This is a genomic window from Ramlibacter sp. MAHUQ-53 (genome assembly GCF_052600055.1).
On sequence record NZ_JBQWTS010000002.1, the window covers coordinates 1 to 57,440 of the forward strand.

The window sequence follows — 57,440 nt, forward strand, 5'->3', positions numbered from 1 at the left end:
GGCCGGCCCGCCGCCCGGCCGCCGGGCCGCGCCTGCGCGCGGCGCCGCGGCGCCTGGCCAAGCTCGGGCACCGCGCCCTGGTCATGGCGTACGCGGCGTACGCCGCGAGCCTGCGCCCGCTGGTCCACTGGCTGCGGGCGCTGGGAGGGGCGAGGCCATGAGCGCCGCGCCGGACCGGGCGTCGCGCAAGTCCGGTGCCCCTGGCCCGGGAGCGACCTGCCCGGGGCCCGCCGCGCCGGGTGGTCCGGGTGGTCCGGGTGCGGCGGGCCGGCGCGCCGCCCTGGGCTGGCACCTGCGCACCGCCTGGGCCCTCGTGCAGCGTGACTGGCGCGTGCGTTTCCGCCGCACCCTGCTCGGCGTCGCCTGGCTGCTGGTGCCGCTGCTCACGCTCGCTGCCGCCGCCGCGTACCTGGGGCAGGCCGCCGGCCTGTACGACGCCGCCGACCCGCGCGCCGCCACGCGCTACCTCGCGCGGGTGCTGGCCGGCCTGGCGCTGTGGCAGCTGTTCGCGGGTGCCTGGCTGGAGCCGCTGCGGCTCTCGCGCCGCGCCGCGGGCCTGCTGCGCGCGGTCGCCTTCGACCCGGCGGTGCTGCTGGTCGCCGGCGCGCTCTCGGCCCTGGCGGCCTTTGCGATCCGGCTGCCGGTGGTGCTCGCGGCCCTGGCCTGGTCCGGCCTGCTGCCCGGGCCGCACGCGCTGCTGCTGCCGCTGGGCCTCGCCGCCCTGGTGGTCGCCGGCGCGGCGCTCGCGGCGCTGTGCCTGCCGGCCGGCCTGGTGCTGCACGACGTGCGCTACGCGCTGCCCCTGGTGCAGGCGGCGCTGCTGCTGCTCACGCCGGTGTTCTACGACGCCGCGCCCGCCGCCTGGCTCGAGCCCCTGGTCGCGGCCAACCCGCTGGCCCTGCTCGTGCCGCCGGTGCGCGACGCGCTGGCCGGCGGCGTCCCGGCGCTGGGGCCGCCGGCCGGAACCGGCCTCGCCGCGCTCGGCGTGCTGGCCCTGGCCCTGCGCTACCTGCGCTCGCGGGTGCCGCTGGCCGTCGCCTACCTGGGGCACTAGCCATGGCGCACGGCAAGGCCCCCGACCAGGCCCGCGACATCGCGAGCGACCGGCCAAGCGACCGGGCGAGCGAGAGAGCCGCCGCTCCCGGCCTCGCGCCCTCCATCGCCCTGCGCCTCACCCGGGTCGGCCGCGCCTTCCCGCCCGACGTCGCGGACTTCGCGCCCGCCGTGCTGCGCGAGATGCTGCTGCCCCGCCGCGCGCTGGCGCGCAGCGCCGCCCATGGCCTGCCCGCGCTCGCCGGGGTGGACCTGGCCCTGCGCCACGGCGAGCGCCTGGGCGTGCTCGGCGCGCCGCGCAGCGGCAAGTCCCTGCTGGCGGCCATCGCGGCGGGCGTGCTCGCGCCCACCACCGGGCGGGTCCACGCGCCGGCCTCGCGGCTGCTGCTCGCGCGGCCCTCGGCCGGCTTCAAGCCGGGCCTGGCGCTGCGGGACAACCTGCGCCTGCACGCCCTCCTGCAGGGCCTGGACGGCGCGCAGGCCGACGCCGCGCTGGCCCGCGCCTTCGCCCAGTCCGGCGCCGACCCGCGCCTGGCCGGCGCCGCCACCGGCCACCTGCCGCCCGCCCTGGTGCGCCTGCTCGCGCTGGAGCTCGCCCTGGCCCTGCCGGCCCAGGTGCTGGTGGTGGACGACCTCGCCGGGGCGGGGGAGGGCGCGGCGCGCCGGTCGCAGCGCGCGCGCCTGCTCGCCCGGCTGGAGCGCGGCGCCGCGCTGGTGTTCAGCGGCGAGCCGCAGTGGCTGCGCGCCTGCGCGCCGCGCGCCTGCGTGCTGCGCGAGGGCCGGCTGCTCGGCCCCTTCCCGGTGGACGAGGCCGCCGCGCTGTTCGCCGCCGGCCCGGCGCACGGTCCCGAGGCCGGCCCGCCCTCCCTGTCCGCGCCGCTGCGCGCGATCGCCTGAGGCCCGCCATGTCCGGCGCCAACGGCCTCACCTGGATCCGCGAGCACCTGCGGCATGCGCGCGGCGAGGCGCTGGAGGTCGGCTCGCGCAAGTACAAGGCGCATGCCTTCCTCGACCTGCGCGGCTTCTTCGCGCAGGAGCGGCCGGCGCTGCGCCTGACGGGGTGCGACCTCGCGCCGGGCGAGAACGTCGACGTGGTGGTGGACCTCACCGCGCCGCCCGAAGCCGTGGCCGCGGCCTTCGGCGGCCGGGCCTTCGACACCGTCCTGTGCCTGAGCGTGCTGGAGCATGTGCCGCAGGTCTTCGCCGCGGCCGCCAGCCTGGAGCGGCTGCTGCGGCCCGGGGGCGCGCTGTTCCTCTCGGTGCCCTTCGTCTTCCGCTACCACGGCTACCCGGGCGACTTCTGGCGCTTCACGCCGCAGGCCGTGGGCCACCTGTTCCCGGGCATCGACTTCCGCGGCCTGCGCCACTCCTGCGTCGCCACGCTGGAGGAGGGCGACCGCATGTCCCTGGCCGGCCTGCGGGTCGACAAGCTCAATCGCTTCCTGTTCCGCCCCCGCGGCCGCGACGACCGCCTCGAGCGCAAGCGCGCCAAGGCCGCCGGCGAGGCGGTGCCGGCGTACACGCTGGCGCCGGCGATGCTGCACATGCTGGGGTTCAGGAAATGAGCGCCGCGCCGGGCCGCCCCAAGCAAGCTCGCGCCCCCTCGGGGGGCAGCGACGGACACGCAGTGCCGAGCGTGGGGGCTCCATGAGCAATTTGCCCAACGTATTCAGGTGGCTCGGTGAGCGGCCCGGCTGTCTCGCCCGCACCTGGCTCATCGTCGGCAAGGGCCCCAGCTTCCCGCTGGCGCTGCAGGCCGCTGAGTCCCATGCCGTCCTCTCCCTCAACGACGCCGTGCGCGCCCTGCCGCGCGTGGACATCGCCCACTTCATCGACCTGGAGGCCTTCCAGCGCTGCGCCGGCGCGCTGGCCCACGCGCGGCTCGTGGTGCTGCCGTGGCGGCCGCACGCCGGCCACCGCCCCGGGCCCGCGGCCCTGCCCGAGCTGGCCGACCACCACCCCGCGCTCGCCCGCCTGCGCGAAGCCGGCCGGCTGGCCTGGTACGACCTCGACTCCGCGCCCGGCCCGCGGGGCGCGCAGCCCGTGGTGCGCGCCACCTGGTTCAGCGCCGAGGCCGCCCTCGACCTGCTGGCCACCGCCGGCGTGCGCACCGTGCGCTCGGCCGGCGTCGACGGCGGCCACGCCTACGCGCCGCCCTTCGCCGACCTGCACGCCGTCTCCCGCCTGGCCAACGGCCAGCGCCGCTTTGACCGCCAGTTCCTGCGCTTTCCCGCCATCCTGGCGCGCACCGGGGTGGACTTCGCCCCGCTGGGCGTGCCCGCGCCGGCGCGGGTCTTCGTCGCGGCCACGCCGGGCGAGTGGCTGCCGCTGCAGGTGCTGGCGCACTCCATCCGCCGCCATGCCAGCCTGCGCGTCGAGGTCACCGCCCTGGGCGCGCTGGGCCTGCCGCAGCCGCTGCCGCGGGACCCGGCGCTGCGCCCGCGCACGCCGTTCTCCTTCCAGCGCTTCCTGGTGCCGCGCGCCTGCGGCTACGCCGGCCGCGCCCTCTACCTCGACGCCGACATGCTGGTCCTGCGCGACCTCCTGCCCCTGTGGCGCCGCCCCTTCGGCGCCGCGCCGGTGCTCACCGTCGCGGCCGACGGGTCGGGCCGGCGGCCGCAGGCCAGCGTCATGCTGATGGACTGCGACCGCCTGCGCTGGGACCTGCCGGCCCTGGTCGCCGAGCTCGATGCCGGCCGCCTCGGCTACCCGCAGCTGATGGAGGACTTCATCGCCGCCCAGGCCGAGGCCGCCATCGACCCGGTGTGGAACTCGCTCGAGGCCTGGTCGCCCGGGCGCACCGCGCTGCTGCACTACACCGACATGCCGCGCCAGCCCTGGGTCTCCTGCGCCAACCCGCTGGGCCGCCTGTGGGTGGGGGCGCTGCGCGAGGCGCTGGCGGCCGGCGCCGTCACGCGCGAGGAGGTGGCGCGGGAGGTCGCCCTGGGCCATGTGCGGCCCTCGCTGCTCGCGCAGCTCGAGGCCGGGCCGGAGGACCCGCTGCTGCTGCCCGCCGCCGCGCGCGCCGCCGACCGGGGTTTCCGCCCTCCCTGCCGCGCGCTGCCGCCGCACCGCGCCTCGCCCTGGAGCGGGCGCGCGCAGTGGCTGGCGGCGGCCCTGCGGGCGCGCTACCAGGGCACCTGGCTGCACGGCCTGCAGCGGCGGCTGCGGCATCGCTGGCATGAACACCACCCGCCCCCCGCCGCCTGAGGGCGCCGAGGGCGCTGGGGGCGCTGGGGGCGCCATGGGTGCCATGGGTGCCATGGGTGCCGTGGGTGCCGTGGGTGCCGTGGGTGCCGTGGGTGCCGTGGGTGCCGTGGGTGCCGTGGGCGCCGTGGGCGCCGTGGGCGCCGTGGGTGCCGTGGGCGCCGTGGGCGCCGTGGGCGCCGTGGGCGCAGCCCGCCCCTGCCAGGCCGGCGCGCAGTCGCTGCGCGCCCAGGCCCGCGCCGTCGCGGCCCTGGCCGCGAGGCTGGAGGCGGGGGGCCGGGCGGAGGCGGCGGCGGGCGACGGCGGGGCCGGCGCGGCCAGCACGGCCAGCACGGCCAGCACCGGCGCAGGCGCAGGCGCAGGCGGCCAGGCCGCCGCCTTCGACGCCATCGTCGAACTGCTGCTCGCCTGCCCGGGCCGGGTGGCGGTGTGCGGCATGGGCAAGTCCGGCCATGTGGGCCGCAAGATCGCCGCCACCCTGGCCTCCACCGGCACGCCGGCCTTCTTCCTGCACCCGGCCGAGGCCCTGCATGGCGACCTGGGCATGCTGCGTCCCGGCGACGTGGTCATGATGATCAGCAACAGCGGCGAGACCGAGGAGCTGCTTCGCCTGCTGCCCGCGCTGGAGGCCTTCGGCCACCCGCGCGTGGCGCTGGTGGGCCGCACCGCCTCCACCCTGGCGCGCCGCGCGCACCGGGTGCTGGATGTCTCGGTGGAGCGCGAGTCCTGCCCGCTGAACCTCGCGCCCACCACTTCCACCCTGGCCACCCTGGCCATGGGCGACGCGCTGGCCGTCGCCCTCATGGGCCGGCGCGGCTTCCGCCCGCAGGACTTCGCCCGCTACCACCCGGGCGGCAGCCTGGGCCGGGCGCTGCTCACGCGGGTGCGCGACGCCATGCACCCCGTGCTGCCCGGCGTGCCCTCCGGCACCCCGCTGCGCCAGGCCGTGCCGGTCATGACCGAGGGCCGCCTCGGCCTGGCCCTGGTCACCGGCCCCGGCGGCACCCTGCGCGGCCTGCTCACCGACGGCGACCTGCGCCGCGCCCTGCAACGCCCCGGCAGCCCGCTCGACCAGCCGGTCGACCGCTTCATGTCCGAAACACCGCTGAGCATCGACGCCGACGCCCTGCTGGCGGACGCCCAGGCCCTGATGCATGGAGCCAAAGTTCGCTGCCTGGTCGTCACCGCGGGCGGGGAGGGCGGGGCGGTGGGTATCCTGGAGATCTTTTGTTAGCGCTCACTACCCGTAAAAGCCCGGTGGATGATGGGACAAACGACCAGGGTTGCGCGCAATCCCACTTCATTACGCATTCTGTTGCCGAGCTGACTACCTGTTAACCACTTCTTATTGATGGGCAATCGGGAGCCCAGCCCTACAATGGCCGGGTTCCCATGATGACTAAAGTCCGTCAATAAGCTGTCATGAAGGCCGACCTGCCCGTCTCGCTGGCAGCGCCCTTCCTGGCGCTGCCCTGTGTCACGCTGTCGGTGGTCAGCCACGGGCATGGCACGGACGTGCTGCAACTGCTGGCCGACGTCGCCCGTCACTCGGCCCGCATCGTCGAGCAGGTCATCGTCACCCTGAACGTTCCCGAGCCCGAGTTGTCCGCGGCCCTCGAGTCGGCCGAGTGGCCCTTCGAGGTGGTGCTGCTGGCCAACACCGCCCGCCAGGGCTTCGGCGCCAACCACAACGCCGCCTTCGAGCGTTGCCGCACCGCCTACTTCGGCGTGCTCAACCCCGACATCCGCTTCTCCAGCGACCCCTTCATGCCCCTGCTGGGCCACCTGCAGGAGCCGCGCACCGGCTGTGCCTACCCGCTGCAGGCCTGCGGCGAGGGCGAGGCCTTCGACCCCGCGCGCGAGCTGCCCACGCCGGCCTCGCTGCTGCGCCGCCACCTCGGCGGGGCAGGGCGCGGCGCGCCCCAGGCGCGCGAGTGGACCAATGGTGCCTTCATGCTGTTCCGGTCCTCGGTGTTCCGCCGCCTGGGCGGCTTCGACACCCGCTACTTCATGTACTGCGAGGACGTGGACATCTGCCTGCGCCTGCAGGACCTGGGCTTCGCGCTCGACGGCGCGCCCGAGGTCGTGGTGGCCCACCGCGCCGCCCACGCCAGCCGGCGCGACCTGCGCCACCTGGGCTGGCACCTGCGCAGCCTGTGGCGCCTGTGGACCTCGGGCACCTTCCTGCACCGCCTGGCCGGCGGCCGCCGCGCAGCCCCGCCGCCGCAGGAAGGCTCCGGCCCCGCCCTCGACGGACGCCGGGGAGCCCCGTCACCATGAGTGGCCGGGTGCTCGCCTGCATCGTTGCCTACCACCCGCGCCTCGACAGTCTTTCCGCCCTGATCGACCGCCTGCGGGCGGACGCCGATGCCGTCCTCGTCATCGACAACGGCCACACGCTGGACCCGCGCGACGCGCGCTGGGCCGGCCATGCCAACGTGCTGTGGCGCCAGCCCGGGCACAACCTCGGCGTGGCCGCGGCGCTGAACGTGGCGGTGGCCCATGCCGAGGACCACGGCTTCGACTGGCTGCACACCTTCGACCAGGACTCGCTGCCCCCCGCCGGCCTCACCGGCCGCCTCGTCGCGGTGGCCCGGGCCAGCGGCCCCGGCATCGCCGCCTTCGGGCCGGCGCTGGTCGACGCCGCCTCCGGCCGCCCGTTCCCCTCCATGCTCCCGATGCGGTGGCGCCGCCGCAAGGTGCTGCTGGCGCCGCAGGACCGCGTGGTGGTGGACCACCTGATCACCTCCGGCTGCCTGTTCGCCGTGCCGGCCCTGCGCCGCGTGGGCCTGTTCAACGAGGACCTGTTCATCGACTACGTCGACGTCGAGTGGTGCCTGCGCGCGCGCCGCGCCGGCCTCTCGGTGCTGCAGGTCGGCGCCGAGCGCATGGCCCACAGCATCGGCAACGGCAGCATCGGCGTCTTCGGCAACCGCCTCGCGGTGCATGCGCCGCTTCGCACTTACTACCAGGCGCGCAACGGCGCCTGGCTCGCCATGCAGCGCGCCCTGCCGCTGCCCTGGCGCCTGAACGACGCCTTCCGCTCCCTGCAGAAGCTCGCGCTCCTGCTGCTCCTGGGCGGCGAGAAGGCCGAGCGCCTGCGCCAGATCGTGCGCGGCCTGCGGGATGCGTTCACCCTCAAACCGATCGCATGAGCCTCCTGCCGCCTGACGCCACGCCCGCCGTCTCGGTCGTCATCCCCCTGTACAACCACGCCCGCTACATCGCCGCGGCGATCGACAGCGTGCGGGCCCAGACCTTCACCGACTGGGAGCTGATCGTCATCGACGACGGCTCCCGCGACGGCAGCGCCGAGGTCGTCGAGCGCCTGCTCGCGCAGCACCCCGACGCCCGCATCCACCTGCACCGCCAGGCCAACGCCGGCTCGCACGCCACCATCAACCGCGGCCTGGCCCTGGCGCGCGGCGAGTACCTCGCCGTCCTCAACTCCGACGACCTGTTCGCGCCCGACCGCCTCGCGGTGCTGGTGGAACGCGCCCGCCGGCATGAGCGGCCCGAGTTCCTCGGCGTCACCCCGGTGCGCCTCATCGACGGCCAGGGCCGCGCGGTCACGCCGGCCGACCCCGCCGGCTGGTGGCTGGCCATGTACCAGGGCATCACCGCCCGCCTCGCGCGCGGCCAGTCGCCGCGCGACGTGCTGCTGTGGGGCAACTTCACCGTCTCCACCTCCAACTTCTTCCTCTCCCGCGCGGCCTGGGAGAAGCTCGGCCCGCTGGGCCACTTCCGCTACGTGCTCGACTGGGAGTACGCGCTGCGCGCCGCCATCGAGCTGCCCGGCGCGCTGTGCTGGCTGGAGGGCCGCCCGCTGCTGGACTACCGCCTGCATGGCGGCAACACCATCCTGGGCGGCGCCATCCGCAACCATGTCGAGGCCGCCTTCGTCCTGCGCACCGCGCAGCGCCGCGTGCTGGCCCTGGGCCAGCCGGTGCCCGCCGAGGCCCTGCTGCGCGTGAAGTACCTGGACCGCTTCGTGCGCCAGGAGCAGGCCCGCCTGCACGACGCCGAGCGCGCGCGGATGAAGGTGGCGCACGACCGGCTGGCGCAGGAGCGCGACGAGCAGGTGGCCGGTCTCCACCACCAGCTGCAGGCCCTGCACGCGCATGCCGACGGCCTGGCCGGCCAGCTGCGCGCCATGGAGGCCTCGCGTTCCTGGCGCCTCACCGCGCCGCTGCGCGAGGCCGGCACGCTGGCCCGCCGCATCCGCGGCCGCCTGCGGCGCGAGCTCTCCCGCGTGCGCGCGTTCGGCCGCCGCCTCCTGGGCCGGGCCACCGGCCAGCCGGTGGCGCCCACGCCAGCTGCCGCCTACGACCTCTGGCTCGCGCAGGAGGCCGAGCGCCTGGACGCCCTGCAGGCCGAGGCGCCGCAGCGCCTCGCGCGCCTGCCGCGCCAGCCCCTGGTCTCGGTGGTGGTCCCGGTGTTCAACACCGAGCCGGCCATGCTGGACACGATGATCGCCTCGGTGCTGGCCCAGGCCTACCCGAACCTGGAGCTGTGCCTGTGCGACGACGCCTCCACCCGCGCCGGCACCCTGGCCGTGCTGGAGCGCCACGCCGCCGCCGACGACCGCGTGCGGGTGCTGCGCCGGGCCCGCAATGGCCACATCGTGCGGGCCACCAACGAGGCCATCGCCGCCGCGCGCGGCGAGATCATCGCCTTCGCCGACCATGACGACCTGCTCGCGCCGCAGGCGCTCCTGCGCATGGTCGAGGCCAGCTTCGAGGTCCCCGCCGCCGGCGCCTTCTACAGCGACGAGGACAAGGTCGACGACCGCGGCCGCCGCAGCCTGCCGCTGTTCAAGCCCGACTGGTCGCCCGCGCTGGCCTGGTCGCAGAACTACGTGGGCCACCTGCTGTGCGTGCGCCGCGAGGCGCTGCAGGCCGTGGGCGGCCTGCGCGAGGGCCTGGAGGGCAGCCAGGACCACGACCTGGTGCTGCGCCTGGCCGCCGCCGGCGTGCACTTCCACCACGTGCCCGAGGTGCTCTATCACTGGCGCCAGCACGAGGCCTCCACCGCCTCCAATGCCGGCGCCAAGCCCTATGCCCACGACGCCGGCGCGCGCGCGGTGGAAGACCACCTGCGCACCCGCTACGGCGAGCGCTTCGCCCGCCTGGAGACGCCGGCTTACACCTTCGTGCACCAGCCCCGCTTCGCGCTGCCGGGCCGGCCGCTGGTGTCCATCATCATCCCCACGCGCGACCGCATCGACCTGCTCGCGCCCTGCATCGACAGCATCCTCGAGCGCTCCACCTGGGCGAACTTCGAGGTCATCGTCATCGACAACGGCTCGGCCGAGCCTGCCTCCAAGGCCTACTTCGCCGGCCTGCCCGCGCGCGACGCCCGCCTGAAGGTGGTCGACGCGCCGATCGACTTCAACTGGTCCCGCCTGAACAACATCGGCGTGCGCCATGCGGCGGGCGAGTTCCTGGTCTTCCTGAACAACGACACCCTGGTCATCACGCCCGACTGGCTCGAGCGCCTGGTGGAGGTCGCCGCGCTGCCCGACGTGGGCACGGTCGGCCCGCTGCTGCTGTTCGAGGACGGCACCATCCAGCACGCCGGCGTGGTGGTGGGCATGGGCGGCTGGGCCGACCACGTGTTCCGCGGCGCCGAGCCGGTGCACTTCCCCTCGCCCTATGTCTCGGCCATGGTGCCGCGCAACGTGCTGGCGGTGACCGGCGCCTGCGTCGCCATCGAGCGCGCCAAGTTCGAGCGCCTGGGCGGCTTCGACGAGAGCTTCATCATCTGCGGCAGCGACGTCGAGATCGGCCTGCGCGCCCACCGCGCCGGCCTGCAGAACCTCTACTGGCCCCAGGTGCGCCTCACGCACCTGGAGAGCAAGACCCGCACGCCCCACGTGCCCGAGCCGGACTTCGTGCAGTCGCGCCTGAAGTACGCGCCGTTCCGCACCGAGGGCGACCCCTTCTACAACCCCAACCTCGATGCCATGAGCCAGGCCCCGCGCCCGCTGCACCCGGCATCGCCGCGCCGGATGGCCGTGCATGACTGAAGCCCTCGGCCCCTTCCTTCGCCGCGCCTGGCGCTGGGCCCGCCGCCGCCCCGCGGTGCAGGCCACCGCCGCCCGCCTGGGCCTGCCCACCGCGGAAGTCGACATCCCCGAGGTCACGCCGATGACGGCGCGGCCCTCCGCCTTCGACCGCCCGCGCCTGAACCTGCTGCTGCCCACCATCCGGCCCTCGCACGTGTTCGGCGGCATCAGCACCGCGCTGCACTTCTTCGACATCCTCAAGGCGCAGGACGCCGACGTGCGCGTCATCCTCACCGACCACGACTGGCGCGGCGAGCCCCTGCCTGCCGCCCTCGCGGGCTGGGAGGTGCGCGACGCGTCCGCCGAGGACCGCCCCGGCCGCTGCATCGTCTCCATGGGCGACCGCGCCGCGCGCACCCTGCCGGTGGGCCCGGGCGACCTGTTCGTCGCCACCGCCTGGTGGACCGCGTACTCGGCCCAGCGCCTCGTGCCGTGGCAGGCCGCGCAGTACGGCATCGCCGCGCGCCCCCTGGTGTACCTGGTGCAGGACCACGAGCCGGGCTTCTACCCGCTGTCCTCGCGCTACCTGCTGTCTCGCAGCACCTACGAGTACCCGCTGCCCATGGTCGGCGTGTTCAACACCGGCCTGCTGGCGGACTTCTTCGCGCAGGCCGGCTATGCCTTCTCCGCCCGCCACGCCTTCGAGCCCGAGCTGAACCCGAGCCTGGCCGCCGCCCGCGCCGGCCTGCAGCGGCTGGACAAGGAGCGCCTCCTGATCCTGTACGGCCGCCCCGGCGTGCCGCGCAATGCCTTCGAGCTGGTGGTCCAGGGCGTGCGCGCCTGGGCCGCGCGCGACCCTTCGGCGGCGCAGTGGCGCATCGAGTCGCTGGGCGAGCAGCACCAGGACATCGCGCTGCCCGGCGGCGCGCGCATCGCCAGCCGCGGCAAGCTCTCGCTCGACGAGTACGCGCAGGCGCTCACGCAGGCCGGCCTGGGCCTGTCGCTGATGCTCTCGCCGCACCCCAGCTACCCGCCGCTGGAGATGGCCGAGTTCGGCGTGCAGGTCGTCACCAACCGCCACGAGAACAAGGACCTGGGCGCGCGCAGCCCCTTCATCCACTCGCTGGGCAGCGTCACCCCCGAGACCATCGCCGCCGAACTCGAGCGCCTGGCCGCGCCCTGGCGCGCGGCCGGCCGGGTGGCGGTGGACCTCGCGCCGGGCAGCCTGTTCGCCCCGGCCGGCACTGCCTTCCATTTCATCCCCGAGCTTCGCCGGGCCCTCGGGCTCGCGGCCGACGCATGAAGCCCGCACGCGCCCTCCTGCTGTCCCTGGTGCTCGCCGCCCTCGGGGCGGCGCATGCCGAGCCCCAGCCCGAGCTCTCCGAGAACGAGTACGTCGGCGAGATCCGCGCCATCCAGTCGGTGGCCCACCTGGCCCAGACCCCGCAGGACACGCCGGCCGCCGTCACCGTCCTGGACCGCGACTTCATCCGCGCCACCGGCGCGCGCACCCTGGCGGACCTGTTCCGCTTCGTCCCCGGCTTCCAGGTCGGCTACCCGGTGGGCGGCCGCCCGGTGGTGAGCTACCACGGCCTCTCGGGCCAGATCTCGCAGCGCGTGCAGGTGCTGGTGGACGGCCGCTCGGTCTACGCCCCCTACCTGTTCGGCGGGGTCGACTGGGCCAACGTGCCGGTGCAGGTCGACGACATCGACCGCATCGAGGTCGTGCGCGGGGGCAACTCCGCCAGCTACGGCGCCAACGCCTTCCTCGGCGTGATCCAGGTCATCACCCGCAGCGCGGCGCAGAGCACCGGCCTGCGGGTCGACGTGGCGCAGGGCAGCAACGGCATCCGCGACCGCGCCTTCCGCATCGGCCGCCCGGTCGGCGACGCGCAGGTGCGCCTCAGCGGCATGGTGCGCGGCGACGAGGGCCTGGAGAACCGCCAGGACACCTACCGCTCCCGCTTCATCGACCTGCGCGCCGACCTGCCCCTGGGCCACAGCGACGAGCTCACCCTGCTGGCCGGCATCGCCGACAACCGCATCGGCGTGGGCTTCGCCCGCCAGTTCACCGACCCGGTGCGCGAGGAAGCCACCACCTCGCACTACCTCTCCGCGCAGTGGCACCGCCAGCTCGCCCCGGGCAACGCCTACAGCCTCACCGCCTCCCTGAACCACGACGAGGGCCGCGACGCCTACACGCTGGACCTGATCGGCGGCCCGCTGCGGGTGGACCTGGGCCGCCGCGCGCGCCAGGCCACCCTGAGCTACAGCCACCGCTTCGACCTCGGCCCCGAGCTGCGCGCGGCCTGGGGCGCCGACTGGCGCAACGAGAGCCTGTGGGCGCCGCAGCTGTTCAACTCCCAGGAGGCCCAGGGCAAGCAGGCCTACCAGGCCTTCGGCCACCTCGAGTGGCAGCCCGGCCTGCACTGGACCTTCAACGCCGGCGGCCTGTTCGCGCGTGACCAGCTCTCGGGCGCACAGTTCGCGCCGCGCCTGTTCGCCAACTGGAAGCCCTGGCCCGGCCAGACGCTCAAGGCCGGCGTCTCCGAGGCGTTCCGCACGCCCAGCCTGTTCGAGCAGCGCGCCGACTGGCAGCTGTCCTACCAGGGCCAGGTGCTGGATGTCCTGTACCGCACCCGCGGCCGCCTGCAGCCCGAGCTGGTGCGGGCCAAGGAGGTGGTGTACCTGGGCGAGTGGGCCGCCCACGGCCTGAGCCTGGACGTGCGCGTGTTCGAGGAGGACATGCGCCGCCTCATCACCCGCGAGCTCTATGCCCTGGGCGACCGCTCTGGCGGCGGCGCCTACGACCTTCGCAACAACGCCGCCGCCGTCACCCGCGGCCGCGAGGCGCAGCTGCAGTGGCGGCCGACGCCGCGCGTGCTGGTGGCCGCCGCCGGCCACCGCAGCCGGGTGCGCAGCGACAACGCCGCCCTGTCGGCCTCGGTGCCGCAACGCAGCGCCAGCCTGGTCGCCAGCTACCTGCTGCCCTCCGACACCCAGGTCGGCCTGAACTTCTCCGAGCGCTCCAGCCTGCGCTGGCTCGGCGAGGCCACCGTCTCGGACGTGCAGCGCATTCGCGGCGCCAGCATCGCCCAGAAATTCCGCCTCGAGGGCACCCGCGCCGAGGCCTCCCTGAACTGGTCCGCCCCGGTCGGCCGCCGCGAGGAATTCCGTGAATTCCAGTGGCTCACCCCCCGGTGGTGGGCGCGCCTGACCCTCGAGTACTGAGCGGCCGGCCATGCGCGTGACCTTCCTCCCGCGTGCCTTGCGAGCCCTCGTGGCCGGCCTGCTGTGGCTGGCCGGCGCGGCCTGCGCGCAGACCGTGGCCATCGTCCTGCCCGAGGCCACCGGCGCCGCCGCCGACCTGGCCGAGGCCCTGCAGGCCGAGCTGCGCAAGGCCCCGGCGGTGCGCCACCAGGTGGTGGTCGCCTCGCGCGCCGCGCTGGAGCGGCGCGAGCCGCTGGCGCTGCCGGCGGACACCCAGCTCGTGGTCGCCGTCGGCACCCAGGGCACGCGCGCCGCGCTGGCCGGCGAGGCCCGGGCCGACGTGCTCTCGGTGCTGGTGCCCCGCGCCACCTTCGAGGGCCTCGCGGCCTCGGCCCGCGCGGTCGCGGGCCGGCGGCTTTCCGCCGTCTTCGTCGACCAGCCCCTGGCCCGCCAGGCCGAATTGATCCGCCAGCTGTTCCCCTCGCGCCCGCGGGTGGGCCTGCTGGTCGGCCCGGCCCTGGCCGGCGAGGTCGAGCCGATCCGCGCCCAGGTGGAGGGCCGCGGCATGGCCCTGGCCACCGAGCGGGTGGAGCGCGAGTCCGAGCTGTACGCGGCGCTGCAGCAGCTGCTGCCCGCCAGCGACGTGCTGCTCGCCGTGCCCGACCCGTACATCGTCAATGCCGGCACCGCGCAGAACCTGCTGCTCACCGCCTTCCGCTGGCGCGTGCCGGTGATCGGCTACTCGCAGTCCTATGTGCGGGCCGGCGCGCTGGCGGCGGTCTACTCCACGCCCGCCCAGGTCGGCGCCGACGCGGCCGACCTGGTGCGCACCGCGGCCCGCGGCCAGCCCCTGCCGGCGCCGCGCTACCCGCGCCTGTTCTCGGTGGCCCTGAACGAGCACGTGGCCCAGACCCTGGGCCTGCGCCTGCCCGCCGAGGCGGCCCTGCTGGAGCGGCTGCGCCGCGCGGAGCGGGGGGAATGAGCATGAGGGGGGCCGCCTGATGCGCTTTCGCTCGCCCTGGCTCAGCCTCGTGCGCAGCCTGCGCGCGCGCCTGCTCGTGCTCTCGCTGCTGCCGGCGCTGGTGCTCACCACGGTGGCCGGCGGCTACCTGCTGGTGCAGCGCGCTCAGGACGGCCGCGAGCAGCTGCGGCAGGCCGGCGCCCAGCTCGCCCGCCAGCTCGCCGCCGGCGCGGACTACGGCATCTTTTCCGGCAACCGCGAGGCCCTGCAGCGACTGGTGGCCTCGGTGGTGGCCGAGCCCGCCGTCGTCAGCGCCTCGGTGCATGACGCCCAGGGCCAGCCGCTGGCGCTGGGCCTGGCGCCGCAGCGCGCGCTGGACTGGAACCCCGCCGCGGTCGAGCCCGCCTGGTTCGGCGCCGAGCCCCGCCTGGTCACGCGCGACGGGCAGCTGGTCTTCATCCAGCCGGTGGCCTCGCCCGCGGTCGAAGTGAACGACTACGCCGAGGCCGCCGACAGCCTGGCGCCGCGCGGCGGCCCGCGCGGCTGGGTGGTGGTGGCCCTCACCACCGAGCTGCTCTCGCAGGCCCTGGCGCGGCTGGGGGGCGGCGTGGTCGCGGCCTGGCTGGTCACGCTGGCCATCGCCGTCGTCTTCGCCCGCCGCCTGAGCGCGCGCATCTCGCAGCCGCTGCGCGAGCTGGCGGTGGCGGTGCGCCGGGTGGGGGAGGGCGGCCGCCAGCGCGTGCGCGTGCGCGGCACCCGCATCGCCGTGATCAACGAGCTGGCCGAGGGCTTCAACCGCATGGCCGCGCGCATCGAGGGCGCCACCCGTGACCTGGAGGACAAGGTGCGCGAGGCCACCGCCGGCTGGCGCGAGCAGACCTACGCCGCCCAGGCCGCCGACCAGGCCAAGACCAAGTTCCTCGCCGCCGCCAGCCACGACCTGCGCCAGCCGATGCACGCCCTGAGCATGTTCGTCGCCGCCCTGCGCCAGGAGAGCGAGCCGGCGCGGCGCGACGAGCTGGTCGAGCGCGTGCAGAGCTCGGTCACCGCCCTGGCCGGCCTGCTCGACGCGCTGCTGGACATCTCCAAGCTCGATGGCGGCCGCATCCAGCCGCAGCTGCAGCGCCTGCCGGTGCAGGACATCCTGGACGCGGTGCGCGAGCAGTACACCCCCCTGGCCGAGCGCCAGGGCCTCACCCTCACCGTGCGCAACTCCCCGCAGTGGACCGAGACCGACCCGGTCATGCTCGGGCGCATCGTCGGCAACTTCGTCTCCAACGCCATCCGCTACACCCCGCCGGGCGACGGCGCCGGCCAGGTGCTGGTGGCGGTGCGCCCGCGCGGCGAGGGCCTGGCCATCGAGGTCCGCGACAACGGCGTGGGGATCGCGCCGGAGTCGCAGCAGGTGATCTTCGACGAGTTCGTGCAGCTGCATAACCCGCAGCGTGACCGCGGCAAGGGCCTGGGCCTGGGCCTGGCCATCGTGCGCCGGCTCGCCGAGCTGCTGGGGCACCGCGTCGCGGTGCGCTCGCGCCCCGGGCGCGGCTCCACCTTCACCGTCACCCTGGCGCGCGTCGAGCCGCCGGCCGACGCGGTGCGCCTGACCGGCCGGGCCCACCTGCCCGGGCCGGCGGTGGACCGGCCCCTGGAGGGCGTGCGCGTGCTGCTGGTGGAAGACGACGCCCTGGTGCGCGAAAGCGCCGGGCACCTGCTGCGCCTGTGGGGCTGCGAGCTGCGCGCCAGCGCCGGCGGGCCCGGCCTGGTGGACGCCCTGCGCGCGCAGGGCTGGCATCCCCAGCTGGTGCTGAGTGATTTCCGCCTCGGCGGCGGCACCGACGGCCTGGACACGGTGCGCGCCCTGCGCGAGGCCTTCGGCCCCGGCCTGCCGGCCCTGCTGGTCTCCGGCGACACCGAGGTCGGCCTGGGCGACCAGGCCGCGCGCGACGGCGTCGTCCTCCTCTACAAACCCATCCAGCCGGGGGTGCTCCACGACACCCTGGCCACCCTCCTGGCCCGCGCCGGCGAGCGGGTCTGACGGATGAGGTGAGGTTTAGAATCGTTGCGCGAGAAGAACAAAGTCACCACCAATAACAAAGTCGTAATGAAGACGCTGATCGTCGATGACCACCTGCTGGTGCGCGAAGGCCTGCAGGCGATCCTGCGCCGCGCCTTCCCCGACATGACCTATGTCGAGGCGGCGGACGACCAGGCGATGTGGGCGGCGCTGCAGGCCCACCCGGACATCGGCCTGATCCTGCTCGACGTGCAGTTGCCCGGCGTCAACGGCGTCAACCTGCTGCCGCAGCTCACGCGCGACTACCCGAAGGCGCGCATCGTCATGCTCTCGGGCGACTACGACCGCGAGACGGTGGCCCGCTCCATCCAGCAGGGCGCCGCCGGCTTCCTGCCCAAGAGCCTGCTGGACCAGGTGCTGCTGTCCGCGCTGCAGCTGGTGCTGGTGGGCGGCATCTACATCCCCGCCGAGATCTTCACCAAGCCCGCGCCGCTGGCCTCGCCGGCCCCGGCGCCCGCGCCCCTCGCGCCCCTGGCCCCGGTGGCCCAGCCCACCCAGCCGGTGCCCGCGATCATGGTCGCGCCCCCGGTGTCCCCGCACGGCCGCGGCCCCAACCTCGGCCTCACCGAGCGCCAGCTCGAAGTGCTGTCCTACCTGCTCGAAGGCCTGTCCAACAAGCAGATCTGCCGCCAGCTGGACCTCGCCGAGGCCACCGTCAAGATCCATGTGCGCGCCATCCTGCGTTCGCTGCAGGTGAACTCGCGCTCCGAGGCCATCGTCGCGGCCTCGCGCCTGGGCATCCGCCCGGAGCATCCGGTCTCCCGCCCCGAGGGCGCGGCGCAGTGAGCTTGGGGCCGTCCCAGGCGGGCGGTCCTCCCCGCCTGCATCTCCTCGCGCTGGCGCGCTCGCTGCGCCAGCACCGCAGCCTGCTGCTGCGCCTGGTGCGCCGCGACGTCGCCAGCCGCTACCAGGGCTCGGCCGCCGGCCTGCTGTGGTCGCTGGCCACGCCGCTGCTGATGCTGGCGGTCTACCTCTTCGTCTTCGGCTACGTCTTCACGCCCCTGCGCGCGCCGGGCGCCAGCACCGCGCTGCCGACCTTCGGCCTCGGCCTGTTCGCCGGCATGCTCACGCACGCCCTGTTCGCCGACTGCCTGATCCGCGCGGTGCATGCCATCGTCAGCCAGCCCAGTTACGTCAAGAAGATCGTCTTCCCGGTCGAACTGCTGCCCCTCACCGTCCTGGGCAGCGCGCTGGTGCAGTACGCCATCGGCTGGGGCGTGCTGCTCGCGGCCACCCTGGCGGTGCTGGGCCTGTCGCCCGCCGTCGTGCTGCTGCCCCTGGTCACGCTGCCCCTCATGCTGGTGTGCGCCGGCGTGGCCCTGGGCATCGCGGCGCTCTCGGTCTACCTGCGGGACATCGGCCAGCTCACCGGCCTGGCCAGCACCGTGCTCATGTTCCTCTCCCCGGTCTTCTACCCGCTGGACAGCCTGCCCGACTGGCTGCGCCGGTGGATGCACCTGAACCCGCTGACCTTCCCCATCGAGGCCAGCCGCGACCTGCTGCTGCGCGGCCTCACGCCCGACTGGGCGGCCTGGGGCGTGTACGGCCTGGCCAGCGTCGGCGTGCTGTGGCTCGGGTGGGCCACCTTCGAGGCCCTGCGCCGGGGGTTCGCCGATGTCCTCTGACGCCTCGGCCAGCGCCAGCCCCAGCCCCAACGCCATCGAGGTGCGCGGCGTCGGCAAGACCTTCCGCATCTACGACAAGCCGCACCACCGCCTGCTGCAGACGCTGTGGCGCGGCCGCCGCAGCTGGTACCGCGAGTTCCAGGCGCTGCAGGACGTCTCCTTCGACCTCGCGCGCGGCGAGACCCTGGGCATCATCGGCCGCAACGGCGCCGGCAAGTCCACGCTGCTGCAGGTGATCTGCGGCACCCTCACGCCCACCGCGGGCGAGGCCCGGGTGCACGGGCGGGTGGCGGCACTGCTGGAGCTGGGCGCGGGCTTCAACCCCGAATTCACCGGCCGCGAGAACGCCGCCATCAATGCCTCCATCCTCGGCCTGTCGCCGCAGGAGGTGGAGGCGCGGATGGACGACATCATCCGCTTCGCCGACATCGGCGAGTTCATCGACCAGCCGGTCAAGACCTACTCCAGCGGCATGTACGTGCGCCTGGCCTTCGCCGTGGTGATCCACGTCGAGCCGGACATCCTCATCGTCGACGAGGCCCTGGCCGTGGGGGACGCGCTGTTCCAGGCCAAGTGCATGACGCGCATGCGCCGCATGCTCGATGACGGCCTGACCCTGGTCTTCATCAGCCATGACGTCGCGGCCGTCAAGGCCCTGTGCCGCAAGGCCCTGTGGCTGGACCATGGCCGCGTGCGCGCGCTGGGCGACACCGCCGAAGTCACGCGCCTGTACTCCGAGGACTGGATCCGCGAGGCCAACGCCGCGCAGGGCGTGGCGGTGGCCGAGGCCGAAGCCGCCACCGGGGCGGAGGAGGGCATGCCCGCGCCCGCCGCCGTCGGCACCGGCGCGGTGCGCCTCACCGCCATGGCCTGGGGCACCGGCGCCAGCCTGCAGCGCGAGGCCCTGGCCGACTGGGGCGACACCCTGCGCATCCGCGCCCGCGTGGTGGTGCGCCAGCCCTGCGAGCAGCTGGTCGTCTCCTTCCACGTGAAGAACCGCCAGAACCAGCATGTGGTCGGCGGCCACACCGGCCACCGCCCCGAGGTCTACGGCCGCCGCTGGCAGCCCGGCGAGGTGGTGGACGTGGAGTTCACCACCCCCGTGCAGTGGCACGACGGCGCCTACACCCTCACCATGCTCGCCGCCTCCATGGGCGACGTGCAGCATTACAGCGACGCCGTCTTCCACGACTGGGCCGACGACGTCGCCGCCCTCAGCGTCACCCGCCGCGCGGTCTTCCCGCTCTCCGACCTGGTGGAGCCGCCCGCGCAGGTGCGCGTGTCCCCCGCGCCGCGCTGGCTGGTGCTGGACGACTTCTTCCCCAACCTGCTCACCGGCTTCCGCGTCGCCGAGTACAACGCGCACCTGGATCGCTTCCCGCAGCTGGCGGTGCTGTCCTCGCTCGGCGACTTCGAGGCCCAGCATGCCCGCTACGCCGCCCGCTACCCGCAGCATGCGCAGCGGGTGCGCGCCTTCGAGCCGCAGCTCCTGGCGGGCGCGCAGCTGGCGTACCTGAACTTCCTGAACAACGCGGCGCAGTACCTGCCGCACCTGGAGCGCGCGGGCCTGCCCTTCGTGCTCACGCTCTACCCCGGCGGCGGCCTCGGCCTGGACGAACCCGAGAGCGACGCCAAGCTGCTGCAGGTGCTCTCGTCCCCGCGACTCGCCGGCCTGGTCTTCACCCAGCCCGTGACGCGCGACTACGTGCAGGCCTTCGCCCAGCGCCACGGCCTCACGCTGCCGCCCAGCACCTTCGTGCCCGGCGTGGTGGTGAACCCGCTGTACTTCGACGCGCCGGCCCATGGCCCGTACTTCGGCGCGGGCAAGGCCACGCTGGACATCTGCTTCGTCGCCGAGAAGTACATGCCCCAGGGCCTGAACAAGGGCTACCCCGAGTTCATCGCCGCGGCCCACGCGCTGGCCGATGTGCCGAACCTGCGCTTCTCGGTGGTCGGCAGCTTCACCGCCGACGACCTGGATGTCAGCGCCCTCGGCGACCGCATCCGCTTCCTGGGCCGCCTGGAGACCGGCGAGCTGCCCGCCTTCTTCGCCGCGCAGGACCTGGTGGTCTCCCCCAACCGCCCGCACCTGCTGCACCCCGGCAACTTCGACGGCTTTCCCACCGGCGCCTGCGTCGAGGCCGCCCTGTGCGGCGTGGCCGTCATGGCCACCGACGCCCTGGGCCAGAACCCCGGCTTCGTGGACGGCGAGTCCCTCCTGCTGCTGCCCGCCGGCGAGCCCGCGCAGATCGTGGCGGCCATCGTGTCCGGCGTGCGCGCCCTGGTGGCCGACCCCGCGCGCCTCGCCCCCCTGGCCGCCGCCGGCCGCGAGGCCACCCGGCGCTGGTACGACCCGCAGGCCCAGATCGCCCCGCGCCAGCAGGCCCTGGAGGCCGCGGCCGGCCGCCTTGGCCTGCCGGTATAAGCTCGGCCCTGCCTACCTTCGAGCCACCCCCGCGTCCATGACCGCCCCGCAAGCCCCCGCCTCCTTCGCGCAGCCGCTCTACGTGACGCGGCCGCTGCTGCCCCCGCTGGACGAATACCGCGCCCAGCTCGAGGCCGTGTGGGACTCGGGCTGGCTCACCAACGGCGGCGCGCAGCATGTGGCGCTGGAGTCGGAGCTGGCGCAGTGGCTGCAGGCGCCGCACCTCTCGCTGTTCAACAACGGCACCATCGCCCTCATCGTCGCCTGCCAGGCGCTGCGCATGGCGGGCGAGGTGATCACCACGCCCTTCACCTTCCCCGCCACGCCGCACGTGCTGACGTGGAACAACGTCACCCCCGTCTTCGCGGACATCGACCCCGAGACCCTGTGCCTGGACCCGAACCGGGTCGAGGGCCTGGTCACCGGCCGCACCAGCGGCATCCTGGGCGTGCACGTGTACGGCGTGCCCTGCGACGTGCAGGCCCTGGACACGCTGGCCCGCACCTACGGCCTGCGCGTGGTCTACGACGGCGCCCACGCCTTCGGCACCACCATTGGCGGCAAGCCGGTGGCCGCCTTCGGCGACGCCACCATGTTCAGCTTCCACGCGACCAAGCTGTTCCACTCCGCCGAGGGCGGCGCCCTCGCGGTGGCCGACCCGGACCTGAAGAAGCGCATAGACCTCCTCAAGAACTTCGGCATCAAGAACGAGGCCGAGGTCGTCATGCCCGGCATCAACGGCAAGATGAGCGAGCTGCAGGCCGCCCTGGGCCGCGTGGTCCTGCGCCATGTGGACGCCGAGCGCGAGCGCCGCGCCGCCCTGCGCGCCACCTACGAGCAGCGCCTGGCCGACCTGCCGGGCCTGCGCCTGCTGCCCATGCCCGCCGGCGTGAGCGACAGCCGCCAGTACCTGGTGCTGCGGGTGAACGAGGCCCAGGCCGGCGTGAGCCGCGACGTGCTGCACGAGCGCCTCAAGCGCTTCAACATCATCACGCGCAAGTACTTCCACCCCCTGTGCAGCGAGTACAGCTGCTACCGGCACCTGCCCTCGGCCCGCCCGGAGAACCTGCCCAATGCCTACCGGGTGGCCGGCGAGGTCATGACCCTGCCCCTGTTCGGCGCGCTGCGCCAGGACGAGGTGCACCAGGTGTGCGACGCCATCGCCTACAGCCTGCGGCATTGATGTGACCATGGCTCCCAAGGTCAGCGTCGTCATCGCCAGCTACAACCATGCGGACCATGTGCAGGCCTGCCTGCGCAGCGTGCTCTCGCAGGACTTCCAGGACTTCGAAATCGTCGTCACCGACGACGGCTCCGCCGACGCCACCGCCGAGCGCGTGCGCGAGCTGGCGGCGCAGGACCCGCGCATCTCGCTCGAGGCCCTGCCCGCCAACCGCGGCGCCTGCATCGCCATGAACCGCGCCATCCGCCGCGCGCGGGGCCGCTACATCGCGGTGCTCAATTCGGACGATGTCTTCCTCCCCGGCAAGCTCGCCCTGCAGGTGGCCTGGCTGCAGGCCCACCCCGAGGTGGGCGCCACCTTCGGCTGGCCCGCCTTCATCGACGAGCGCGGCCACCGCTTCCACGACGAATCGCACAAGGACCACGCCGTCTTCAAGGAAGGCAACCGCCCCCGCCATGCCTGGCTGCGGCACTTCTTCGAAAAGGGCAACGCCCTGTGCCACCCCACGGCGCTGGTGCGACGCGAGGTGTACGACACCGTGGGCCTGTACGACCCGCGCCTGGCCCAGGTGCCTGATCTGGACATGTGGGTCCGCGTGTGCAGCCGCTACGAGATCCATGTGATGCAGCAGCCGCTCACCGGCTTTCGCATCCTGGAGGGCCAGCGCAATGCCAGCGCCGCCCGCCCCGAGGTGGTGGTGCGTGATGCCTGGGAGCGCGCCATGGTCCTGCGCCGCTACCTGCAGCTGCCCCGCCGCGAGATCGACGCCGCCTTCCCCGAGTGGGCCGGCCGCCCGGATAGCGCCGCGCAGCTGCTGGCGCAGCATGCCCTCACGCTGGACTACCCGTTCTACCAGCGCTTCGCGCTCGACACCCTCTACGCCGAGCTCCCCGCCGACGACGATGCCCCCGGCCTGGACCCGCAGGCCTGGCGCCGCTTCATCGGCCTGACCGGCCGCACCGACCTGCACCGCCTCTACGCGAAGTGAACCCGACGCGGCCCCCATGCACACCTCCCAGCACCCCTACCTGAGCCGCCTCGACCACCTGCGCTTCCTGGCGGCGGCGCTGGTGGTGCTGTTCCACTTCTTCCACACCCATGTGGGCGACCTGCGTTCGGGCAACCCGCTGGTCTCGCTGGTCGACGAGGGCCACACCGGCATCGCGCTGTTCATGGTGATCAGCGGGTTCATCTTCACCGTGATCGCTGGCGACCGCGAGATCCACTACGCCGGCTTCCTGAAGAACCGCATCCTGCGCATCTACCCGCTGTTCGTCTTCGCGGTCTTCTTGCAGCTGATGGTCAGCACCTACAACGACCAGCGCAATTACGGCTTCCTGCAGCTGCTCTCGTGGCTGGTGCCTTTCCGCTCGGAGACGGTGCCCTTGTCGCCGTACTTCGTGCAGCTGTGGACCATCTGGGTCGAGTTCCAGTTCTACCTGGTCTTCCCCTTCCTGCTGGTGTTCACCCGCCGCTGGGGCGCGCGCTACCTGCTGGGGCTGCTGGGCCTGCTGCTGCTGGTGCGCTTGCTGGTCTTCGCGGCCTCGGGCAGCGTGCGCTTTCTGGCCTATGAAACCATCTTCGGTCGCATGGACCAGTTCATCGTCGGCATGCTGGTGGGCCTGGCCTGGGCGCGCCGGGAGCGGGGGCAGGGCGGGGCGGCCGGGGGGCTCTCGGCCGCGTGGCTGCTGCCGGCCGGGGTGGCGGTGCTCCTGGGCCTGCACGCCTTCAGCCGCAAGGTGGGCTTCTCTGAGCTGGCCAGCCCGGTGTGGATCGTCTGGCCGGTGATCGAGGCCGGCCTGTGGGCCGTCTTCCTGTGGGTCTACCTGCGGGCCCGCTGGCCGGCCCTGGGCGGCTTCGGCGCGGGGGTGGACCGGTCGCTGGCGGCGCTGGGCACGGCCAGCTTCTCGATCTACGTGATGCACAACCTCGTGATCGCCGCGTACAACGCCCGCCTGCCCCTGCTGGACCTGCCTGGCCCGCCGGGGCTGAAGGTGGTGGCCACTGGCCTGCTGGTGGTGCTGCCGGCGGTGGTGGTGCTGAGCGCGGTGACCTACACCCTCATCGAGCGGCCCTTCCTGGGCATGCGCTCGGGGTATCTGCGCAAGCCGGCATAAGGCCCGGGCCGGCGCAAGACCGGGCGGGAATAGGGCCTGGGCTAATCCGTCTCGGATTGGCAACGGGGAGGGATTACTCCCTTGGGTGTAGAGGGTTGCGATCCTGGGTGAGGTTGGTTTCGCAAGTCATTGATTTTCAATGGAATTTTTGCGGACTGGAGGGGTAAGACCTTTGCGTCGCCGCCACCCCCTCGCTTACCCCCTCGTAGCTCTGCCTTGAGTGAGAACCTCTCTCTACAATCGCGCTGCGAAGTTGGGTAGTGGTCACCCTGATCCCTGTCCCTTTGTTTTGCAAACCTTACCTAAAGGCAATCACATGTACTTCACCACCGGTGCTCAGCTGCAATCCGCTCTGAACGCTCTGCCCGCTTCCAAGAAGGGCAGCTACGTTGCTTTCGACGCCTTCTACTACGGCGCCACCTACATGACCGGCTACCAGGGCACCCTGTCCCCGATCGAGCACTTCGTGCAGATCGGCGCTGCCCGTGGCTACGCCCCGAACGCCTCGTTCAACCCCACCTACTACGCCGACGCCTACGCTGACCTGCGCGGCAAGGGCTTCGACGCTGCCGACCTGCTGTACCACTTCATGCAGTACGGCCTGGACGAGGGCCGCGCGCCCAACGCCACCCTGGCCAAGTTCGACGGCGCCGCCTACCTGGCCGCCAACGCCGACGTCGCCACCTACGTCAACGCCAACCTGGTCCAGTTCGGTGGCAGCGTCACCAACGGCGCCATCGCCCACTTCGTGAAGTTCGGCCAGTTCGAAGGCCGTACCGCTTACTACACGGGCACCGGCTCTGGCCAGACTTTCACGCTCACTTCCAGCATCGACACCGTTGCTGGCACCACCGGCGCCGATACCATCAATGCCCCGACTGGTACCTTCACTTCGCTGGACAACGTTGACGGCGGTGCTGGCACTGACACCATCAACGTCGTGTTTGGCGGTGACCTGGGTGCTGCTGCTGGCGCTACCGTCAAGAACGTCGAGGTCGCGAACCTGACCGCTGCCGCCGCGATTACCGCTGCAGACGTTTCCGGCTGGACTGGCCTGCAAACCCTGAACGTCGCCGGCAGCGCGGCTATTGCTGGCGTCAAGGCTGCCGCTACGACCGACGTCAATGTCCTCAACGGCCTGGCCGGCGTCACCGTGAACGGCGGCAAGAACGTCGTCGTGACCAACAGCACCGCTGGTGCCATCAGCGTCGGTGGTGTCACCGCAGCTGCCGGCAACGTGACCGCCACGAACACCTTCGCCACCGGTACTGTGGGCCTGAAGGGCGCTGGCGCTCTGACCGCCACCGCCAAGGACGGCGCTATCACCTTCACGAACGGCACGTCCGTTACCGCATCTACCGTCGACGCTGTGGCCCTGGCTACTCGCGTTGCCAACGTCGCTGCACAGACCGCTGCCACCGCCGCTAACACCGCTGCAACGGGTGACACCGACGCCGCTGGTGTGGCCAAGCTGGCTGCCTCCGCCAAGGTGACCGCCCTCACGACGCTTGCCACCGCCATCACCAACGCTACTGGCGTGTCCGCCGCTCAAACCGGCACCTCGATCCAGGCTGCCACCAAGACGGCTTACCAGGCTGGTGCCATCACCCTGGCCGACAAGGTCGCTATTGACGCTGCCTTCATCGGTGCGCTGTCTACCAGCCTGGCTGCTGCCAAGACGGCTGCGCAAGCTGTGTTGACCCCCCTGCAAACTGCCGCGACCGCCGCGAGCACCGCTGCCGCCGCAGCCGATTCCGCTAATGACGCTACCGCCCTGGCTGCAAAGAATGCCGCCGACGCAGTTGTTGCCGCCGACACCACGAAGGCCGGCCTGGTTGATGGCGTGACCGTTGCCGCCACGACCAACACCGCCCTGACCAGCGCTTCGGTGAAGGGCAACTACGGCGCCGCTGGTGTCGGTACCGGTGCCGCGTTCGCCAACGCGATCACGGACGCGTCCACTCTGAGCAACACGCTGACCACTGTCACGCTGGAGAACGCTGGCGCCACCGAGATCACTGGCCAGGCCGTGACCAACGTGTCTGCCACCGGCATGAATGCTGATGTGACCGTGACGAACTCGAGCGCGGCACACACGCAGAACTACACGCTGAGCGGTGTCACCGGCGGTACCTACACCGACGTCAACGCCACGACGGTGAATATCACCAGCAACGGCACGGCTACCAACGTGTTGACTGGCCTGTCGTCTACCCTGGCCACCAAGGTGAACGTGACTGGCGCTGCTGGCGTGAATTTCGGCACGACGACCCTGGCCGCAGCTGCCGTGATTGACGCCTCGCTGAACACCGGCAACAACACGATCAGCATCGCTGCTGGCCAGAAGTTCACCGGCGGCTCTGGTGTCGACACCGTGACCGCAGGCAATGCCCTCCAGACCGCCACGGTCGATGGCGGTGCAGGCACCGCTGACAAACTGATCCTTACCAACACGGCTGCCTTCGCTACCACCGGCGCTGCCAAGTTCCAGAACTTCGAAGTCCTGGAAACCTCGGTCGACGCTGACGTGAGCCGCTTCACTGGCTCGGCTATCACTAGCGTGACCATGTCCGGCACGACCGCTGTGACCGGTCTGAGCGCGGCCCAAGCTGCCAACGTGACGATCAAGGCTACCTCCACCCCGACCATTGGCGTTGCCGGTGCTGCTAACGTCGGCCAGCTCGACACCGTCGGCCTGACCATCAGCGACGGCCTGGCAGCGGTGAACACCATCGCCCTGACCGCGCCCGTGCTGACCGGTGTCGAAACCCTCAACATCACGGCGACGGACAACTTCAGCATCAGCGCCCTGACCAGCGCGACCGCCCTGACCAGCATCAACGTCACTGGCGCTGGCACCACCAGCATCACGACCGGCGCTCTGGCACTGAACGTGAACACCGTGATTGATGCATCCGCTGCCACTGGCGCGGTGACCATTTCTGCTCTCGGTGCGACCGCCAACGGCCTGAAGATCGTCGGTAGCGCCACCAAGGCCAACACCCTGACGGGTAACGCCCTGGCGAGCATCCTGACCGGTGGTTCGGCGAACGACACCATCACGGGCGGTGCTGGTAACGACGTGATTAGCGGTGGCGCTGGCAACAACGTCCTCAGCGGCGCTGCTGGCTCCAACACCATCACCGCTGGTGACGGTGACAACGTCATCACGGTGACCGGCTCCTCCGGTACCAACACCATCACGGTGGGCAATGGCTACAACACCATCACCGGTGGCTCCGGCGTCGACACCATCACTGTGGGTACGGGTGGCAACCTGGTGACTGGCGGTGCTGGCGGTGACGTCATCGTGTTCGGCGCTCACGCTGCCGGCGTGATGGATGGCATCGTCATGGCCGCTGCCGGCGACACCTGGACGGGTGCAAGCATCACCACCGGCGTCACTGTTCTGACCGGCATCGACAAGGTGACCGGCCTGAAGGCTGGTGACACGGTTGATCTCGTTGCTCTGAGCAACACGTTCACGGGCGCCACCGGTACGACGATTGCCTCTGCCACGACTACCACGGTGGCCACGGTTCGCGGTACCTTTGATGCCACGACCAGCATCTGGACCACGCTGGCCACGGGTACTGACACCCTGGTTGTCTATGACGCTGATGCAGCTGCGGGTGGCCTGGGTCTGGAGGCCATCGTGCTGATCGGCACGGTCGCTACCGGTACCGTCGCCGCTGGCGTGCTGACCCTGGCCTAAGCTCCTCTGGAGACAAGCACCCGCTTTTGCTAGCAGGTGCTTGATATAAGAGCCTATTGACCCGCCCTCTTGCGAGAGGGTGGGTTTTTTTATTTGGAGTAGGCGACATGCCAACCCTTAACTTTGATGGCAAGAAATACGATTTGAGCGATCTTTCTGACGAGGCCAAGGCGCAACTGGTCAGCATTCAATTTGTGGATCAGGAACTGGTGCGCCTGCAAGCGAAAATCGCTGCATTGCAGACCGCACGCATGGCCTATTCCAAGGCGTTGCAAGACGCCCTCCCAGCTTTTTCGCAGGGCGACACAATCAAGGTTTGAGGGATGCCGCGGCGAGGTCCGGCATTAACGTGACTGGAGTTGGGTCCTTGGGGTCAACCTTTAGCGGCCCCCGCTAATCGCGACGAATGACTTTCTGCGATCGTCCCCGCATTGCTAGGTTCCAGAGTTTCGCGGCCACCCACGGAGTCCATGGCGCGATTGGTTCTCGAATTATGGTGGCGCCGCTGCGCACCAGTCACCCGTCAAGATCACGGTCGCCGCGCCTTGCAGGGTCACGGGACCTGGGGTCTTGCATTAGCACCCAAGCTTCATGATTCAAGTCGCGCATCTTCGTCGCTGCCAAGACGCCAATACCAATAAAAAACCCGCCCTCTTTCAAGGGCGGGTTTCATCAGCTTCTCAAAATGGAGGTGACGGTGCTGACGCACCGAATTCCTCCTTCACGTCTCGCTGAGTTAGGCCAGCATCAGCGTGGTGCTGTCGCTGTTGAACGAGGCGGTGCTCAGATCAATCAGGCCGGTCAGCTTCACGATGAGGTCCGTACCGTTCGTGAAGGACGTAGCGTTGCTACGGTCTTCAACGATGTAGGTGTCACCACCGAACTGGAACCAGCTGATAGCGCCGACGGAAGCGCCGCCGTTACCTGCAGCTGCAGCGTTGGCATAGTCTTGGAAGACTGCCGTCGGAGCCAGCGTCACCTTGGTGCGGGCAAACGTTTCACCACCAGCGACACCCACGTCGGCAAACTTGATGAGATCGCCAGAAGCGGCATCAGTGATCGTCGAGTAGATGTTCGCGTTGGCACCCGTTGCCTGGATCACGAACGTATCCTTGCCAGCGCCACCGGTCAGGGTAGACAGACCGCCGTTGGTGGTCAGGGTGTCGTTGCCAGCGCCGCCAACCAGGGTCACGGCATTGGAGCCAGAGCCAGCATTCAGCGAATCGTTGCCAGAGCCACCAGTGATGGTTGCAGCAGTGGTCGTGTTCAGCGACGTGACGGTCAGAGCCGCCGTCATCGCAGAAGCGTCCAGCGAAGCAACCTTGGTGCTGCCAGTCATCGTGATGTTGAGGGCAGCATTGCCAGCAACGGTGACAGTGGTCGCATCTGCAGCCGTCAGCGTCAGCGTATTGCTGTTAGCACCTGCGGCAACGTCAGTGTCCGTAGAGGTAACGTTGATCGTTTCGACGTTAGCCGAGGTCACCGTGCCGCCGGTCAGGCTGCCAGCCGAGCTCAGAACGAGGTTCAGCACATCAGCAGTACCAGTGGATGCGTTGGTAACGTTGACCTGGTAGGCGCCGACCGTGTTCCCGGTGACAGTCAGCGTGCCACCCGACGCCATCTTGTCCAGCGTCAGGGTACCAGCGCTAGCACTGGAGGTGACTTGGGTGTAGTTGCCCAGCGTCGCGAGGTCCACGGTCTGAGTGCCGGTGGCGCCCGTCAGGCTCAGGACTTCGAAGCCCGAAACCTTCGTGGCGAAGACAGCCGTACCAGACGCGGTGACGGCGTCGGCAGCGACCATCTGCAGGGTGTCGGAACCAGCGCCGCCATCAATGGCACCGGTAACAGACGTCGTGCCGGAAGCCAGCGTGAGCTTGTCATCACCTGCGCCCAGCGAGATTGCCTTCGAGGGGGCAATAGCAGAAGTGGTGACGAAGTCGACACCCGAACCACCGGCGTAGGTGGCAGCAGTTGCATCGATCGTGATCACGTTCTTGCCGGTGGTAGCGGTCGTATCGACGCTGGTCACAGTGGAGCCACTCGCATCAAGGGTGATACCAGCGGAACCGCTCACGGCGACCGTCTTGAGCGCACCCAGAGACGAGCTCGACATGTCAACGGCCTTGGAGCCAGCGACGGTCAGCGCGGTCACGCCAGCACCGGTCACGGCCAGAACGGAGTCCGAGCCGGTGGTGGTGACGTTCAGGCTGGTGACCTTGCCGGACACGCCATCCAGGCTCAGGGTAGAACCAGTCGCAAGCTTGTTCACGGACAGCGCCAGGGCGGAGCTGGAGGTGTTGGTGTACACCGTGAAACCAGCGTTAGCGGCGCTGTTGGCCAGCGACAGCGAGGCCAGAGCGTCGGACTTGGCAAACGAACCGGTAGCGTAGCCGTCGACGGTCACAGTGCTGATCGTGTCAGCCACGGTGGTGTTGCTGTAGTTCTTGTCGGTGATCTGGACAGCGCCGTTGGCGATACCCACCTTACCGGTGACCGCAGCCGTCGCGCCCGAACCGTCGGCGACCTTGGTCACAGTTGCGGAGCCAGTGCCACCGTTAGACAGGTCGGTCACGCCAGTGTTGGCAGTCGACGAGGTGAAAGTCACGGTTGCAGTGCCAGAGATAGCGCTCGTGCTCCAGCCAGACAGCGAGCCGGTGAACGTGCCCTTGGCAGAAGAACCTTGCGTAGCGCCGTTTGCGAGGTTCGCAAAGGCTGCGGCAACTTCAGCGGCAGTGGCACCAGAGGAGCCGGCAGTGAAGGTCAGGCCACCGAGGACGATGGTCTGGCCGCTGGTGAGGGCACTGAATGCAACAGTGGCCGATTCAGTGACGCCAGCGACTGCGGTAACAGCGTTCGCTGCAGTCTGAGCGGCATCTTGCGTCGCGGTCACAGCCGTAGTAGCTGCGCCACCGGTGACGGTCACGGCGCTTTGAGTGACGGTGTAGTTGGTTGCGTCAGCGGCGGCGGCGGTCTTAGCGGCAGCGCTGGCGGCCGATTGGGCCACGGTAACAGTGGTGCCGCCCGTGATTGCGATCGCACCTTGCGTGAAGTCGGCAGCAGTCGACGTGGAATAGCCGCTGGTGTTAGCAACGGAAACGGCACCAGTCGGAGCGGTGGTCGCACCGATAGTCACGGTGCCGGTGGTCTGGCCGCTCGTAGTCACAGAGACAGTCGTACCGCCGTCGATTGCGATGGCGCCGGCACCTTGAGCGGTGTCGGTCACGGAGACCGTGCCGGAGACAGCAGTCGTTGCGCCGATGGTGACGTTGCCCGCAGTAGCTTGGCTCACGGAGACAGCGCCAGCGCTGCCGTCAATCACGACCGCACCAGCGGTGCCAGTGACGGTTGCGGAGACAGCCTTACCACCAGAAATTTGGACGGTCTGAGTGGATGCCACGTCAGTGACGGTCACGTCGGTCGTCGCTGCGGCCTTGACGTTCACAGTACCGGTAGCGTTTGCCTTGAAGTCGGTCAGGCCAGTGAAGCCCGACACGTCATACACGACCGCGGTCACGGCAGCGGTGGCTGCAGCGTTAGCGGTGGTGGTGGCGCTGGCGGTGGGAAGCAGGGAGGAGTCGGTGGCGCTAGAGAAAGCGATCACAGGCAGGGCCGTGCCAGCCACCGGGGCGGTAACCACAACCTTACCGGCATCCGCACCAGAACCAGCGGCAGCAACGCTAGCACCGGCCATGGCGTTCAGGGCGAGAACGACAGCGGCAATCAGTTCAGCTTGCGTTGCGCTGGCATCCGTCGACACGGTCGTCGACAGAGTGCCGTAGCTAACCAGAACAGAGCTGCTGTTGGCGGGAGAGGCACTGAAGGTGTACTTGTTCACTTGAGCCACGGCGGAGGAACCAGCGGAACCCGCACGACCAACCGAACCAGTAGCGGTGACAGCCATCGATTCGATGTTCTTCACCACAACGCCAGCAGGCACGCCAGAAGCGGAAGCACCGCTGGTGTCGGTCACGGCGAGGGAGTCCGTGCCAGCGCCGCCGTCCAGAGAGTCGAGAGCAGTGAAAGTCGAGCCGGTGGCATTGATGACGTCAGAGCCCGTCGTACCAGTGACAGTGTCAACACCAGTAGTGAGCGAACTCGTCGCCTCACTTTCTTCACCTCCTATTCACTTCCCAACGCCTCCCCCTCCAACGCCCCCTCAACGACCCACTCCGACCCCAACGACCCGCCCCGACGGCAAAGTCCGGCCTTTTCCCCCGCCGCACCCATGCCCGTCGCCCGCCTCACCCCCGCCCTCATCGACACTCTCGCTTGCCCGCCCGGCCGCGCCCATTGGGAAGTCTTCGACACTCTGCTCCCCGGCCTCTATGTCGACGTGCAGCCCTCCGGCCGCATGGCCTTCCGCCTGCGCTATCGCACGGGCCCCGGCGCACGCCGTCACCTCACCCTCGGCAATGCGCGCGTGATCACCGTGCAGGAGGCGCGCATGCAGGCCCGCGAGGCGCTGCGCCGCGCACACGCCGGGGGTGACCCGGCCACCGCCCCTGCCCACGCGCTCGGCCCCACCGTCGCCCGCTTCTTCGAGGGCGACTACCTGCCCTATGCCCGCAGCTACAAGCGCAGCTGGGGCTGCGATGCCTCGCTGCTGCGCCACCACGTGCTGCCCGCCCTCGGCCACCGCCCCCTGGGCGACCTCACCACCCCCGACATCGCCCGCCTCGTGGCCGCCATGCAGGACCGCGGCTACGCCAAGGGCACCATCAACCGCGTGCTGGTGCTGCTTCGCTACGGCTACACCCTGGCCCTGCGCTGGCAGACGCCGGGCGTCACCGCCAACCCGGTGAAGGACCTGCGCAACCTGCGTGACGACAACCGCATCGAGCGCTACCTCTCCCCGGCCCAGGCCCGCGCCCTCTCCGCGGCCGTGGCGGCCAGCGAGAACCCGGCGCTGCGCTTCGTGGTGGCCTTCCTCCTGTACACCGGCGCCCGCAAGCGCGAGGTGCTCGACGCCCGCTGGGCCGACGTGGACCTGGCCCGCCGCACCTGGCGCATCGCCCGCACCAAGTCCGGCAAGGTGCGCCATGTGCCGCTCTCCCTCCAGGCCGTGGCGCTGCTGCGCGAGCTGCGCGCCTCGCAGGCCGAGGGCGAGGCCTGGCTGTTCCCCAACCCGCGCACGGGCCGGCCCTTTCTCTCCCTCTTCACCAGCTGGAACCGCGCCCGCCGCGCCGCCGGCCTGCCCGACTTCCGCCTGCACGACCTGCGCCACAGCTTCGCCAGCTTCCTCGTCAACGCCGGCCGCAGCCTCTACGAGGTCCAGGAGCTGCTCGGCCACGCCGACCTGCGCACCACCACCCGCTACGCGCACTTGAGCCGCGAGCGCTTGTTCGAAGCCGTGGAGGCGGTGCCGGGGATGTGAGGGGCGGGGTCAGGTCTTGCATCAACGCGACCGAATCCTTGGCGGGGCCAACGGCCGCGTCTGCTCATTCCAACGCAGCCGCACAGGCTCGTTGCCGGGCCATCGGTGGCGCCTCTACCCTGCGGGGGTCGGGATGTTGGATTATTCCGAAATTGGAATAAAATGGAGGGCCCGCATGAGAGCAAGTCCGAAGCAACTGCGCTGGCTTGGCGACAGCCTGGAGGTGGTCAAGACCTTTTCCGACGAAGCCAAGCGCTCGGCTGGCCACCAGTTGGGACTGGTGCAATCCGGAGTGGATCCCTTGGACTGGAAGCCCATGGAAACCGTCGGCGCGGGCGTGAGGGAGATTCGGATCCGGGTCGAGACAGCCTGCCGGGTGATGTATGTCGCCAAGTTCAATGAGGCCGTCTACGTGCTCCATGCGTTTGTGAAGAAGTCCAGCAAGACCAACAAGCAGGACATAGACCTTGCTGCTGACCGATATCGGGCATTGATCAAGGCAAGGAGTGCAAGATGACTGAACTCAAAGTGACCCAGGGCGGCGCCAACATCTTCGAAGACCTTGGGTTTGATATTCAAGAGTCGCAGAACCTGCTGTTGCGCTCTCAGACGATGATCGCGCTGGCGCAATGGTTCAACGCCAGCGGCCTCACGCAGGCAGCCGCGGCGAAAACGCTGGGGGTCACCCAGCCGCGCTTCAATCAGCTGCTCAAGGGCAAGATTGAAATCTTCAGCCTCGATGCCCTTGTGAACATGGCCACGAACGCAGGCATGCAGGTGGCGCTGACCATTCGCCCGCTCCCCTCCGTGAGGGTCCGCAGCGCGGCACCCCCCAAGACCGCGCAGGCCTCCAGGCGCCGTCACGCATGAGAGAGGGGAGGCCTTGCACTAACGCGACAGCTCCCAAGGTCACTTCGACAAGCGTTGATGCAAGACCTCACCCCATCGCCCCATCGCCCAGGCCGGACAGCGCTTGATCTTGCTGCTCGTGGGCGGCGACAAACGCCGCCAGCAAGCCCTGTTGACGGCACTGCGGCATATCGCTGAGGCGCAGGGCATGTCTGCGGTCGCCCGGCGCGCGGGGATCCCGAGCACGGGGTTGATGGGTCAGGTATTGCACCAACGCGACTACGGGCTCCCGCCGCCCACGGCTGGAGCCCAACGCCCGTTGATGCAAGACCCGACCCCATGACCCCGCGTCATGTAGAGTCGCCCCTCGGATTCACGACACATTTCGATACACGATGGGCCGCCCCTCGATCGCTGAACTACTGAACGCTTCCGGCCATACCACCTACACCCTCGACCTTGTGATGCGCGCCGTGTACTCGCTGTACGGCAACATCGGCGCGGGTCTCGATGAGCGCAACTGGTCTTCCATCATGGCCAGCGCCGACCCCCTGGCGGCTTCCGAGCGCGCCCTGGTCGCGATGTACCAGGACAGCAGCTACCTGCTGCGCAATGCCAACCACCTCGTCAACTCGGGGTACGTGCCGGCACAGGCCGAGATCACCTACCGGCAGATGTATGACCGTCTGGGCCTGGTCTACAAGCCGGACTGGTCGGTGGGGACGAGCTACGAGAGCCTGGGGCCTCTCACCATGCCTCAGCTGATCGCGCAGGTGCTTCCGCCTCCCCCGCCGCCCACCCTCAGCGTGGACCACTCCGTCAACGGTCTGGTGGTCCGTGTCAATGTCAATGGGCAAGTGAGCGTGTCCGTCTCGGGCAGTCTCGGCAATTTCAGCGCGGGCGACACGGTCCTCGTTGAGCAAGGCTCGATCAAGGAGGGCTACCTCTCGCTGTCCGCCAATGGCCAGACCAGTCCGGCCACGAGCCAGTATGTGGTGCTGGGCACGGGTGGCAACGATGCGATCGACACCTCGGCTTCCGGGACGCGGGTCAACTACCTGTTCGGCGGTGCCGGCAACGACACCCTGACCGCAGGCAGCGGTGATGACGTGATCCACGGCGGCGCGGGCCAGGACACGCTCCAGGGTGGCTACGGTGCCGATACGCTCTACGGTGGCGATGGGGACGACCGGTTCATCTACCGCGAGAGCGGTCTACTGCGCCAAGGGTTGGGCCTTGCTGACCGAATCGATGGTGGCGCCGGGACCAACACCCTGGTCATCGGCAACAACGTGGGCACCCAGAACGGGTTCGAGATCGACAGCGCCATGAGTTGGGCGCGGATGTCGAACGTGAGCCGGATCGAGGCGGTGGGCCCGCAGATGGCGGGGTTCTACCTCGAGTTCGGCGACGACGCCCATGAATCGGGCCTGCGCATGGTGGACTTGTCGTCGGACACGGAAACCACGGGCATGAACATCAACACGATCAACGTGTCCACGGAGACGGGAACGAGCAACGGCTACACCCTGGTGGGCTCGGCCTACGTCGACCGCATCACGGGCGGTGCGGGCCCCGACGTCGTCACCGGCGGGGGCGGCGCCGACAAGATGCTGGGTAAGGGCGGCAATGATGTCTTCGTGATGTCCGAAGACACCGCCAGCGGCGAGCGCATCAACGGCGGCAGCACGGCGAGCAACGAGGTCAACTCCATCCGCATTGACGCCACCGCCAACCTGACCAACTTGCTGGCCACCAATGCCGACGGGTCGGCCGATACCCTGTACGGCCTGCTGACCGATGGCGCCATCAACCAGGTGGTTCTCAATGGCGACAGTGCCAACGTCACCTTCCAGGGCGACTTCATCACCGGGCAGGCGATCAACTTCGCCAAGGTCAATTCGGCCGATACGAGCGATGTGGTGATCAATGTGTCCGCGGGGGCCTCGCGCGACTTCAGCGCGCTCACCTTCCAGGCCAACTTCAGGGACTCGGGCTACCACGGCCTCACCTCAGGGACCAATGCGTTGACCTTCAACGTCGTCGGTGGCGCTGCGGGGGTGACGTTGGTGGGCTCCTCGATCGGTGACGTCATCAACGGCGGCGACGGTGACGACACCCTCAAGGGTGGCACCGGCGTCGACCGCCTCACCGGTGGCCTCGGCCATAACCGGTTTATCCAGAGCCTGGGGGACTCCGAGTACCTCTCGGAGTCCTTGAGCACCATTGCGAACCGCTCAGCCAGTGGCCAATTGGCCAATGGCGATACGCTGAAGTATCCGAACGGCCAGGTCGACATCGTGACGGACTTCGACTCGTCGAAGGACTTGCTGGACGCCACCACCAGCGGTGCCATCTACACGAGCGGGCTACTGTGGATGAATTACGTCCGCGGCCAAGGCCACTATGCCCGTGGCACCTGGGATGGCACCGACCAATTCACCATTGACTACACCAGCGGCCGGGACATCCTGTACTTCGTCTCCCTCAACGGCGCCAACCTCGCCTTCAATGTCTTTGATATCGCCAACGGCGCCATCATCCTGGTCGGGGCGGGAGCGACGGGCTTCAGCGCGTCCAACATCGTATGACGGGGAGAGGGGGCCTTCGCTGCGCTGAAAGAGGGGTGGGGTCAGGTCTTGCATCAACGGGTCTTGCATCAACGCGACCGAATCCTTGCCGGGTCCAACGGCCGCGTCTGTTCATTCCAACGCAGCCGCACGAATGCGTTGCCGGGCCAGCGGTGGCGCCTCTACTACGCCCAAGCCGGACAGCGCTTGATCTTGCTGCTGGTGGGCGGCGACAAACGCCGCCAGCAAGCAGACATTGATCTGGCCCACGGGTATTGGGCTGATTGGCAGCACCGAAGGAAGTTGAAATGACCACCGCGAAAGCAAGCCGCGCGCATGACGAGACCATCGTCGAGATGCTCAGGGCCGACCAGGGGTTGCCAACGAATACCTGGCCGCGGCCCTGGACGAAGCCGACCAACCCGGCGGCCAGCAGGCCCTGTTGACGGCACTGCGGCATATCGCTGAGGCGCAGGGCATGTCCGCGGTCGCCCAGCGCGCGGGGATCCCGAGGGAGTCCCTGTACCGCGCTCTCGGGCCACGGGGGAACCCGACGATCAAGACCTTGCTGGCTGTCGTCAATGCTTCAGGCTTGCATTTGTCGGTGTCTCGAGGTTGATGGAGTCACGACTTCGTCCAAGGATTGAACGTTTCAACGGGCAGCCCGTTGAAGTCTTTCACGTTGCGCGTGACCAGGACGAGGCCATGGGTCAGGGCTGTGGCGGCTAGCAAGCTGTCAATGGCCGGCAGGGGCCAGCCAGCAGCGGCAACGAGCCGCCCCCAGCGATCGGCCACAGCTGAATCAATGGCATGGACCCGGCCGGTGAAGAACGCGGGCAACTCGGTTTCGAGCCAGTCCAGCAGCGCTTGCCTGCGAGCCTGGTCACCCACTGCCTCGATGCCCTTGCGAATCTCCCCCAGCGTGAGCACGCAGAGGTGCAACGTGAGGGGACGTCGTTACGAAAACCAGTCGACCACGCCCGGGTTGGGCGCCTTGCGCCGCAACTCGGAGAGCACGTTGGTATCGACCAGGTAGCTCAAAACGATACCTTGCGGGTGCGGCTGCGGTCACGCTCCAATTCGATGCCTTCGGCCTCATGGAGCGGCGAACGCCGCATGTAATCCACGAGCGACTTCTGGGCCTGGGACAACTTGTCGAAGGTCTCGCGGGACACGACCACGGCCACGGACCTGCCGTGCAAGGTGATGTCTTGCGGCTGCGTTTGGGCGCGCTTGACCAGCTCGGACATCCGCGCCTTGGCTTCCTGCATTTGCCATGTGTGCATCTTCGACCACCTCATACTGACCAGACAGGTCAGATTTAAAGGGCGATCAGCCTAGCAGGCCATTTCATGGCCTGTGCGCCTGTGGTGTTTGACGGGCAGCGCCTTCGGTTTCGACAGCTTCACCACCGGCGCCATCCCCGCCGTTGCGGCCATGTCCATCAGCATGTCCAGCGAGAACAGGTTGATCTTTCCACGCATCAGGTCCGAGACCCTGGGCTGGGTCACGCCAAACAGCTGCGCTGCCTCGGCTTGCGTCATGCCCCGCCCTTCGATCAGGCGGGCCAGCTCCATCATGAGCGTGGATCGCGCCCTCATGCTGGCCGCCGCCTGGGGGGTGTCCTCGATGGCATCCCAGACGCTCGCGAATTTTTGACTCTTCATGATTCGATCTCCTTGAGCAGTTGCTTCAAGCGCCGGACTGCGAGGTCGATGTCTTTCTTTGTGGTCTTCTCTGTCTTCTTCTGGAAGCAATGCAATACGTAGACAGCTTGTTCAAGTTTGGCCAGGTAGATGACTCTGAAAGTGCCCGCCTCATCCCAAAGCCTCAGCTCGGTCACCGCCTTCCCGATGCTGGGCATGGGCTTGGAGTCATTGGGGAGGAAGCCGTTCTGGATCCGGTCGAGTTGGTAACCCGCCTCCCGCATCACGGAAGACGGGAATGCTCGAAGGTCATCCAACGAACTGCCCAGAAACTCAATGTCCTTCATTGGCGATGATATACAAGGTTTTGTATTTTTCAAGCCCGGGAAGATCGAGGTCGAACGGGGGCGAAAGGGGGCGAAAGGGGGGTCAGGTCTTGCATCAACGCGACCGATCGCCCCCCCCCCCCCACCCCACTCCCCCTGACCGCCCGACTCACCGTGGAGTAATGCACCCCGAAGTGCTCCGCGATCTCGCGCAGCGAATAGCCGCCGCTGGCGTAGGCGTGCGCCATGGCCTGTGAGGCGTTGGGCGCCCCCGCCGCGTAGTCCGCCAGCGTCTGCGGCTTGGCGTGGCGCTGCAAGCGGGGCACCTCCGCGGGCGCCTGCGCGGCGCGCGCCTGCCCCAGCACCCGCTGAACGAAGGGCTCACTGCCCAGGATGCCTTGCCCCGCAGCGTCTCGCAGCGGGCTCGCGAGGCCGATGCCTCCAAGCACGAAGCGGCGGTATCGATCCATGGCCACAGCCCTGTCCCGTGCGAACCGGGCCAGGAGCCAGTCAACGTCGAGCCAGCCCGGCGCAGCGTGCAGGCCCGCCGTGGCATGCCAGGAGCTCCAGGGCCAGTCGCCTGGCAGCCGCACCATGCCGCCCCTGACGGGGTTGAGGACGATGTAGCGGCTCAACTCCAGCAAATGCGACTCCTTCTCCACCACGATGGCCTTGAAGCGGCCCTGGAACAGGTGCCCGGTTCGCTCGTGGCGCCGGTTGCTCCATTGGGTGAAGACGCCATTCAGGTGCCGCATGCCCCGCGACAAGGTGGGCTCCACGGTTTCCACCATCAGGTGGTAGTGGTTGGTCATCTGGCACCAGGCATGGCAGACCCAGTGGAAGCGGTCACAGGCCTCCGCCAGGAGATCGAGCCAGACCCGGCGATCGTGGTCGTCCTCGTAGATGGCCTCGCGGCGATCTCCGCGAGATGTCACGTGGTACAGGCAGCCAGGGAATTCGATGCGAAGCGGTCGAGCCATCGCCGCAGCCTAGGCGGGCAGGCGATTCAGCGCAAAGGACGGATGCGGTTGCGTTGGTGTTGGCAGACGCGACAGTTAAAGCTGTCGCGTTGATGCAAGACCTGACCCCATCCCGCTCGTCCAACCCGCATCGCCTCCGAGGAGCGCCTTCCCTAGACTTCCGCGCGCTGCGGATTTCGGCGTTGACCAGGGGGCAATATGAGGTTTGCATGGACCATCGGAATCGCGTTGGGCGTGCTTGGCGCGGGGTGCGGAAGCAAGTCGGATCCGAGCGAGCGCAACTTCGCCAAAGCGATCGAGGCATTCCTCGCCCGCAGCGATGGCTTGTGCCTCGGCATCCGCCAATGGCCGGTCGATATCCCCGAGTACGCCATGCGCAAGTCGCTCTTTTCACCGGGCGGGCCGCCTCGCACCCTCGTCGCGTTGGAGTCGGTCGGGCTTGCGCGAAGCGAGGATGTCGACGTGGATTCCGAGCGAACAGGCTTCGACTTGAAGCCCATGCGGGTGAAGGAAAAGGCACGGCGCTACTCGCTCACAGAAGCGGCTCGCCCCTATGTCCATGAGACACCGGACAAGCGCCAAGTTCTCTGCTGGGGCCGGGCTGTCCTCGACAAGGTGGTGAAGTGGGAAGGGCCGCTGAAGTTCGGTGAGTATCAGGAGGCCCGGGTCGCCTATCACTTCAAGATCGACGGCCAGGCCGCCTGGGCGCTGAAGCCGGAGATCCAGGAAGCCTTCTCCTCGGTGTCTGCCGCCCTCGGTGCGGCCAGTCGCAGCGAGCAGTTGGTACAAGTCAAACTGACCAACCTCGGCTGGGAGGTCTACGACCGCGTGGGGCTTCCGAAGGCATGGGACTGAGTGGGGCTGGGGGGCTGGGGTCAGGTCTTGCATCAACGCGACCGATCGCTCTCTGGTCCCACGCCATTCCCTCTGACCGTCCAACCTACCGGGGAGTCGTGTACCCCGAAGTTCTGCGCGATCTCGCACCACGAATGGCCGAACTTTTTGCTGTCGCGTTGATGCAAGACCTGACCCCATCCCTTCCTGCGCGACAATCCCCCGATCGCCCGCCTTCCCCCCGACCATGCCTCCCTCCCTTCCCCGCGCCCTGCTCGTGACCGCCACCGCCGCCCTGCTGGCCGCCTGCGGCGGCGGCAGTGACCCGAAGCCGGCCGTGAACGGCTTCCAGGTCCAGTCGATGATGTTCGGGAAGGCCGCCACCTTCTACGTGGGCGGCGTGCACCTGCGCAACACGATGGTGGCGGACACCGGCGGCGCCTGCACCAACCCCAGCTTCGCCAGCAGCAGCACCCCCGAGCTGGCGGTGCTCAATTGCACCGTGGAGCGCGTCGGCGAGTTCCCCTTGACCCTGCGCTCCGCCGAGGGCGCCGTGCTGTACCAGACCACGCTCACCGTGCCCAAGCCGCAGGTGGCCATGCTCACCGACGCCGGCAACATCACCCTGGAGCTGGACCCGGCGGCCGCGCCCGTCACGGTGCGCAATTTCCTCACCTACGTGGGCAACGGCTACTACCGCAGCACGCTGTTCCACCGCGTGATCCCCGGCTTCGTGGTGCAGGGCGGCGGCTACACCACCGGCATGGTGAAGAAGCCCGGCCAGCTGGCACCCATCACGCTCGAGAGCAACAACGGCCTGCGCAACGTGCGCGGCAGCGTGGCCATGGCCCGCACCAGCGCGCCGGACTCCGCCACCTCCGAGTTCTTCATCAACCTCGTCGACAACACCAGCCTGGACTACCGCAGCGCCAGCAACCCCGGCTACGCCGTGTTCGGCGCGGTCACCGCCGGCCTGGACGTGGTGGACACCATCGCGGCCAAGCCCACCGGCACCTTCAACGGCTTCAACGACGTACCGCTGACCGACATCACGATCACCCTGGCCCTGCAGGTGAAGTAGGCCCGGCGACGCGGGGCGCCCGGCCCGCGGGCAGGGCCTGTCACCTGCGTGCCTCCCGGGAGACCTCGCGGTGTTGATCCCGCCGCGGGAAGGCTGAACAATCTCCAGCCAACCGGGCGCAGACCCGACAACGCAGGAGACCCCATGCCCCCACGCCCTCGCGCGCGCCGTCGCTGGCTCGCCCTGGCTGCCTGTGCGCTCGCCGCCCTCGCCCCGCTGGGGCAGGCCCACGCGCAGACCTGGCCGAGCCGGCCGATCCGCCTGGTCGTTCCCATCCCGCCCGGCGGCGCGCCCGACCTGATCGCGCGCGCCCTGGGCCAGCGCCTGGCCGCCCAGACCGGCCAGTCCGTGGTGGTTGACAACAAGACCGGCTCCAACGGCAACGTGGCCGCCGAGTTCACCGCGCGCGCCCCGGCCGACGGCCACACCCTCCTGGTGGGCATGGACAGCCTGTTCGTGATCAACCCCTACCTCTACGCCCGCATGCCGGTGGACGTGAACAAGGAGCTGGTGCCGGTGGCGACCCTGGGGGCCAACCAGTTCGTGCTGGCGGTGAACCCGGGCCTGAAGGTGAAGAACCTGGCCGAGTTCGTGGAGCTCGCCCGGCGCGCCAAGCCGCCGCTGGCCTACGCCTCCGGCGGCAATGGCAGCCAGCACCACCTCACGATGGAGCTGCTCAAGGCGCGCGCCGGCTTCGACCTGCTGCACGTGCCGTACAAGGGCGGCACGCCGGCCACCGCGGCTACCATCGGCGGCGAGACGGCGGCGATGTTTGCCGGCACCTCCAACGCCAACCTGATCAAGGCCGGCAAGCTGCAGGCCCTGGCCACCAGCGGCCTCCAGCGCTCGAAGTCGCTGCCCGAGGTGCCCACCATCGCCGAGTCCTTCCCCGGCTTCGAGAACACGATCTGGATCGGCCTGTTCGCGCCCGCCGGCACCCCGGCGCCGGTGCTGCAGCGCCTGCGCGCCGAGGTGGCGCGCGCGTTGCAGAGCCCCGAGCTGAGCGAGGCCTTCCTGGCGGCCGGCGGCATCGAGCCCATGGCCACCACGCCCGAGGAGATGCGCGAGCTGATGGCGCGCGACCAGGCCCGCTACAGCAAGTTGATCCGCGAGCTGAACGTGCGGCTGGACTGACCGCCGGGCTGCGGCCCGCGATTTCCCGAACCGAGAACAAGAAAGACGAGCCCCGTGTCACGCCTGACCCTGTCCATCGCCCTGGGCGCCTATGACCATGTCCGCGACCTCACCGAGGGAATCATCCGGCCCGACGGGCTGGACCTGGTGGGCATGCACTTCCAGCCGGAGGAGGTGTTCTTCCGCTTCCTGCGCTTTCGCGAGTTCGACATCTCGGAGGTGTCGTTCGCCAAGTACATCGCGATGGCCTCGTCCCCGCAGGGCTGCGATTTCATCGCGCTGCCGGTGTTCCCCTCGCGGGTGTTCCGGCACTCGTCGATCTACGTGCGCGCGGACGCCGGCATCACCCGCCCGCAGGACCTCGCGGGCCGCCGCGTGGGCCTGCCCGAGTGGGCGCAGACCGCCGCGATCTACAGCCGCGGGCTGCTGGCGCACGAGTACGGGGTGGACCTGCGATCCATCGATTGGGTGCAGGCCGGCGTGAACCAGCCTGGCCGCAAGGAGAAGGTGGCCCTGGCCCTGCCCGAGGGCCTGCGCTGCACGCCCGCGCCGCAGGCCAGCCTGTCGTCCCTGCTGGCCGATGGCGGCATCGACGCGGCCCTCACCGCACGGCCGCCGGAGGCCTTCCTGCGGGGTGACGGGCGCGTGGTCCGCCTGTTCGCCGACTACCGCGAGACCGAGCTGGACTACTGGCGCCGCACCGGCATCTTCCCGATCATGCACGTGGTGGTGCTGCGCCGCGAGGTGCACGAGCGCCACCCCTGGGTGGCGATGAACCTGCTCAAGGCCTTCGAGCAGGCCAAGGAGGCCAGCCAGGCCCGCGCCCTGGACATCACCTGCTCCGCCTTCCCCGTGCCCTGGCTGCCTGACCACGCCGAGCAGGCCCGCAGCCTGATGGGGGGCGACCTCTGGCCCTATGGCGTGGACGCCAACCAGGCCACGCTGCGCGCCTTCACGCAATACGCCTACGAACAGGGCGTGGCGCAGCGGCTCATGGCGCCGGAGGAACTGTTCGCGCCGCAGACGCTGGAGCGGTTCAAGGTCTGAGGCGGGGGCGGGGGCGGTGAGCGGGTGGTGATCAGCCCACCCGGCGGGAGTACGATAGGCCTTTAGGTTGCCTTGCCCCGTGCCTCGTCCCCATGGCTGTCGAAGTCTCCGCCGCCCAGCGCCTCACCCAACCCTATCGTGACGTCGGCCTGCTGATCGTCTCCTGGCCCGACGGAACCCAGAGCGTGGCCAGCGCGGTGCTGGTGGGCCGCAACGACGTGCTCACCGCCGGCCACGCCATCTACAACCCCGACCGCGGGGGCTGGGCCACGAAGTACAGCGTGTACTTCGGCGCCGACTTCAGCTTCACCCGCGTCGCCTTCGATGACCCGGGCACGCCGGTGCACCCCACGCGCTGGTCCGTCCTCAGCTGGCCCGGCCAGACCTACGCCAACGCCGACAACGGAACGATGGAGCAGTCCGAGGCGCAGTACGACGTGGCGCTGCTGGGGCTGGACCGCGCCGTTGGCGATACCCTGGGCTGGCTCGGCATCGCGCCGGGCTTCGATGGCACGCAGGTGGCCGAGGCCGTCGGCTTCCCCTCCAATGCCGACGGCATGCAGACCGAGACGGTGAGCGTGACGCGCCCCTCCTGGTATGCGCTGTACGAGTCCGCCGTCGACGTATTCGCCCCGGGCAGCTCGGGTGGGCCGCTGCTGGTGGGCAACCAGGTGATCGGCGTCAAATCGACCAGTTCCTGGTGGGCCGACGTGGGCGGCAGCGAGGTCTACGGCGCCCTGCTCGCGGGCATGCTGGCCAACGACACGCTGCTGGACGCGCAGGCCCGCCCCACCGTCACCGCGTTCACCCCCGGCGACGCCGCCGCTACCGCGCCGGTGGCCGCCGACCTGGTGCTGCAATTCAGCGAGGTGGTGCGCCGCGGCAGCGGCACGATCTCGCTGCGCAAGATGGATGGCACGCTGGTGGAGAGCTTCGACGTGGCCTCCAGCAGCCGCGTGGAGGTGGGCGGCCCCGAGCTCTCGATCGACCCCACGAAGGACCTCGCCTGGTTCACCCGCTACACGCTCAGCGTCTCCCCGGGCGCGGTGCAGGGCCTCTCCGGCCTGGCCTCGGCGGACGGCGTGTCCTACGGCTTCTACACGGGCGGCACCGTGGTGCCCGGCACGCCGGGTGACGACGCCTTCGCCAGCACCTACCAGGTGGAGGAGTTCAACGGCGGCGCCGGCCTGGATACCGCGGTGTTCCGCGGCGCGGTGGGCGGCTACAGCCTCACCATCGACCGCGCGGCCCGCACCGCCATCGTCTCGGACGCCACGCCGGGCCGCGACGGCACCGACCTGCTGCGGCAGGTGGAGAAGGTGCAGTTCGGCACGCAGGTGTTCGACCTGTTCAACCCGGCGCGCACCAGCGTGCCGGCGTACAAGGCCAACCGGGACTTCCTGTTCGACCCGGCCTACTACCTGCTGTCCAACCCCACGCTGGCGACCTCGGTGACGATGGACGCGGCCAGCACGCACTACCTGTCGGCCGGCGCCGCGCAGGGCCTGCGGCCGAATGCATGGTTCGATGCCCCGTACTACGCCAATCGCTGGCCCGACCTCAAGGCCGCGAACCTCGACACCGCCACCCTGTTCCTGCACTACAACCTGTACGGCGTGTGGGAAGGGCGCAGCGCGGGCCCGGTGTTCGACACGTACGACGGTACCCGCTACCTGCGTGACAACCCCGACGTGGCCGCCTACGTGGACGGCCACGTGGCCGACTTCCTGGGCAGCCGCACCAACGGCGCGATCGCGCATTACGTGATCTACGGGGCGGATGAAGGGCGCGTGGCCTATGACGCCGCAGGCGCCAGGCTCGACGCGGCGGTGGTCATCGGGGTGAGCCCCTGAAATGAAAAACCCCGCGCCCTTGTGGGGCGCGGGGTCTGCGTCACGGCGCTATCGCGCCGGGAGCTCGAGGCTTCGTCAGACGGCCAGCAGCGTGTCCGAGGTGGCGTTGAACGAGGCAGTGCTCAGGTCCACCAGGCCGGTCACCTTGACGATGATGTCCAGGTTGGCGGTGAACTCCGTGGCGCTGCCGGCAGCGATGTTCTGCACGACATAGGTGTCGCCGCCGAACTGGAACCAGGCCAGGCCACCGTCGGTGGTGTTGGCGATGGCAGCGTTCGCATAGTCGGCGAAGACCGCGGTCGTGCCCAGGGTGACCTTGGCCGACTTGAACGCGTTGGCGCCCGCGTTGAACTTGATCGTGTCGCCGGCCTGCAGGTCGGTGATGGTGCCGTAGGCGTTGACGTTGTTCACCGCGAAGTCCACGTTGAACACGTCGGCGCCAGCGCCGCCAGTCACGGTCACGCCATTGCTGCGGATCGACAGCGTGTCGTTGCCTGCGCCGCCCACCAGCACGTCGCCGGCGCGGTTGGCGGTGAGCACGTCGTTGCCGGCGCCGCCGGTGACGGTGACGGCCGAGGTGCCGCTCGCGGAGGTCGCGAACGTCAGCTTGCCACCCAGGGCGGAGGCATTGACCGAGGTCAGGGCCGTCACGTTGGCGTCCAGGTTCAGGTTGGCGTTGGCATTGCCGGACAGGGTCACGGTCTTGAGCGCAGCGTCCTTCAGCGTGATGGTGTGCGTGTCGGGCGTGGTGACGGTGACGACGTCGCTGTCGGTGACCACCAGGGCGATGGTCTCGACACCAGCGGCGTCCACCGTGCCGGCGTTGATGCCGGAGCCGTTCTTGACGATCACGTTCAGGATGTCGGCGGTACCGGTGGCGTCGGCCAGGGTCACGACCGCGCCGGTGCCGGCAGCGGTGATCTCCAGCGTGCCGTTGGCAGCCATGTTGGTCAGGGTCAGCGAACCCGGGCCGAGGCCGGTGGCGGTGTAGGTCAGGTCAGTGACGTTGCCGTTGGCGCCGTAGTCGAAGAACACCGTGGAGCCGCTCATGCTCGGGCCAGCCCAGGTCGTGTAGCTGCCGCTGACGCTGACGTTGGCCGAGCCCGTGGGCGAGTAGCCGAAGAACGCAGCAGCCACTTCGCTGGAGGTCGCGTCGTTGATCGCGGTCGCGGTCACGCCGGCGATGGTGATGCTCATGCCGGCGGACAGCGCCGGGAACGTCACGGCCGCGGTCTCGTGGGTCGTGCTCGTGCCCTGGGTCGTCACGATGGTCACGGTCGGGGCGGCCTGGCTCGTCGCGGCGCCACCGGCGGTGGTGACATAGCTGATGCCGTCCAGGTTCGCCAGGTTGACCGTCTTGTTCTGGCCGGCGGCCACGGTGCCCAGGCTCAGCTTCTCGAAGCCGTCGATCTTGGTCGCGAAGGTCGCCGTGGCGGAAGCCGTGGCGGCGTCGGCGGCAGCCATCACCAGCGTGTCGGTGCCATCGCCGCCGGACAGGGTCGCGGTGGAGGTGGTGGTGCCGGTGGCCAGGGTCAGCGAGTCGTCGCCAGCGCCCAGGGACACGGCCTTGGCCGGTGCAGTGGCAGACAGCGTCACGTTGTCCACGCCCGCGCCGCCGGTGTAGGTGGCATTGACGGCGTTCAGCGTGATCGTGTTCTTGCCGGTGGAGGCGGAGGCGTCCACGGAAGCCAGGCTCGCGGCGGCGGACACGTTGGCCTTCACGCCACCAGCGCCGGTGATGGTCACCGACTCCAGGGCGCCCAGCGAAGAACCGGACAGGTCCAGGGCCTTGTCGCCGGACAGGGCCAGTGTCTTGACGCCACCCGCGGTCAGTTCGACGTACGAGTCGGCACCGGAGGTCGCCACGTTCATGGCGGTGTAGGTGCTGCCCGCGTTGACCTGGGCGGTGTTGATCACGCCGGCAGAGGACTTCGTGCCCAGGGCGACGACGTTCAGGGCCAGGCTGGTGGCGGCGGCGTTGGTGATGGACATGTCCTCGGCGCTGCGGGCCAGGGTCACGGTCGTCAGCGCGTCGGAGGCGATCGACGACGAAGCGCCGAAGCCGTCAACGGACACGGTGGCCAGCTTGTCGGTGCCGGTGATGGCGCCGTTGATGGTCACGGTACCCGCGTTCACGCCCAGCACGCCGGTACGGGCCGTGACTTCAGCGGCGCCCAGCACGTTGTCGCCTTGCGTCGGGGCGGTGGCGCCGACGCTGGAGATGGTGAGGGTCTGGTCCGTGTTGCTGGCGGTGGCGGCGGTGAAGGTGACCGAGTAGGTGGTGGTCCCGCTCACCGTCGTGGAGGTCACGGCGCCGGAGGTCCAGTTGGCCGACAGGGCACCGGTGAAGGTGCCATTGGCCGTGGCCGTGGTGTTCTGCGTGGCGCTCTTGGCCAGGTTGGCGAAGGCGGCAGCCACTTCGGCGGCGGTCAGGGTCTTGGCGGCGGTGAAGGTCAGGCCGTCGATGGTGACGGTCTGGCCGGTGGTCATGCCGGAGAAGTTGACGACTTGCGTCTCCTTCTTGGCGGCGACGGCCTCGCGCGCGTCGACGGCGGCAGCGGCGGTCGTCTGGGCGACGTAGACGGCGGTGGTCAGGGACGTGCCGGTCACGGACACGGCGCCCTGGCTGACGACGGTATTGCTGGTGTCGGTGGCCGCGGCGGCGGACGACGAGGTCGCCTGCTGGTTCACCGTGACGGTGGTGCCACCGGTGACGTTGATCGCGCCGAGGTTGACGTTGTTGCTCGTCGCCTTGTATTCGGCGCCCGAGGTGCTGACCGAGATGGTGCCGGTGGGCTTGACCGTGTTGTAGGTGCCGATGTTCACGCGGCCGCCGGTTGCGCCCTGTGCGGACACGGTGACGTTGGTGCCGCCATCGACTTCGATCCAGCCGCTGCCGGTGTTGGCGTGGTTCACGGTCACGGCGCCGGAGGCACCGGTGTCGTAGCCGACGTAGACGTCCTGGTTGGCTTGGCTGGAGGTGACGGCGATGTCGGCACCGCCGCGCACGTCGACGTAGCCGCCCGTGGCGCCGCTCACTTTCACGTTCGTGGTTGCAGCGGCGATGGCGTAGATGTCGTCGCCGCGGTTGATGTTCAGCGTCTTGAGGCCGGAGAAGCCGGACGTGGTGTCGAGGTCCACATCGCCGACGGAGGACACGTTGACCGTCTGGATGTTGGTCGTGTTGATGTTCGAAACGCTGGTGCCGCCGACCTGGTCGACGATGTTCAGCACGTTGTTCGATCCCGCGCCACCGTTGATGGTGTCGACGCCCGACAGCGTGGCGGCGGACACGAGCACGCCGTTCTGGATGACGTTGCCGACGACGCCGTCAACCGTATCGTTTCCCGCGGTGCCGGTGATGTTATCCACACCTGCAGTGAGCGTGAAAGTATGGGACGAATAGTCTATTGAATATATTCAATGTGAACAGCAAGATCCGCCTGTGCACTGCATTTTTACTGCAGGTACACCGACCGCAGGGAGTTTCAATTTCGAAATAAGAGAGTACAAAAAGTATCAGATTCGACTTCGGAATTGCATCGTTGACCGAGCCTCGAAATCGTGCACAGCCTCACTCAGGAACTGATCGACCAGGTGCGTTGCCCCCCGGGACGCCGGCACATGGAGGTGGCCGACGCGCTGGTGCCCGGGCTGTTCCTCGACGTCTATCCCACCGGCACCCGCTCCTTCAAGCTGCGCTACTCGGTGCGCGGCGCCCGCAACTTCGCCACGCTGGGCAACGCGGCCCTGCTCACGCTGGACGAGGCGCGGGAGCGGGCCCGGCAGATCCTGCGGCGCGACCTCCTGGGCATCCGGGCGGATGAGGCGGGGGCCGGGAGCCTCACGGTCGAGGACTTCTTTCTCAATCGCTACCTGCCCTACGTGAAGTCCTACAAACGCAGCTGGGGTACGGACGAAAGTTTCATCCGCAACCATGTCATTCCGCACCTCGGCCCGCGGCCGCTGGGCGCGGTGAGCGCGAGCGAGCTGGCCGGCGTGATCGAGGTGATGCGCAAGAAGGCCTACGCCGCGGCCACCAGCAACCGCTTCCTGGTGATCCTGCGCTACGGCTACACGCTGGCCCTGCGCTGGAAGCTCGAGGGCGTGGAGCGCAACCCGGCCAAGGAGCTGCGCAGCCTCAAGGTGGACAACAAGATCGAACGCTTCCTCTCGGCGCCCGAGTCCGAGCGGCTGATGGACGCGGTGCGCGCCAGCGAGAACCCGCTGCTGCAGTACATCGTCGCCTTCCTGGTGCTCACCGGCGCGCGCCGGCGCGAGGCGCTGGAGGCGCGCTGGGACGACGTGAACTTCGACCAGGCCTCCTGGCGCATCCCGCGCTCCAAGTCCGGCAAGGTACGGCATGTGCCGCTGTCGGCCGATGCCCTGGGCATCCTGCGCCACCTGCAGGCCCGGCAGGCCGGGGAGGGCGCGGCGACGCCCTTCGTCTTTGCCAACCCGTCCACCGGCAAGCCCTTCGTCTCCATCTTCGTCAGCTGGGACACGGCCCGCCACCGGGCCGGCCTGCCCGAGCTGCGCATCCACGACCTGCGCCACAGCTTCGCCAGCTTCCTGGTGAACTCCGGCCGCAGCCTCTACGAGGTGAAAGAGCTCCTGGGCCACGCCGACATCAAGACCACCAGCCGCTACGCCCACCTGAGCCGCGAACGCCTGGCCCAGGCGGTGGAGCTGATCGGGCCGGCGATGGGGTTGAAGCGGGGGGGCTGAGGGCGGGCGAGGCTGCGCGAGTCCAGCCAATGACACCAGCGGTCCGGCGTGACGGGACATGGGAGAGGCCGGCGGGTTGAATTCCCAGGCCTTGTTCGAACCGTCCCATTGGATCAGGCTTGGCCCACCTGCTCACAGTCGCCGAATTGCCAGGATTCATCCGTTGCGCAGACCGCCTGTTGGCGTCTTCCGAGCGTGAAGATGTGAATCGTTACCTGTCGGGCTATCCGCTGGCCGGTGACCTCGTCGAGGGCACCGGGGGGCGTTCGCAAGCTGCGGTGGGGCTGCGGAAGCAAGGGTAAGAGGGGTGGCGTACGAGTGATCTACTACTTCCACAGCGAGAACATGCCGTTGTATCTCCTGACCTTGTTCGCGAAGAACGAGCGAGCCAACCTGACGCGCGCAGAGCGCCATGACCTGGCTGAACTGACGGGTCTGCTGGTCAAGGCCTGGAGCCAACGGGGTTGGATGAGATGACACGTGCATTCGAGAGCATCAAGGCAGGCCTGCAGGAGGCCCTGGAGCACGCCGAAGGGCGGTCTCCAAAGACGCGCGTCCATCGTCCCCGGCCCGTGGACGTCAGGCAGCTGCGCGCCAGGATCGGGATGACCCAGGAGCAGTTCGCTGCCCGGTTCGGGTTCTCGACGGCGACCCTGCGCCACTGGGAGCGTGGTGACCGGCAACCCCACGGTCCCGCACTTGTTCTGCTTAACGTGATCGAGCGCAACCCCGCAGCCGTGATCGACGCCTTGAGCAACTGACTCTCGGGGAGGGCGCCAAAGGCCCGGGGGCCGCTTGGTTATCCTCGCCCTCATGCCCGACCTCCAGCGCATCACCACCGAGTACGTCGAGGCCGAAGACCGCCTGCGCCTGAGCGGCGAGCGGCCGGATGGCTCGACCGTGGTGTTGTGGCTGACCCTGCGCATGGCCGTGCGCCTGGTGCCGCCGCTGTGCCGCTGGCTCGAGCAGCACACCACCGCCGCCGGCGCGCCGCTGGAGGTGGTGCAGGAGTTCGCCCAGCAGGCCGCCCTGGCCGCCCTGGAGCCGGCGCCGCCGGTGCGGGCCACCGGCGAGGCCCGGGCCTGGCTGGTGCACAGCGTCGACGTGAACATCCGCAACGACCTCGTCCAGCTCGGCTTCAAGGCCGAAGGGCAGGGCGAGGTGCTCGCCCGGATCGCCTTCGCCCCCCAGCCCCTGCGCCAGTGGCTGGGCATCCTGCACGACCAGTTCCGCAAGGCCGACTGGCCGCTCGCCGCCTGGCCCGAGTGGGTCACCGAGGCCCGCCCCCGGCCGCCCGAAGGGCAGGGGGGCGTGCTCCACTGAGACATCCGGTAAAACTTCATATAGGAACCGTTACACTCGAGCTTCCTATATGAACTCCCGGATCGTCATCACCCTCAACGTGACCCCGGCCCAGCAGCAGCGGCTGCTGGCGCTGCAGGGCGCGTTCGCGGAGGTGTGCAACGCCCTGGCGCCGCTGGTGCAGTCCACCCGCACCTGGAACCGCGTGGCCCTGCACCACATGGCCTACAAGTCGCTGCGCGAGCGCTTCCCGGCGGTGGGCTCGCAGATGGTGTGCAACGCCATCTACTCCGTGTCCCGCCACTGCCGCGCGCTGTTCCAGGCGGAGGGCAGCCCCTTCCACCTGGGCAAGCTGGGCGACCGGCCGCTGCCGCTGCTGAGGTTCACCGACAGCTGCCCGGTGTTCTTCGACCGCCACACGCTGAGCCTGAAGGACGGGCAGCTGTCCATGTACACGCTGGACGGCCGCCTGCGCTTCCAGCTGGACTTGCGGCCCGAGGACGAGTACAGCTTCCACCACCGCAAGCTGCGCGAGCTGGTGCTCAGCCGCACTGCTGGCAACCGGTTCGTGCTGTCGTTCACGTTCTCCGAGCAGGACGCGGCCGGCGGCGCGGCCAACGAGGTCATCCTGGAAGAAGACGAGGCGGGCCAGATCCCGCGCTATTTGAAGGTTGAGGAATTCCATGCAAATGCGTAACCCCGCGGGCACCCCGCCGGACGCCGAGCTGCGGGCCGCCGCGGGCGAGCTGCGGCCGTACTTCGTGAAGTCGGTGTGGTTCACGGTCATCGCCGGCCTGCTGGTGCTGGCGCCCAGCGGCTACATGCTCGAGGTGTACGACCGCGTCGTGAACAGCCGCAGCCACATCACCCTGGCCATGCTGACCCTGGGCGTGGTCTTCGCCTACCTGGTGATGGAGACCCTGGAGTGGGCCCATGGCGAGGAGATGCACGAGGCCGGCCTGAAGCTGGACGAGCGCCTGTCCTCGCGCGTGTTCCGCGCCAGCTTCGAGGCCAACCTGCGCCGCATGCCCGGCGGCACGACCCAGCCGCTCAACGACCTGCGCACCCTGCGCGAGTTCCTGGCCGCGCCGGTGCTCAAGGCGATCATGGAGTCGCCGGTGTCGCTGGTGCTGCTGCTGGTGCTGTTCGCCATCCATCCCGTGCTGGGCTGGGCCTCGGTGGGCGGCGCGCTGCTGCAGGGCCTGGTGGCCTGGCTGAACGAGCGCGGCACCCGCCCGCCGCTGATGGAGGCCAACCGCCGCGCCGTCGCGGCGCAGCAGTACGCCGACGGCTCCCTGCGCAACGCCCAGGTGATCGAGGCCATGGGCATGCTCAAGGACATCCACGGCCGCTGGATCGAGAAGCAGCAGGAGTTCCTCGGCCTGCAGGCCGAGGCCTCCAACCGCGCCGGCCTGTACTCGGCGCTGGCCAAGCTGATCCAGATCGTCGGCAGCTCGCTGCTGCTGGGCCTGGGCGCCTGGCTCGCGCTGACCGACCGCACGTTCAGCGGCGGCCTGATGATCGTCGGCTCCATCCTCGGCGGCCAGGTGCTCAAGCCGCTGGTGCAGATGGTGACCGGCTGGAGCGCGCTGGTGAACGCGCGCGACGCCTGGATGCGCCTGGCCGCCATGCTGGCCTCGCTGCCGCCCAAGCCGCCGGCGATGCCGCTGCCCGCGCCGCGCGGCGTGCTGGTGGCCGAGAACCTGGTGGTGCCGGCGCCCGGCACGCAGCTGCCGATCCTGCGCGGCGTGAGCTTCGCGCTGAACCCCGGCGAGGTGCTGGCCGTGATCGGCCCCTCCGCCGCCGGCAAGACCAGCCTGGGCCGCGCCCTCATGGGCCTGTGGCCCTCGGCGGGCGGCAAGGCCCGCCTCGACGGCGTGGACGTGGCCACCTGGGACAAGGCCGAACTCGGCCCCCACGTGGGCTACCTGCCCCAGGGCGTGGAGCTGTTCGACGGCAGCGTCGCCGAGAACATCGCGCGCTTCGGCGAGGTCGACGCCGCGAAGGTGGAGGCCGCCGCCCGCGCGGTGGGCCTGCATGAATTCATCCTGTCGCTGCCCGAGGGCTACGAGACCGACGTCGGCCCCGACGGCGCGCGCCTGTCCGGCGGCCAGCGCCAGCGCGTGGCCCTGGCCCGCGCGCTGTACGGCGACCCGGTGTTCGTGGTGCTCGACGAGCCCAACTCCAGCCTCGACGAGGCCGGCGACATCGCCCTGGCCCAGGCCATCGCCCTGGCCAAGTCGCGCGGCACCACCTTCGTGGTGATGACCCACCGCACCAGCGTGCTGGGCGTGTCCGACAAGATCCTGCTGCTGCGTGACGGCACCGCCCAGGCCTTCGGCCCGCGCGACGAGGTGCTGGCCGCCCTGCAGAAGGCCAACCAGCAGGCGGCGCAGCAGGCCGCCCAAGCCGCCCAGGGCGCGCGCCCCGCCCAACCCGCCATCGAGGCCGCCCAATGACCGCCCCGCAAGCCACTTCCGAGACCGGCGCCCTGAGCGCCCTGCGCTCGACCCTCTGGACGTTCCGCCGCGAGTTCCTGTGGGTCGGCGCGCTCAGCGCCATCGCCAACCTGCTGATGCTCACGCCCACCCTGTACATGCTGCAGGTGTACGACCGCGTGATGATCAGCCAGAACACCGCCACCCTGGTGAGCGTGTCCCTGATCTGCCTGTTCCTCGTGGGCATCATGAGCGTGGCCGAGTGGACGCGTTCGCGCATCCTGGTCAACGCCGGCATGCGGCTGGACGAGGCGCTGGGCACCAAGGTGTTCAACGCCAGCTTCGAGGCCTGCATCGGCAGCCTCAAGGCCAGCCCCGCGCGCGCCTTCAACGACCTGCTGCAGGTGCGCCAGTTCCTCACCGGCCAGGGCATCTTCGCGCTGTTCGACGCGCCCTGGGCGCCGATCTACATCGCCGTCACCTTCCTGCTGCACCCGATGCTCGGCGTGCTGGCCCTGGTGTTCGCGGTGGTGCAGGTGGCCCTGGCCTGGTTCGGCCACCGCCACACGGTGGCGCCGGCCGAGGCCGCCGCCCTGGCCACCAGCGACGCCACGGTGTACGTGCAGGGCAAGCTGCGCAACGCGGAGGTGCTCGAGTCCATGGGCATGGTGGACAACCTGCTGGCCCGCTGGAAGCAGCGCCATGGCACCGCCCTGGCCCGCGCCACCCAGGCGCAGGCCGTGAACAACCGCGTGATGGCCGCGAGCAAGTTCATCCGCTACGTGCAGCAGTCGCTGTCGCTGGGCGCCGGCGCGCTGCTGGTGATCGACGGCCAGCTCACGCCCGGCGCGATGATCGCGGCCAACGTGCTGATGTCCCGCGCGCTCGCCCCGATCGACCTGCTGGTCTCCACCTGGAAGGGGTTCGTCACCGCGCGCGCCGCCTTCCTGCGCCTGGAGAAGCTGCTCGAGGAGTTCCCCGAGCGTGACGCCGCGCTGCGCCGCGTCGCCCCCACCGGCCGCGTGACCCTGAAGGCCATGGGCGCCACCGCCCCGGGCCGCGAGACGCCGATCCTGCAGGGCCTGGACGTCGACATCGCCCCCGGCACCGTGGTGGTGGTGCTCGGCCCCTCGGGCTCGGGCAAGAGCACGCTGGCCCGCGCCATCGTCGGCATCTGGCCCCACGTGCAGGGCGAGGTGCTGCTGGACGGCCTGCCGGTCGACGGCTGGAACCGCGTCGAGCTGGGCCCGCACCTGGGCTACCTGCCGCAGGACGTGGAGCTGTTCGACGGCTCCATCGCCGAGAACATCGCCCGCTTCGGCGAGGTGGACTCGGGCCAGGTGATCGCCGCCGCGCGCAGCGCCGGCCTGCACGACATGATCCTGCGCTTCCCCAAGGGCTACGACACGCCCCTGGGCGAGGCCGGCAGCCTGCTCTCGGGCGGCCAGCGCCAGCGCATCGCCCTGGCCCGCGCGGTCTACGGCGACCCGGCGCTGGTGGTGCTGGACGAGCCCAACGCCAACCTCGACGATGCGGGCGAGGCCGCCCTGGCGCGTACCGTGGCCGAACTCAAGGCCAAGGGCAAGACCGTGTTCCTGATCACGCACCGCCCCGGCGCCATCGCCTCGGCCGACTGGCTGATGCTGCTGCAGAACGGCCGCCTGGCCGCCAGCGGCCCGCGCGACGCGGTGCTCGGCGCGCTGCGCGCCCAGGCCGCCCAGGCCGCCCAGGCCGCCCAGGCGCAAGCGGCCGCCGCTGCGGCTGCCGCCCCCTCCACCCCGCCCGGCGACGCGATCCAGCCCGCCTGATCCCCGTATTTGCGAAACAGAACTGCCATGTCCTCTCAATTCCCCCTCGACCCGGCGGACTCCGGGACCGCAACGCGCCGCACCGGCCGCGCCGGCCGCATCGGCCTGCTGGCCCTGGCCCTGGGCTTCGGCGGCTTCGTCCTGTGGGCCGCCTTCGCGCCGCTGGACGAAGGCGTCGCCGCCCCGGGCAGCGTGACCGTCGACACCAAGCGCAAGTCGGTGCAGCACCTCTCGGGCGGCATCGTGAAGGACGTGCTGGTGCATGAAGGCCAGCAGGTCAAGGAAGGCGACGCGCTGGTGCGCCTGGACCCGGCCGTGGCCCAGGCCAACTTCGAGTCCTCCCGCCAGCGCTATTTCGCGCTGCGCGCCATGGAGGGCCGCCTGATCGCCGAGCAGGGCGGCCAGTCGAAGATCACCTGGCACCCCGACCTCAAGGACGGCGCGCAGGACCCCCTGATCAAGCAGCAGCTGGCGTTGCAGGAGCAGCTCCTGGCCACCCGCCGCGCCGCGCTGCAGGCCGACCTGTCGGCCATCGAGGAAAGCATCCGCGGCCAGGAGGGCCTGGTGCAGGCCTACCGCGGCATGCTCGAGAACCGCAAGATGCAGTTCTCCCTCCTCAGCGAGGAGCTGAAGAACGTGCGCCCGCTGGTGGCCGACGGCTACGCGCCGCGCACCCGCCAGATGGAGCTGGAGCGCGCGGTCGCCGAGTCGCTGGCGGCGCAGACCGAGCTGCAAGGCAACTCGGTGCGCTCGGTGCAGGCGATCGCCGAGCTGCGCCAGCGCGCCACGGCGCGCCAGGCCGAGTACCGCAAGGAGATCGAGTCGCAGCGCGCCGACGTCACCCGCGAGGTGGAGGCCGAGTCCGCCAAGTACGCCTCGCTGAAAAACGACCTGGCCCGCACCGAGATCCGGTCGCCCGCCACCGGCCAGGTGGTCGGCCTGTCGACCCAGACCCTGGGCGGCGTGGTCGGCCCCGGCCAGAAGCTGATGGACATCGTGCCGTCCGACGCGCCGCTGCTGCTGGAGGCCCGCGTGCCGCCGCACGTGATCGACCGCGTGCGCAACGGCATGCCGGTGGACATCCGCTTCAGCGCCTTCTCGCACGCCCCCACGCTGGTGGTGGACGGCAAGGTCGTCTCCATCTCGGCGGACCTGATCGTCGAGCCGCAGACCAACATCGCCTACTACCTCGCCCGCGTGGCCGTGACGCCGGAGGGCCTGAAGAAGCTGGGCCAGCGCCAGATGCAGCCCGGCATGCCCGCCGAGGTGATCATCCGCACCGGCGAGCGCTCGCTGATCACCTACCTGGTCGGCCCGCTGGTCAAGCGCGTGGCCGCCTCGATGAAGGAGGAGTGAGATGGCCGCCCGACGCCTTCCCCCGGGCCTGCCCCGCGGCCTTCGCCTGCTGGCCGTCGCCGGCCTGGTGGCCGCCGCGCTGCCGGCCTGGTCCCTGGACCTGGCCAAGGCCCACGAGCTGGCCCTGGCGCGCGACGCCCAGGTGGCGGCGGCCCGCGCCGCCGCCGCGGCCGGCCGCGAGCGCCTGCCGCAGGCCCGCGCGCAGCTGCTGCCGACGCTGAACGCCAGCGTCTCCCGCGCCCGCAACGACCTCGACACCACCGCCCCCAACTTCCTGGGCGAGTCGCAGACCACCAACAGCACCTACAACAGCGCCAACAACACCCTGTCGCTGCGCCAGCCGCTGTTCCGCCCGCAGCTGTGGGCCCAGTACCGCCAGGCCCGCTTCCAGGTGGAGGACACGGACGCCCAGTACGAGGTCGAACTGGTCAACCTCACCAACCGGGTCACGCAGCAGTACTTCCAGGCGCTGCTGGCGCAGGACCAGCTCGAGGTGGTGCGCCAGCAGAAGCTGGCCATGACCACCCAGCTCGACGC

The 57,440-nt window shown here is 70.1% G+C and carries 47 protein-coding genes and 1 pseudogene (1 of these 48 running past the window's edge); 41 read left to right on the forward strand and 7 right to left on the reverse strand.

Features of this window, described 5'->3' with window-relative positions; translation table 11 throughout:
* The first annotated feature begins 157 nt into the window (after window positions 1-157).
* The 20 genes from ACT80S_RS03410 to ACT80S_RS03505 all read left to right on the forward strand — a co-directional run bounded on the left by ACT80S_RS03410 (window position 158) and on the right by ACT80S_RS03505 (window position 27,897).
* Window positions 158-1,054: a hypothetical protein gene (locus tag ACT80S_RS03410; protein WP_377412652.1), complete on the forward strand. Its 897-nt coding sequence runs from the start codon at window positions 158-160 to the stop codon at window positions 1,052-1,054.
* A 2-nt stretch (window positions 1,055-1,056) separates the two neighbouring features.
* Window positions 1,057-1,950: an ATP-binding cassette domain-containing protein gene (locus ACT80S_RS03415; RefSeq protein WP_377412654.1), complete on the forward strand. Its 894-nt coding sequence runs from the start codon at window positions 1,057-1,059 to the stop codon at window positions 1,948-1,950.
* Window positions 1,951-1,958: 8 nt separating this feature from the next.
* On the forward strand, window positions 1,959-2,618 hold the full coding sequence (locus ACT80S_RS03420) for a class I SAM-dependent methyltransferase (RefSeq protein WP_377412657.1): 660 nt from the start codon (window positions 1,959-1,961) through the stop codon (window positions 2,616-2,618).
* 82 nt (window positions 2,619-2,700) lie between these two features.
* A complete protein-coding gene (locus ACT80S_RS03425; protein WP_377412659.1) occupies window positions 2,701-4,263 on the forward strand; it encodes a hypothetical protein in 1,563 nt (520 codons plus the stop codon).
* A 34-nt stretch (window positions 4,264-4,297) separates the two neighbouring features.
* Window positions 4,298-5,494, forward strand: a complete 1,197-nt coding sequence (locus tag ACT80S_RS03430; protein ID WP_377412661.1) for a KpsF/GutQ family sugar-phosphate isomerase — start codon at window positions 4,298-4,300, stop codon at window positions 5,492-5,494.
* A gap of 188 nt (window positions 5,495-5,682) precedes the next feature.
* Window positions 5,683-6,540: a glycosyltransferase family 2 protein gene (locus tag ACT80S_RS03435; RefSeq protein ID WP_377412663.1), complete on the forward strand. Its 858-nt coding sequence runs from the start codon at window positions 5,683-5,685 to the stop codon at window positions 6,538-6,540.
* Window positions 6,537-7,415 carry a glycosyltransferase family 2 protein gene (locus tag ACT80S_RS03440; protein WP_377412665.1) on the forward strand — a complete coding sequence of 293 codons (879 nt, stop codon included), beginning with the start codon at window positions 6,537-6,539 and terminating at the stop codon, window positions 7,413-7,415. Before ACT80S_RS03435 ends, ACT80S_RS03440 begins: the two co-directional genes overlap by 4 nt.
* On the forward strand, window positions 7,412-10,288 hold the full coding sequence (locus ACT80S_RS03445; protein ID WP_377412666.1) for a glycosyltransferase: 2,877 nt from the start codon (window positions 7,412-7,414) through the stop codon (window positions 10,286-10,288). The genes ACT80S_RS03440 and ACT80S_RS03445 overlap by 4 nt, the downstream gene beginning before the upstream one ends.
* The gene (locus tag ACT80S_RS03450; protein WP_377412668.1) at window positions 10,281-11,570 is read left to right on the forward strand and encodes a rhamnosyltransferase WsaF family glycosyltransferase; all 1,290 of its coding nucleotides are present in this window, start codon (window positions 10,281-10,283) and stop codon (window positions 11,568-11,570) included. Before ACT80S_RS03445 ends, ACT80S_RS03450 begins: the two co-directional genes overlap by 8 nt.
* Window positions 11,567-13,498, forward strand: a complete 1,932-nt coding sequence (locus ACT80S_RS03455; protein WP_377412669.1) for a TonB-dependent receptor plug domain-containing protein — start codon at window positions 11,567-11,569, stop codon at window positions 13,496-13,498. Before ACT80S_RS03450 ends, ACT80S_RS03455 begins: the two co-directional genes overlap by 4 nt.
* 10 nt (window positions 13,499-13,508) lie before the next feature.
* Window positions 13,509-14,459 (forward strand): ABC transporter substrate-binding protein, encoded by a 951-nt coding sequence (locus ACT80S_RS03460; RefSeq protein ID WP_377412671.1) that lies wholly within the window; start codon window positions 13,509-13,511, stop codon window positions 14,457-14,459.
* A 19-nt stretch (window positions 14,460-14,478) separates the two neighbouring features.
* Window positions 14,479-16,473: a hybrid sensor histidine kinase/response regulator gene (locus ACT80S_RS03465; RefSeq protein WP_377412674.1), complete on the forward strand. Its 1,995-nt coding sequence runs from the start codon at window positions 14,479-14,481 to the stop codon at window positions 16,471-16,473.
* A gap of 66 nt (window positions 16,474-16,539) precedes the next feature.
* The gene (locus ACT80S_RS03470) at window positions 16,540-17,298 is read left to right on the forward strand and encodes a response regulator (RefSeq protein ID WP_377412676.1); all 759 of its coding nucleotides are present in this window, start codon (window positions 16,540-16,542) and stop codon (window positions 17,296-17,298) included.
* Window positions 17,295-18,137 (forward strand): ABC transporter permease, encoded by an 843-nt coding sequence (locus ACT80S_RS03475; protein WP_377412677.1) that lies wholly within the window; start codon window positions 17,295-17,297, stop codon window positions 18,135-18,137. Before ACT80S_RS03470 ends, ACT80S_RS03475 begins: the two co-directional genes overlap by 4 nt.
* The gene (locus ACT80S_RS03480; protein WP_377412679.1) at window positions 18,127-20,562 is read left to right on the forward strand and encodes an ATP-binding cassette domain-containing protein; all 2,436 of its coding nucleotides are present in this window, start codon (window positions 18,127-18,129) and stop codon (window positions 20,560-20,562) included. The genes ACT80S_RS03475 and ACT80S_RS03480 overlap by 11 nt, the downstream gene beginning before the upstream one ends.
* Before the next feature lie 37 nt (window positions 20,563-20,599).
* Window positions 20,600-21,745 carry a DegT/DnrJ/EryC1/StrS family aminotransferase gene (locus tag ACT80S_RS03485; protein WP_377412681.1) on the forward strand — a complete coding sequence of 382 codons (1,146 nt, stop codon included), beginning with the start codon at window positions 20,600-20,602 and terminating at the stop codon, window positions 21,743-21,745.
* Window positions 21,746-21,752: 7 nt separating this feature from the next.
* Complete coding sequence (locus ACT80S_RS03490) at window positions 21,753-22,733, forward strand: glycosyltransferase (RefSeq protein ID WP_377412683.1); 981 nt, start codon at window positions 21,753-21,755, stop codon at window positions 22,731-22,733.
* 16 nt (window positions 22,734-22,749) lie between these two features.
* Window positions 22,750-23,862: an acyltransferase family protein gene (locus ACT80S_RS03495; RefSeq protein WP_377412685.1), complete on the forward strand. Its 1,113-nt coding sequence runs from the start codon at window positions 22,750-22,752 to the stop codon at window positions 23,860-23,862.
* A 316-nt stretch (window positions 23,863-24,178) separates the two neighbouring features.
* Entirely contained in the window at window positions 24,179-27,577 is a 3,399-nt protein-coding gene (locus ACT80S_RS03500; protein WP_377412686.1) for a beta strand repeat-containing protein, read from the forward strand.
* A gap of 107 nt (window positions 27,578-27,684) precedes the next feature.
* Complete coding sequence (locus tag ACT80S_RS03505; protein ID WP_377412688.1) at window positions 27,685-27,897, forward strand: DUF6447 family protein; 213 nt, start codon at window positions 27,685-27,687, stop codon at window positions 27,895-27,897.
* Between the two features lie 416 nt (window positions 27,898-28,313).
* Here ACT80S_RS03505 and ACT80S_RS03510 read toward each other — a convergent pair whose 3' ends face one another.
* Window positions 28,314-31,496, reverse strand: a complete 3,183-nt coding sequence (locus ACT80S_RS03510; protein ID WP_377412690.1) for a beta strand repeat-containing protein — start codon at window positions 31,494-31,496, stop codon at window positions 28,314-28,316.
* A gap of 306 nt (window positions 31,497-31,802) precedes the next feature.
* Here ACT80S_RS03510 and ACT80S_RS03515 point away from each other — a divergent pair, with 306 nt between their 5' ends.
* The 6 genes from ACT80S_RS03515 (at window position 31,803) to ACT80S_RS03540 (ending at window position 36,989) form a co-directional block, all read left to right on the forward strand.
* Window positions 31,803-32,951, forward strand: coding sequence for a tyrosine-type recombinase/integrase (locus ACT80S_RS03515; RefSeq protein ID WP_377412692.1), 1,149 nt, complete (start codon window positions 31,803-31,805; stop codon window positions 32,949-32,951).
* A gap of 175 nt (window positions 32,952-33,126) precedes the next feature.
* Window positions 33,127-33,468 carry a type II toxin-antitoxin system RelE/ParE family toxin gene (locus tag ACT80S_RS03520; RefSeq protein WP_377412694.1) on the forward strand — a complete coding sequence of 114 codons (342 nt, stop codon included), beginning with the start codon at window positions 33,127-33,129 and terminating at the stop codon, window positions 33,466-33,468.
* The gene (locus ACT80S_RS03525; protein WP_377412695.1) at window positions 33,465-33,821 is read left to right on the forward strand and encodes a helix-turn-helix domain-containing protein; all 357 of its coding nucleotides are present in this window, start codon (window positions 33,465-33,467) and stop codon (window positions 33,819-33,821) included. The genes ACT80S_RS03520 and ACT80S_RS03525 overlap by 4 nt, the downstream gene beginning before the upstream one ends.
* A 374-nt stretch (window positions 33,822-34,195) precedes the next feature.
* Window positions 34,196-36,391 carry a hypothetical protein gene (locus ACT80S_RS03530; protein WP_377412697.1) on the forward strand — a complete coding sequence of 732 codons (2,196 nt, stop codon included), beginning with the start codon at window positions 34,196-34,198 and terminating at the stop codon, window positions 36,389-36,391.
* A gap of 287 nt (window positions 36,392-36,678) precedes the next feature.
* Entirely contained in the window at window positions 36,679-36,816 is a 138-nt protein-coding gene (locus ACT80S_RS03535; RefSeq protein ID WP_377412699.1) for a hypothetical protein, read from the forward strand.
* Window positions 36,813-36,989, forward strand: coding sequence for an addiction module antidote protein (locus tag ACT80S_RS03540; protein WP_377412701.1), 177 nt, complete (start codon window positions 36,813-36,815; stop codon window positions 36,987-36,989). Before ACT80S_RS03535 ends, ACT80S_RS03540 begins: the two co-directional genes overlap by 4 nt.
* 5 nt (window positions 36,990-36,994) lie before the next feature.
* On the opposite strand, the pseudogene ACT80S_RS03545 reads toward ACT80S_RS03540, so the two are convergent.
* The 5 genes and pseudogenes from ACT80S_RS03545 to ACT80S_RS03565 form a co-directional block, all read right to left on the reverse strand.
* Window positions 36,995-37,411: pseudogene (locus ACT80S_RS03545) on the reverse strand (type II toxin-antitoxin system VapC family toxin).
* A complete protein-coding gene (locus ACT80S_RS03550; RefSeq protein WP_377412703.1) occupies window positions 37,408-37,656 on the reverse strand; it encodes a type II toxin-antitoxin system Phd/YefM family antitoxin in 249 nt (82 codons plus the stop codon). The pseudogene ACT80S_RS03545 and the gene ACT80S_RS03550 overlap by 4 nt, the downstream one beginning before the upstream one ends.
* A 51-nt stretch (window positions 37,657-37,707) precedes the next feature.
* Window positions 37,708-38,037 (reverse strand): helix-turn-helix domain-containing protein, encoded by a 330-nt coding sequence (locus ACT80S_RS03555; RefSeq protein WP_377412705.1) that lies wholly within the window; start codon window positions 38,035-38,037, stop codon window positions 37,708-37,710.
* Window positions 38,034-38,363, reverse strand: a complete 330-nt coding sequence (locus ACT80S_RS03560; RefSeq protein ID WP_377412707.1) for a type II toxin-antitoxin system RelE/ParE family toxin — start codon at window positions 38,361-38,363, stop codon at window positions 38,034-38,036. Before ACT80S_RS03560 ends, ACT80S_RS03555 begins: the two co-directional genes overlap by 4 nt.
* A gap of 29 nt (window positions 38,364-38,392) precedes the next feature.
* Window positions 38,393-39,322, reverse strand: a complete 930-nt coding sequence (locus ACT80S_RS03565) for a transposase (RefSeq protein WP_377412709.1) — start codon at window positions 39,320-39,322, stop codon at window positions 38,393-38,395.
* Between the two features lie 198 nt (window positions 39,323-39,520).
* On the opposite strand from ACT80S_RS03565, the gene ACT80S_RS03570 reads away from it, so the two are divergent.
* From ACT80S_RS03570 to ACT80S_RS03590, 5 genes are all read left to right on the forward strand, one after another.
* Window positions 39,521-40,177: a hypothetical protein gene (locus tag ACT80S_RS03570; protein WP_377412711.1), complete on the forward strand. Its 657-nt coding sequence runs from the start codon at window positions 39,521-39,523 to the stop codon at window positions 40,175-40,177.
* A 226-nt stretch (window positions 40,178-40,403) separates the two neighbouring features.
* The gene (locus tag ACT80S_RS03575) at window positions 40,404-41,237 is read left to right on the forward strand and encodes a peptidylprolyl isomerase (protein WP_377412713.1); all 834 of its coding nucleotides are present in this window, start codon (window positions 40,404-40,406) and stop codon (window positions 41,235-41,237) included.
* Window positions 41,238-41,381: 144 nt separating this feature from the next.
* Window positions 41,382-42,371: a Bug family tripartite tricarboxylate transporter substrate binding protein gene (locus ACT80S_RS03580; RefSeq protein ID WP_377412715.1), complete on the forward strand. Its 990-nt coding sequence runs from the start codon at window positions 41,382-41,384 to the stop codon at window positions 42,369-42,371.
* Window positions 42,372-42,425: 54 nt separating this feature from the next.
* Window positions 42,426-43,418, forward strand: a complete 993-nt coding sequence (locus ACT80S_RS03585) for an ABC transporter substrate-binding protein (RefSeq protein WP_377412717.1) — start codon at window positions 42,426-42,428, stop codon at window positions 43,416-43,418.
* A 92-nt stretch (window positions 43,419-43,510) separates the two neighbouring features.
* Window positions 43,511-45,271 (forward strand): Ig-like domain-containing protein, encoded by a 1,761-nt coding sequence (locus ACT80S_RS03590; protein WP_377412719.1) that lies wholly within the window; start codon window positions 43,511-43,513, stop codon window positions 45,269-45,271.
* 75 nt (window positions 45,272-45,346) lie between these two features.
* Here the strand turns inward: ACT80S_RS03590 and ACT80S_RS03595 are convergent, their stop codons facing one another.
* Window positions 45,347-48,643: a beta strand repeat-containing protein gene (locus ACT80S_RS03595; RefSeq protein ID WP_377412722.1), complete on the reverse strand. Its 3,297-nt coding sequence runs from the start codon at window positions 48,641-48,643 to the stop codon at window positions 45,347-45,349.
* 192 nt (window positions 48,644-48,835) lie between these two features.
* Between ACT80S_RS03595 and ACT80S_RS03600 the strand changes: the two genes are divergently transcribed.
* From ACT80S_RS03600 to ACT80S_RS03645, 10 genes are all read left to right on the forward strand, one after another.
* Entirely contained in the window at window positions 48,836-49,999 is a 1,164-nt protein-coding gene (locus ACT80S_RS03600) for a tyrosine-type recombinase/integrase (protein WP_377412724.1), read from the forward strand.
* A gap of 119 nt (window positions 50,000-50,118) precedes the next feature.
* The gene (locus tag ACT80S_RS03605) at window positions 50,119-50,301 is read left to right on the forward strand and encodes a hypothetical protein (RefSeq protein WP_377412726.1); all 183 of its coding nucleotides are present in this window, start codon (window positions 50,119-50,121) and stop codon (window positions 50,299-50,301) included.
* A gap of 16 nt (window positions 50,302-50,317) precedes the next feature.
* Entirely contained in the window at window positions 50,318-50,476 is a 159-nt protein-coding gene (locus ACT80S_RS03610; protein WP_377412728.1) for a hypothetical protein, read from the forward strand.
* Entirely contained in the window at window positions 50,473-50,760 is a 288-nt protein-coding gene (locus ACT80S_RS03615) for a helix-turn-helix domain-containing protein (protein ID WP_377412730.1), read from the forward strand. The genes ACT80S_RS03610 and ACT80S_RS03615 overlap by 4 nt, the downstream gene beginning before the upstream one ends.
* A 52-nt stretch (window positions 50,761-50,812) precedes the next feature.
* Window positions 50,813-51,322 carry a hypothetical protein gene (locus ACT80S_RS03620; RefSeq protein WP_377412732.1) on the forward strand — a complete coding sequence of 170 codons (510 nt, stop codon included), beginning with the start codon at window positions 50,813-50,815 and terminating at the stop codon, window positions 51,320-51,322.
* 49 nt (window positions 51,323-51,371) lie between these two features.
* Window positions 51,372-51,998, forward strand: a complete 627-nt coding sequence (locus tag ACT80S_RS03625; protein WP_377412734.1) for a hypothetical protein — start codon at window positions 51,372-51,374, stop codon at window positions 51,996-51,998.
* Window positions 51,985-53,760 (forward strand): type I secretion system permease/ATPase, encoded by a 1,776-nt coding sequence (locus tag ACT80S_RS03630; RefSeq protein WP_377412736.1) that lies wholly within the window; start codon window positions 51,985-51,987, stop codon window positions 53,758-53,760. Before ACT80S_RS03625 ends, ACT80S_RS03630 begins: the two co-directional genes overlap by 14 nt.
* Window positions 53,757-55,547 carry a type I secretion system permease/ATPase gene (locus ACT80S_RS03635; protein WP_377412739.1) on the forward strand — a complete coding sequence of 597 codons (1,791 nt, stop codon included), beginning with the start codon at window positions 53,757-53,759 and terminating at the stop codon, window positions 55,545-55,547. Before ACT80S_RS03630 ends, ACT80S_RS03635 begins: the two co-directional genes overlap by 4 nt.
* A gap of 27 nt (window positions 55,548-55,574) precedes the next feature.
* A complete protein-coding gene (locus ACT80S_RS03640; protein ID WP_377412741.1) occupies window positions 55,575-56,903 on the forward strand; it encodes an HlyD family type I secretion periplasmic adaptor subunit in 1,329 nt (442 codons plus the stop codon).
* 1 nt (window position 56,904) lies between these two features.
* Window positions 56,905-57,440, forward strand: partial view of a TolC family outer membrane protein gene (locus ACT80S_RS03645; RefSeq protein ID WP_377412743.1) — the beginning only. It continues 826 nt past the right edge of the window; the window shows 536 of its 1,362 coding nt (coding positions 1-536); the start codon lies at window positions 56,905-56,907; the stop codon falls past the right edge of the window.

Excerpts from the sequence above, each read along its gene's own strand:
- ACT80S_RS03410 (WP_377412652.1), top strand. The coding sequence starts at position 158 with ATGAGCGCCGCGCCGGACCGGGCGTCGCGCAAGTCCGGTGCCCCTGGC.
- ACT80S_RS03415 (WP_377412654.1), top strand. The coding sequence starts at position 1,057 with ATGGCGCACGGCAAGGCCCCCGACCAGGCCCGCGACATCGCGAGCGAC.
- ACT80S_RS03420 (WP_377412657.1), top strand. The coding sequence starts at position 1,959 with ATGTCCGGCGCCAACGGCCTCACCTGGATCCGCGAGCACCTGCGGCAT.
- ACT80S_RS03425 (WP_377412659.1), top strand. The coding sequence starts at position 2,701 with ATGAGCAATTTGCCCAACGTATTCAGGTGGCTCGGTGAGCGGCCCGGC.
- ACT80S_RS03430 (WP_377412661.1), top strand. The coding sequence starts at position 4,298 with ATGGGTGCCATGGGTGCCATGGGTGCCGTGGGTGCCGTGGGTGCCGTG.
- ACT80S_RS03435 (WP_377412663.1), top strand. The coding sequence starts at position 5,683 with ATGAAGGCCGACCTGCCCGTCTCGCTGGCAGCGCCCTTCCTGGCGCTG.
- ACT80S_RS03440 (WP_377412665.1), top strand. The coding sequence starts at position 6,537 with ATGAGTGGCCGGGTGCTCGCCTGCATCGTTGCCTACCACCCGCGCCTC.
- ACT80S_RS03445 (WP_377412666.1), top strand. The coding sequence starts at position 7,412 with ATGAGCCTCCTGCCGCCTGACGCCACGCCCGCCGTCTCGGTCGTCATC.
- ACT80S_RS03450 (WP_377412668.1), top strand. The coding sequence starts at position 10,281 with ATGACTGAAGCCCTCGGCCCCTTCCTTCGCCGCGCCTGGCGCTGGGCC.
- ACT80S_RS03455 (WP_377412669.1), top strand. The coding sequence starts at position 11,567 with ATGAAGCCCGCACGCGCCCTCCTGCTGTCCCTGGTGCTCGCCGCCCTC.
- ACT80S_RS03460 (WP_377412671.1), top strand. The coding sequence starts at position 13,509 with ATGCGCGTGACCTTCCTCCCGCGTGCCTTGCGAGCCCTCGTGGCCGGC.
- ACT80S_RS03465 (WP_377412674.1), top strand. The coding sequence starts at position 14,479 with ATGCGCTTTCGCTCGCCCTGGCTCAGCCTCGTGCGCAGCCTGCGCGCG.
- ACT80S_RS03470 (WP_377412676.1), top strand. The coding sequence starts at position 16,540 with ATGAAGACGCTGATCGTCGATGACCACCTGCTGGTGCGCGAAGGCCTG.
- ACT80S_RS03480 (WP_377412679.1), top strand. The coding sequence starts at position 18,127 with ATGTCCTCTGACGCCTCGGCCAGCGCCAGCCCCAGCCCCAACGCCATC.
- ACT80S_RS03485 (WP_377412681.1), top strand. The coding sequence starts at position 20,600 with ATGACCGCCCCGCAAGCCCCCGCCTCCTTCGCGCAGCCGCTCTACGTG.
- ACT80S_RS03490 (WP_377412683.1), top strand. The coding sequence starts at position 21,753 with ATGGCTCCCAAGGTCAGCGTCGTCATCGCCAGCTACAACCATGCGGAC.
- ACT80S_RS03495 (WP_377412685.1), top strand. The coding sequence starts at position 22,750 with ATGCACACCTCCCAGCACCCCTACCTGAGCCGCCTCGACCACCTGCGC.
- ACT80S_RS03500 (WP_377412686.1), top strand. The coding sequence starts at position 24,179 with ATGTACTTCACCACCGGTGCTCAGCTGCAATCCGCTCTGAACGCTCTG.
- ACT80S_RS03505 (WP_377412688.1), top strand. The coding sequence starts at position 27,685 with ATGCCAACCCTTAACTTTGATGGCAAGAAATACGATTTGAGCGATCTT.
- ACT80S_RS03515 (WP_377412692.1), top strand. The coding sequence starts at position 31,803 with ATGCCCGTCGCCCGCCTCACCCCCGCCCTCATCGACACTCTCGCTTGC.
- ACT80S_RS03520 (WP_377412694.1), top strand. The coding sequence starts at position 33,127 with ATGAGAGCAAGTCCGAAGCAACTGCGCTGGCTTGGCGACAGCCTGGAG.
- ACT80S_RS03525 (WP_377412695.1), top strand. The coding sequence starts at position 33,465 with ATGACTGAACTCAAAGTGACCCAGGGCGGCGCCAACATCTTCGAAGAC.
- ACT80S_RS03530 (WP_377412697.1), top strand. The coding sequence starts at position 34,196 with ATGGGCCGCCCCTCGATCGCTGAACTACTGAACGCTTCCGGCCATACC.
- ACT80S_RS03535 (WP_377412699.1), top strand. The coding sequence starts at position 36,679 with ATGACCACCGCGAAAGCAAGCCGCGCGCATGACGAGACCATCGTCGAG.
- ACT80S_RS03550 (WP_377412703.1), bottom strand. The coding sequence starts at position 37,656 with ATGCACACATGGCAAATGCAGGAAGCCAAGGCGCGGATGTCCGAGCTG.
- ACT80S_RS03555 (WP_377412705.1), bottom strand. The coding sequence starts at position 38,037 with ATGAAGAGTCAAAAATTCGCGAGCGTCTGGGATGCCATCGAGGACACC.
- ACT80S_RS03560 (WP_377412707.1), bottom strand. The coding sequence starts at position 38,363 with ATGAAGGACATTGAGTTTCTGGGCAGTTCGTTGGATGACCTTCGAGCA.
- ACT80S_RS03565 (WP_377412709.1), bottom strand. The coding sequence starts at position 39,322 with ATGGCTCGACCGCTTCGCATCGAATTCCCTGGCTGCCTGTACCACGTG.
- ACT80S_RS03570 (WP_377412711.1), top strand. The coding sequence starts at position 39,521 with ATGAGGTTTGCATGGACCATCGGAATCGCGTTGGGCGTGCTTGGCGCG.
- ACT80S_RS03575 (WP_377412713.1), top strand. The coding sequence starts at position 40,404 with ATGCCTCCCTCCCTTCCCCGCGCCCTGCTCGTGACCGCCACCGCCGCC.
- ACT80S_RS03580 (WP_377412715.1), top strand. The coding sequence starts at position 41,382 with ATGCCCCCACGCCCTCGCGCGCGCCGTCGCTGGCTCGCCCTGGCTGCC.
- ACT80S_RS03590 (WP_377412719.1), top strand. The coding sequence starts at position 43,511 with ATGGCTGTCGAAGTCTCCGCCGCCCAGCGCCTCACCCAACCCTATCGT.
- ACT80S_RS03615 (WP_377412730.1), top strand. The coding sequence starts at position 50,473 with ATGACACGTGCATTCGAGAGCATCAAGGCAGGCCTGCAGGAGGCCCTG.
- ACT80S_RS03620 (WP_377412732.1), top strand. The coding sequence starts at position 50,813 with ATGCCCGACCTCCAGCGCATCACCACCGAGTACGTCGAGGCCGAAGAC.
- ACT80S_RS03625 (WP_377412734.1), top strand. The coding sequence starts at position 51,372 with ATGAACTCCCGGATCGTCATCACCCTCAACGTGACCCCGGCCCAGCAG.
- ACT80S_RS03630 (WP_377412736.1), top strand. The coding sequence starts at position 51,985 with ATGCAAATGCGTAACCCCGCGGGCACCCCGCCGGACGCCGAGCTGCGG.
- ACT80S_RS03635 (WP_377412739.1), top strand. The coding sequence starts at position 53,757 with ATGACCGCCCCGCAAGCCACTTCCGAGACCGGCGCCCTGAGCGCCCTG.
- ACT80S_RS03640 (WP_377412741.1), top strand. The coding sequence starts at position 55,575 with ATGTCCTCTCAATTCCCCCTCGACCCGGCGGACTCCGGGACCGCAACG.